Source organism: Gordonia sp. KTR9 (assembly GCF_000143885.2).
GTDB lineage: Bacteria > Actinomycetota > Actinomycetes > Mycobacteriales > Mycobacteriaceae > Gordonia.
In genome coordinates this window covers 1-56,793 of record NC_018581.1, presented here as the reverse complement: position 1 = coordinate 56,793, position 56,793 = coordinate 1, and the positions used below count along the sequence as shown (strand labels likewise).

The window sequence follows — 56,793 nt, the reverse complement described above, 5'->3', positions numbered from 1 at the left end:
GCAACGCTCGCACGAGCGTGCCGCTGCCGCTGATGTAGAGATCGCGCTCGTGCTTGAGTTCGCGAATCCGGTCGGCGTCATAGGCACCGATGACCGTCGAGTTCTGCCACGCGCTCGTGTCGTCGAGAGTCGACGACACCACGTACTTGGTGGTGTCGTTGAAGAACGGGGCGCCGGGGTCGTCGTCGACGGTCCGGGTCGACCAGGCCGGGGCGAACATCTCGAACGTGTTGCGCCCAAGCAGGATTCCTGTGCAGTCGGACATGAAGGACCCAAGGAGCTCGCCCATCCCGTCGGCGAATCCGTACGGCATCGTGAAGCTCGGGTCCTCGTAGCTGCCGTCGAGGGTGATGAACTCGTGGACGTGGATCTTTCCCATGGTGTGCCTCTCGTCTCTTCGCGGTGAACGTCACGATGTCAGACCGGGCGTCGCCGGGAAACTCATCGGCGTCGAAGAGTTCGGAGAACTGTGGCGAGTGGCCCTTCGTGGCTCGTCGCTAGCGCTCCTCGCACCTCAGTACCTGCGGCCTGGCGGCCGTCGTGGATCACGAAAGAACCGCGTGCGAGTGCCGAATTTTCTGCTCCCTGAGGTGCGAGCGAAGCGAGCCACGAAGGGTTGGCGACGTGTCTCACTGGGCCCTTCGTGGCTCGTCGCTATCGCTCCTCGCACCTCAGGGAGCAGTGGTTTTGCGGTTCTTTCGGATTAGGGAGCAGTGGGCTGAGCCCCGTTCCCGCAGGCTGAGCCTGTCGAAGTCCCCCGTCTGGTAACTCTGGACCCACACATCGGCGATCGAAGGAGATCCATGGACGTCGCAGGCAAGGTGGCCATCGTCACGGGTGGCGGTGGGGGTATCGGCGCGGCGATCGCGCATGCGCTGGTCGATGCGGGCGCCAGGGTCGTCGTCACCGACCTCGACGAGTCCGGTGCCCGGGACGTCGCCGGGTCGTTCGGGGATGCGGCGACCGCGCTCGGCGGTGATGCCTCGTCCGACGACCACATCGATGCCGCGGTTCGGCTGGCGGAGAGCACCTTCGGTCCGGTCGACCTGTACTTCGCCAACGCCGGCGTCGGCCTGGGCGGCGGGGTCGACACCGACGAGGCGGTGTGGGATCTCGCTGTCGACGTCAACCTCCGCGCCCACATCCGAGCGACCCGACGCCTCATCCCGGACTGGGTGGAGCGCCGAACGGGATACTTCGTCAGCACCGCGTCGGCCGCGGGCCTGCTCACCCAGATCGGCAACGCACCGTACTCGGTCACCAAACACGCCGCGGTCGGCTTCGCGGAGTGGCTCAACATCACCCACTTCGACGACGGCGTCCGGGTCAGTTGCCTCTGCCCCATGGGCGTCGACACCAAATTGCTTCGGCCGGACGGTGATTCCGCGAGCGAAGAGCAGCGGCTGATGCAGCGCGCCGTGGAGAGCGCGGGCGCGGTGCTGACTCCCGGGGCGGTGGCCGCGATCGTGCTGGAAGCCGTCGCCGACGAACGCTTCCTCATCCTCCCCCACCCCGAGGTCCTTGACATGTACCGCCAGAAGGGCGCCGACTACGACCGGTGGCTGCGCGGGATGCGCCGGTACCAGACCAGCCTGCGATGATCCCGCGCCGACGTGTCGCGGTTGCTACTCGAAGTAGCGTCGCGGCACGTCGACGAGCATCGTCGTGATGTCGGCCTCGCTGACTCCGCGCTCTCGCAGCGCCGGCAGCACCTCTTCGCTGATGTGTCGGTAGTTCCATTTGGGGAGTGCCTGTTTCTTGGCCTCGTGGTCGAACCAGTCGATGAAGCAGGCGGCATCGTGCGCGAGGGCCATGCGGTCGGCGTATCCGCGCCTGCACAGTTCGGCGACCGTGTTCACGCGCTCCTCGAACGGCAGGAGGAGGTCGAGACCGAAGCGGTCCATGCCGAGGATCGAACCGGCGTCGGCGAGTTTCATCAGGTAGTCGAGGTCGACGCTGTCGCCGGAGTGACCGATGACCACCTTCGTCAGGTCGGCCCCCTCCTCGGCGAACACCTTCTGGGCGACCAGTCCCGACTGGCTGTGCGGATCGGTGTGCACGGTGATGGGCGCGCCGGTCTGGGCGCTGGTCTGTCCCACCGCGCGCATCACGCGCTCGACACCCGGTGTGAGGCCCTGGGATTCGATGGCGCACTTCAGGAAGGCCGCTCGCACACCGGTGTCCGCGATACCCTCGGTGAGGTCCTTGGTGAAGAGCGTGACCAATGGCTCCGGCACGTCGAACAGCATTCCCGGGCCCGCATAGTGGAATTGGAACGGGATGTCGTTGTAGGTGTAGAGGCCGGTCGCGACGACGATGTTGAGGTCGATCTGTTCGGCGATCCGTTGGATACGCGGGATGTACCGGCCGAGGCCGAGAACCGTCGGGTCGAGGATCGTGTCGATCCCGAGCTCCTTCAGTTCCGTCAGATCACGGACCGCTTCGGCGACCTTCTCGTCCTCGTCCCAATCATCCTGGTAGTTCTGCCGGAATTCTTCGCCGACGATGAAGACGTGCTCGTGTACCAACACGTTTCCGAGGTCTGCGGAATCGATCGGGCCGGTCGCGGTGTGGACGGTGGCCATGGAGCCTCCTCATCAGGAGGCGGCGTTGCCTCCCACTGCGGCGAACCCTAGTCGATTCCCCCGGCGTGACAGGCGACTTTCGTCCGTCGTTCTCGTCGGCCGCTCCCGCAGGGTTCGTCGTGGCGCGTCACGCGGCGCGCGGCGCGGTGAGCTTCTCCATGACCCAGTAGGACGTGCCGGCGACCACCGCACCGGCAAGCCAGGACAGGTCGATGCCACCCAGTGCGACCGCAACCGGACCCTGCAGCGCCGGCAGCATGCCGTACATGAACATCCAGGTCGCCGTGACACCGAGAGCGAGTGCGACGAGGGCGGTCGGCCGCACCATCGGCAGGACGCTGTCCGCCGGTGTGCCGAACAGACTCTCGGCGTCGATCTGTTGGCGTGCGATCAGGAACCAGTGCACGAGAACGACGCTGCCCCACGGGCTCAGCCAGCCGACGATCGACACCAGCCAGAAGTCGATCGTGGTGGCGAAGTCGCTGTTGAGCACGAAGTAGACGACGATCGCCATCGCCACGACGCCGATGACCATGTTCAGCACGCGGCGGTCGACGCGGATGTCGAGCGCCTGCGTCGACACCGTGCACGTGTAGATGTTGAGGATGTTGGTCGCGAGCGGTCCGTGGATCACCAGCAACAGAACCGGCAGTGCGAGAACGCCATAGGCATCGACGATGATCTCGCCCGGATCGGCGGAGTCGCTCAGGGTGGCCAGCGACGCACCCAGCACGCCGAGCCAGACGACCGGAATGAACTGCCCGAGTGCGCTCGCGAGGAACAGCTTGCGCGACGGCACGTCCCGGGACACGAAGCGCGAGTAGTCGCCGGCGTAACCGATCCACGTCAGGCCCCACCCGATGCCGATCGCGGTCATCACCGCGGTGATCGCACCGATGTGCGCCGATCCCGTGAGCTCTGGCGAGGTCGTCTGTCCCCAGTTCACGTCCAGACCGACCCACGCGACGACGGTCATGACGAGCAGGATCGCGACCGTCGGCGGCACCGTCCACCGTTCGAAGGCGGAGATCACCCGGTACCCGAACCAGGCGATCGTCACCTGCATCCCCATGATGATCGCCGCCACGACGATCCGCGCGGCGTTGTTGTCGAGGTCCGGGTCGACGAGTCCCATCTCACCGAGCAGCGCCATCACCAGGTCGAGGACGATCCAGGTGTTGACCGCGCACCAGCCCATACAGACCAGTGCCTGAACGGCCGCGGGAACATAGGCGCCGCGGCGTCCGAAGACGGCCCGCGAGAGCACCATCCCGGTGACCCCGGTGCGCTGACCGATGACCACGAAGACGCCGAAGATCGTCATGCCGATGGCGTTGCCGACGACGAGGACGGCCACCGTCTCCCACAACCCGAGGCCCATGGTGACGCCGAGTGCACCCAGCACCCAGTTGATCGGCGCGATGTTCGCACCGGCCCAGATCCAGAACTGTCCGCGCACATCGTGGGTCTTGGCGGATTCGGGGATGAGTTCGAGCTCGGCCTCGGCCTCCGGGACCGAGTGCTTCGGTCCGGGTGCCGACGGGGTCGCGGCGTCGAGTGCGGTCATTGTGTCCGTCCCAGAGAGATCGGCCCGAGGGGTCGGGGTGCGGTCGGGCATGGCGCGCGACGATGCGCAGTGCATCCATCGTGGTCCGGTCGCCGCGGCTGCGATACCTACAGAACGTCCGCATTCACTCGGTCGGCGACGGACAGGATGTCGGGCCGGTCACCTCGGCAGGCAGCGCGCACGGGAGAGATCAGGTTGCGATTTGTCCCGGGAACCGGGCGAAATCGCAACGGGACCAGAGGCCCGCACGGTGAATCGCGCCGGACCCGACTACAGCCGACGATGTTCCGACGGCGCGACTCCGTACCGCTTCTTGTAAGCCGCCGCCAGGCGGCTCGGGCTGGAGAAACCCCAGCGCGCAGCGACTTCCGCGACCGTATCGGTGTTGTCCGGTGATGTGAGGTCGTGGTGTGCTCGGCCGAGTCGGATGTCGCGCAGCGTCTGGGTCGGACTCGAACCGACGTGTTCGGCGAAGCCCTCCTGCAGGCGTCGGAGGCTCGATCCGCCGAGTTCGGCCATGTCGGCCAGGCGCCAGTCCCTTCCGGGATCGTCGTGCAGCGCGTCGAGCACCCGTTTGACCATGCGCGGGCGCAGACCGGTGCCCACCTCGTCGGGCGACACCGCGAGGAGGAAGGCACTGCTGATCGCGCTCGCCAACTGAGGTCCGACCAGTGGGTTCGACAGGAGATCGGCGGGCTCCCGCACCTGGGCGGAGAGCGCCCGCACGAGCCCGAACCACGCCTGCTGGTCGGGCCCGGCGAGATCCAGCTGGTCCGGCAGGTGCAACTGCGAACGCAGCGCCGAAGCCCGGACCCGGTCGGCCTCGCGTTCGAGATACTCGGCGTCGAACTTCACCCCCACGACGACACAGTCCGCGGACCACCTCGTGATCGTCGACGGCCGGTCCGCGGTGAAGACCGTGGCCTCACCTGCGGCCGACGTGGTCTGCACCGACCCGGCGCGTGAGTCGAGGACACCGCGGATCGGGATGTTGATCTCGTAGGCGCCCGGATAGTCGCAGGAGATGGAAACATCGGTGCCCCAGTTGAGTCTGCCGATCGTCACCGGACCCAACTCGACGGTCTGCAGCGTCAGATCGAGCTGATCCGGCGAGGAGAGCGCGGTCAGCTCGTGCGGGAAATACACCTCTTCGACTGCACGATGTGCCGTGTCCCAGTCGCTGGTCGATGTCGTGCTCCGCATGGACTTCTTCCTCGTACTCCGGTCATGCCCAGGTCCCGCGTCTCGATTCAACCCGGTGACCCACCACACTCGCCACCCGATTCAGAGACTGCAGTCACATCGTCGCGCGATCGGTGCCGGCAGCGCGCGAAGCGTATCGCCCGCCGGCACCCGAGGTCCCTAGTGTCACGACGCACCGGATGGTCGGCACCCGCCGACCGCAGAAGCCCACCCCGGATCTCGACACGAACACCGCGGAGGAACCCATGACCAGCACCATGTCGTGGATCGACGACATCACGATGACCGAACTGGAACGCAACCCCTATCCCGTCTACGAGCGACTCCGCGCCGAGGCGCCGCTCGCCTATGTTCCGGTTCTCGGCTCCTACGTCGCGACGACCGCCGACATCTGCCGGTCGATCGCCACCAGCCCCGACTTCGAAGCGGTGATCACCAAGGCCGGGGGCCGGACCTTCGGACACCCGGCGGTGATCGGAGTCAACGGGCCGATCCACGAGGACCTGCGCTCGATGGTCGACCCCGCACTGCAGCCCCAAGAGGTCGACCGGTGGATCGACGACCTCGTCCGGCCCATCGCCCGCCGGTACCTGACCGACTTCGAGGACGTGGGACGCGCCGAGCTCGTGGCCCAGTACTGCGAACCCGTCAGCGTTCGGGCTCTCGGCGACCTGCTCGGTCTGCAGTCGGTGGGCTCGGACAAGTTGCGCGAATGGTTCCACAAGCTGTCGGTGTCGTTCACCAATGCGGGAGTCGACGAGGACGGCGAGTTCACCAATCCCGACGGCTTCGCCGAGGCCGACGCAGCGAAGCTGGAGATCCAGTCCATCGTCAATCCGCTGATCGACAACTGGATCGAGAATCCCGACGACAGCGCGATCTCGCACTGGCTGCACGACGGGATGCCCGAGGGACAGACCCGCGACCGCGACTACATCTACCCCACGCTGTACGTCTACCTCCTCGGCGCGATGCAGGAGCCGGGTCACGCCATGGCCTCCACGCTGGTAGGGCTGTTCAGCCGCCCGGATCAGTTCGAGCAGGTCGTCGACGAGCCGACCTTGATCCCGCGCGCGATCTCGGAAGGCATGCGGTGGACGTCGCCGATCTGGTCGGCGACGGCCCGGATCAGTACAAGAGACGTCGAGGTCGCCGGCGTCGACCTGCCCGAGGGCTCGGTGGTCCTGATGTCGTACGGCTCGGCCAACCACGACGACTCGGTCTACGAGGCACCGTCGGAGTACGACATCACCCGACCTCCGTTGCCGCATCTGGCATTCGGTGCCGGTGACCACGCATGCGCCGGCATCTACTTCGCGAACCACGTGTGCCGGATCGCACTCGAGGAGCTGTTCGAGTCCATCCCGAACCTCGAACGCGATCACAGCAGCGACGTCGAGTTCTGGGGTTGGGGTTTCCGTGGTCCGACGTCACTGCACACGGTGTGGGAGGTGTGACCATGACTGATCCGACGACGTTCCGTATCGACACCGGCGCCGACTCGGCGACCTGCGGGGCCGGGCAGCGAATTCTCGATGCCCTGTTGCGTCAGGGGATGTGGATTCCCAACTCCTGCAACCAGGGGACCTGCGGCACCTGCAAGGTGCGCGTGATCGACGGGATGGTGGACGCACCGCCGGCCCCCGACACGGTCCTGTCCGAAGCCGAACGGCAGCAGGGATACGTATTGTCGTGCCAGTCGACACCCCTCACCGACGTCGCCGTCGAAACGCAGGCGGACGAATCCGGCGCACACCACCATGTGTTGCGCGATGTCGCCGGAACCGTCAGCTCGATCACCACGGTGGCCGATGACACCGTGTCCGTCACGGTGTCACTCGACGAACCGTTCGAGTTCATCGCCGGACAGTACGTCGAGTTGTCGATCCCGGGTACCGACCAGACGCGTCCGTACTCGATGGCCAACCCACCCAGCGAAGCCGACACCCTCGAGTTCCACATCCGCCGGCAGCCCGACGGTCTCGCCACCGACCGGTGGATCTTCGACACGCTGGCCGTCGGGGCCTCGCTGTCCATGACGGGACCGTGGGGCGACTTCTGTCATCGGCAGGATGAGCCCGGCGTCGGACTCATCCTGCTCGCCGGGGGCACGGGCCTCGCTCCGCTGAAGGCGATCGCGAGAGCCGCCCTCGAGATCGACCCCGATCGCGAGGTGCACCTCTACCACGGCGTTCGCACCGAAGCCGAGTTGTACGACGTCGACTTCTGGCGCTCACTCTCGGCCGAGCACCCCAACGTCCGCTACACGCCCTGCCTCAGTCGCCAAGAGTGGTGCGGCCGAACCTGTTACGTCGGTGACGCGATGATGGACGACTTCGACTCCTGCCGTGACCACGCCGCCTACCTCTGCGGTCCGCCCGCGATGGTCGAGGCCGGGGTCCGCGCGCTCAAACGGCGACGCATGGCCCCGCGGCGGATCAAGCGCGAGAAGTACACGCCGGCCGCGACTCTCGTGGCGCCGTGAATCGGCCGCTCAGGCCACGTCTTCCACATCGGCCGCCGACGCGCCCGTGATGATGTCGAGGACTCGTGGGTACTCGGGCGCGTCCGAGGTGACCACCGAACCGTGGTTTCCGCCGCGGATGAGAACGGCCTCGGCCTCGCCGCCTTCGCGGACGACGGCGGCGACGTAACGCTGGGAGTTCGCCGGCGCGACCATACGGTCGGCGGTTCCGTGGACGGCGACCACGGGGGTGTCGGGATCGATGTTCTGGATGGGGTCGACCATCGTGTACCGCTGCGGGACCTGCGCCGGTGTGCCACCGAGGGCGGTGACGATGCGGTCGTCGCCATGCGTTGCCGCGTAGGTCATGTCGAGTGGACCGGCGAGTGAGACGACGCGTGTTGGGCGGAACAACGGCCGCGCACCGACCTCGTCGTCCTCCAGCTTGTGCCTCGTCCCGCCCCACACCGCGAGCTGGGCACCCGCACTGTGCCCGACGATCAGTTCGTCGTCGGTGTCGATCTGCGGGAACTGCCGGTCGACGACGACGACGTGGTCCAGCGCGCTCGCGACATCGCGGAACGTCGTCGGCCACCCGCCGCCCGAACCGACGCGGCGGTACTCGATGTTGTAGACGGCCATGCCCCGGCCGGCGAGGTCTCGCGCGAGCGGTTCGAAGATGTCGGCGCCGAGGGCGCTCTGCCACGCGCCGCCGTGGATGAGGACCACGAGCGGGATCGAATCGACCCGCTGTTCTCCCTCGGGCAGGTACAGCTCGGCCCAATTCTGTTCCGAGTCACCGTCATCCGGTGTCGGATAGTCGAACCGTTGGATGGTCACCTCGTCCAGGTACTCGACCGGCGCGGCCGTGGCACTGCTGGTCGTCGTCGTGGGCGTCGTTCCGCTGGAACACGCGGACAGCCCGACCATGCTCGCGACGAGGACTCCCAGTGCGATGCGTCCGCCGACCGAGACCCTCACCGCGCGCTGAGGGGAACTGCGGTGATCGACGGGCCGCTACGAACGGTCGCGGGGAGCGGTCCGAATCCCGGCCAGAGATTCACCGGCACCGTGATCGTCGCGCCGGCGGGCAGCGAGATCTGCCCGGGGCTGACCGCGATCCGATCGGTGAAGGTGTCGCTTCGCTCGACCTCCAGTCGGAGCCGCTGCGCGCGCCCCTCGGAGCGGATGGTGACACCGGCCGGGGACGTGGCACCCACCGAGACCGCCGAGTTCGGGCCGATTGCGAGCTGTGTGGTCTCGGTCGACAGCGAACGCAGCGAGTTCTCGGTCGCAACCTCGAATTCCGCGGTCGACGCTGCTGACGAGGTCACCCGCATCCCATGTCGCGCCGGGTCGGCGTCGACGACCGCGACGGCACCCGCGGGCACCTCCAGATCACCCATCGCGACCACGCCGCCCGCGCTGAGCACCGTCGCATCGATGTCCGCGGAACGACCGGCTTCCACCCCGTCGACGATGATCCGGAAGGCGCGGTTCGCGGGCACCGTGAAGGTGGCGGTGTTGTCGTTGTTGAACAGGATCTTTCGGTCGACGCCCGGGATCGCGCGGCCGGCCGGATCCGTGACCCGCACATCCCAGTCGACGTCGCCGGCACCGCGGGCGCCGCCGTTGGTGTCCGACACGATGACCACGGTCTCGTCGTCGCGCAGGTCGGGGTCCTGGTGACGCGCCAGGATGGGTGCCAGCGGCACGAGCATCATCTTGTTGGCCGGCGACCCCTGGAACAGCAGCGTCGGCTCGGACGGGTTGGTGGCCGTCGAGTAGTACCAGCTGTTGGCCGCGGGGTCGGCGACGATCATCTTCTCGACACCGGGGAAGTTGTTGTCGTAGACGACGATGCCGCGTTTGCCCTGTCCCAGGTCGCGAATGGCGATCGGGTTGATCGCGTGTCCGGCGCTCTGCTCCTCGTCGGTGTAGATCGCCAGGACGTAATTGTCGTTGCGGGCCCACGCCGACCGCAGTCGGGACAACGCCTGTGTGACCGTGACCTCCGATTGGACGAGGTCGGTGGGCGGAAAGCCCTGCGTGATGAACATCCGGGCGATGAGTTCATCGAGGGGCGCCGACGGCCGGATGCTGTAGACCGGCTGCCAGGGCAGTGCCAGCGGGAACGGGTTCAGGCGCTTGGTGGCATAGAGTCCGGCCAGCGCGGCCATCCCGAAGCAGTGCCCGCCCGCCATCGACTCGTTGAATTCCTGTTGCACCACCTCGGCGACCGTGGTCGGCGAGCACACACCCAATACGAGGCGCGCGCAGACCTCGTCGCCGAATACCGCACGCATGCCATCGATGGTCAGGCCGCGAGTGTGCAGAGCGTCGTTCGGTCCCCAGTTCTCGAACGAGAAGCCGTCTCGCTTGACCTTAAAGTCCGCCTGCGCGACCAGCTTTCCGGCCTGGGGATTCACCACCGGCGCCGCCTGGGACGGACCGGAGGAGACGATCGACAGGCCGGCGGCCACTGCCAGCACCAGTACCGCCACCGAGAGACGATTCAACAGTCGAGAACCGCGCGTGCCTGTGAGCATCGCTAAACACTAGCGGACATTTCAGACACTGCCAGATCTGCCGGCGAATTCGCCGGATTCATTTCGAAAATAGGTCTCAAATTGTTTGTTGCGGCAGTTTGTTCCAATTCAGGGACCAAACTGCCGCAACGTCGATCACGAATGTTCGCAGGCGGTTACTTGACGCCCGAGAACACGTACTGCAGCACGGCCAGTGCCAATTCGTTGTCCTGGATCGCCTGCCACAAGATGGTGTCCACCATGTTCGTCTCCGTTTCGATGTTCGCGTGAGGGGTTGGCCCGGATACCGAGCCGGAAATCGTGGAGTCACCCCGACCCGGCGCTCCCGATCCTACGTCGACGGCCGGGGAGGGTCACCGGGTGATGGGCGCGACCCGTGTCACGCCGTCCGGCGTCCGGCGCGTGCTCGGCCTCCAAACTCGGCGCGCAACTCGTATCGGAGGGCAACCGCGTGCCGAGGCCAGTGCCCCCACCAGGATGGGGGCCCAGAGCGCGAACCCGCTCTGTTACGCGGCCGGAATGACTCGCTTCGATCAACATCTACCGGCGACAACTGCCGCCTGCTACGAGACCGACGACCCAAGACGGCGCCGCGGTGACGGTTCTCGGGGATAGTGGACCTTCGGCCGAGCGCACTTTCAGACCCCGTTTCGAGTCATGACCGTGGTGTCCTCTGTGAAGGGCGTCGCGCCGTTCGTCCGCGCGCGGCTCGCCAATTCGACGCCTCGACCTCCGCGAGCGTGGATTGGATCGGAGCACCGCCGCGAAGCGACTCCAAATGCCGCTTCGCTAACCTAGAACCGGACGGTGCGGGTAGGCGCCAGCCAGTCAGGCCAATGTTGGCCCGTCGCACACCTCGAACTAGCCGGTGAGTGGGGCGGCGCCGTGGCGTCCCATGCGCCGATCCTGCACGGCATCGAAGTTCCCTCCCCGTCGCCGTCGGCACTGACGTGCGCCGATTTCGGTGAGCCCGCGATCGCACCAACCACGGCAACGGGCCGATGGCCAAGCATGGATGCAGCACAGTTTCAGGACAACTGGCCGCACCCCGGGATCTCATCGCTAAAACGTGAGGTTGATACGTGGGCCGCTGTGCCAAGTCGACCATGCGCATCGCTGACCTCTATAGCAGGGCGCCCCCGCGAACGCATGCTACGTCTTTGCGAGGATGCTCCGACTCGTCTCGATCCCATCATCTGCGCATCGGGCAGCCCAGACCGGTCAAAGATTCCCGAGTCTCACCTAAGGTCCTCCGACACTGCGCCGGATAGGAACTTGCCCGCCAAGTCGAACTCGGTTGCTCTAACCTACTCCTCATGACTGCGCCACGGTTGGAGGAGGTCTTCACCTCATCCGGCATACCCAAACATACTTTCGTGAGACCCGCCGAATTCAACGCGCTTATTGTGGCACTGCGAACGCCAGGACGATGCGTCGTTATCGAGGGTCCGACCGGTGTTGGAAAGACGACGGCTCTACAGAAGGCTATCGACGAAGAACTTGACTCAGATATCCATGTAGAGCTCTTGAGTGCAAGGAAGAAGGCAGATAGGGACCTCCTTGATGCAGTTCTTGAAGTCGACGGGATCGGAATAGTTGTGATCGACGACTATCACCGATTGCCAATTGAAGTTCAACGCAGTGTTGCCGACAGAATGAAAGTTCTTGCGGACGAAGGCGTCGAGGACACCAAGCTCGTCGTGCTGGGAATCACCGATGCGGGAAAGTCCCTCATGAACTTCGGACGCGACCTCTCTGGTCGAGTCGATATCATTAAATTTGGCCGGAACTCTGATCAAAAGGTTACCAGTCTCGTCCGTGAAGGATGCGCTGTGATGAATGCCGAGCTTCCCGTAGAGGAAATCGTACGCGCCGCCCATGGGAGCTTCCAACTGGCTCAGATGCTTTCTTACAGGTGCTGCCTACTCTCCGACATCTTGAAGCAGCGACCTGACAGGCAGCTCCCCTCAGTGCCATTCGAAGTTGTCTTAGAGAACGTCGCAGACGGTCTAGCGGAAACGTTTGCGGACGTTGCCATACGATTCGCGGCAGGACCGCGATTGAATCCCGAAGGAAGGGCTCCATATCTACATTTGCTCCGATGGTTAGCAGCCGCTGACGAATGGTCGATAAGACTTACCACAGAAATTGCTAAGCATCCGGACGTCGCGGCTAGTGTGTCCGGGGTGGTCTACGGTGACCACCTATCGGATCACATTCGCAGCGATGACAAATTCGGACACCTTTTGCACTACGACTCACGAAATAAGTTTCTAACCATTGAGGATCCACAGTTCGCATTCTATCTTCGGAATTTGCATTGGGACAAGTTCGCGGCTATGGTCGGATTCCTGAACATCGACTTTGATACGAAATACGATTTTGCCTTGTCTTTCGCAGGGGACCGAAGGCACGCTGCTAGTTACTTGGCCGACCGTTTAAAAGAACGCGAGATTAGTGTCTTTTACGATAACGACGAGCAGGATCGGATCCTGGCTACAAATCTCGAAGAGTACCTGGCCCCAATTTATAGATCGCAAGCCAGCTTCGTTGTCTGCTTTCTGTCTAATGAGTACCCAAAACGGGTATGGACGAAGTTTGAAAGCCGACAGTTTCATGCTAGATTTGGTTCCGAGAATGTCATACCTGTCCAGTTTTCAGACGCCAGCAATGAGACACTGTTGGCCGGTCATGACAAAGTAGGTTCGTGGCTCGTTGTTGATAACCAGCCCATTGAACCTCAAATTAGTGATCTCGCTGATAATTTGGCGAAGAAAATTGCCCGGATGAGGGCTAGACCCCAGGTTCGAGCGGGTGAATTCTACTGCTCGAGATGCAATTTGGTTCTTGCGAATTCCAGGAAGGCTCCCGCCCGGTACAATATCTGCGAAGACTGCTGCGTCAGTGTGGGAATCGACTGACTTAAGTATTGGTCGCGTGACATCCGCCCCTTGCGCTGGGGTGAGGATCGACCTCAGCGATCAAGGTGAGGTCACACTCGAGATCGAGTCGCCCACCACACAACATGCTCTCGACTGATAGCTTCTTCTGCGTCATCTACTTCTTTGGCCCACGATGACTCATCTACTGCCAACCGTAGTTTCTCCTCGGCATTGGTGAGATCGTTCACAGCAGCTGCATACGCGCGTGCATTGAAGTCGTACTGTTTAGTCTCAGTCCAGGCCACTATCGCTACAACTACCGCGGCAATTGCTGGCGACACTTGCGCGAACCCCTGCATTAAAGCTGCGAATAGAGCAGTTACCACCCCTAGAAATTCGCAGGAAACGAGGACGCGCCGCCATGCAGTAGCTCTCTTCCTGTTGAAAGTAGCCTTGGTCATGTACCACTTCTTTTGATCTGCGATTCTAGCTTCGAGATAGCTACTGCGTCGGTCCTCTAACGAGGATGTTCGCTGCTCGATCATCCAGCTAGAGATTGCCGGAGCGACGATTGGTGAAAGTTCCAGTCCTCGAAACGAATGCTGTATCGCTTCGAACCGTTCCATTAGCGCGACACGCGCGTCATCCAATTCGATTTCTCGTGGAAAGGGAAGAGCGCAAACCGCGAATTTCCAAGCTAGAGTCTTGGACGACTCGGCGACGGCTCGTCCGTCATACCACGCCTTATCTGGCCTGGTTCGCCACGCGCTAAGTTCAAGAATAAGAGCCCCCACGAAGGTGATCACGCCTAGAACACCCCACACATCGACGCCGCTTGTACCCACGCGCCAGGAGCTCAAGCCAGCCACGGCCGCGGCCGACAGCAGGAGTAGTCGCTTGCGGGTACCGCCAACGTACGACTTCTGCGCCTCAAGAGAGGCTTGGTCCGCAGCCTGGAAGAGGTGCGGCATGTCTGAGTCTGCAACTTGAGCAACAACCGTCATGGGAGCAATCATCACCCGTTGTCGGTCTTGTGCGCCATACTGTGTGTGAACTTAGCGCAGAGAGGATCTCACGGTGGGGTATTACGGGCACTATCAGCAACGCCAGCTCGAGCAGTTCGCTGCCAGCGTGGCAGCCAGGAAGCTCGACTCGACTCGTCACAAGTGTTTTGTGTCGTACCATGCCGAAGACTCCTCCGAGGTCGCGGAGTTCATCGAGCAGTTCGGTACCGAGTTTATTGCCAAAACCGTAGGTGTTACCGACGAGGATGACTTCATTGATAGTCAGGACACTGACTACGTCATGAATCAGATACGCACCAAGTACCTGGGCGATTCGACAGTCACAATCGCATTGATGGGAAAGTGTACGTGGGCACGCCGGTACGTGGACTGGGAGATCTATTCCTCGCTGCGCGATAGCAAACTGAGTAAGGTCAACGGTCTCCTGGCTATTCAATTGCCGAGCGGGGGCGACTTACAGGCTCGGGTAGAAGACAATGTTAGTCGTAACGCCTCTGGTACGGATACCGGGTATGCACGATGGTTCTCGTATCCTGCCACTAAAACTTCGCTGAGAGCTTGGATTAGCGATGCATATGACGCGCGGACCACTCGCCGTGATCTCATTAACAACACTCGCCCGCGTCGGCTCAGAAGCGCCTCCTGCTCTTAGAGTAGTGCGAGCATTTTTCTGCTTAGAGTTGTTAAGAGATCGGGAATCGCTGTGGTTCGCTGGCTGCAATTAACTATTTGTGTCGGGTCAGTACTAGGGCAGTTTGTCAGTTCCGCGTACATGGAAGATGTGCTCATATCTCGAAGCACACAACGTCATCCCACGGTCTTGACGGGTATCCCCATCCGCTGGGCGCGGCGAATCATGGTGACCGCGTTGTCGATCGCCGCGCATCCCGGGTCGTTGTTGAAGTACACGTAGACATCGCACGAGTCGTCGTAGGCCTCCGTCAGGCGGCGCAGCCAGCTGTCGATCGCGCGTGACCCATAACTCATCGGTCGCCGCGACGTCCCGTCATGGAGTCGCAGGTACCCGAAATCGGCTGTGCGCCACAGTGGATTGAGAATGCGGTTCTTCCGGTCGGCCCAACACAGCGCCGCGTTGTGCCGTTCGAGGACCGACCTGGTCTCGTCGGTCCACCAGGACTCGTGCCGGGGTTCGACGGCGACCTGGACCGTCTTCGGGAACAGCGCGAGCGTCTCGTCCAGGGCGTCGGGTGTCGCGCGGAGGTTGGGAGGCAACTGGAGGAGCACCGGCCCCAACCGACCGTCGAGCCCCGCCGATCGATCGAGAAAGCGCTGGACCGGTTCGGCGGGCTCCTTGAGGCGCTTGATGTGCGTCAGGTAGCGACTCATCTTCGCCGCCATCCGGAAGTCGGCGGGGACGGTCTCGGCCCAGTTCTCGAACGCCTCCTTCTCCGGCAGCCGGTAGAAGGTGTTGTTGACCTCGGCGGTCGGGAACCGTTGGGCGTAATAGTCCAGCCACAGTCGCTGGGGGAGCTTCTCGGGGTAGAACGCACCGCGCCAATCCCGGTACTGCCAGCCGGAGGTGCCGATGAACAACATCGTTGCAACTATCCTTTCGCGACGGGGCTACGAATCCCGTCCACGACGAGTACTCGGCAGGCGTGTGGGTGTCGGCTCACGCGCTTCGGGTACCCGTCGGTGGCACATGCCAATCACCGAGACGGGAGTGACATATGACCAAGCTGGCGATCATCTACTACTCGGCCACCGGACACGGCACGGCGATGGCGCAGGCGCTGTCGGATGCCGGCGAATCCGCGGGTGCCGAGGTCCGGGTCCGCCACATCGCCGAGACCCGGGATCCGCAGACGTTCGCCGACAATCCGGCGTGGTCGGCCAACTACGAGGCCACCAAGGACCTGCCCGCCGCGAGCGGAGACGACATCGTCTGGGCCGACGCGGTGATCTTCGGCAGCCCGACGCGGTTCGGCAGCACGGCCTCGCCGTTCCAGACGTTCATCGACTCGCTCGGCGGCCTGTGGGCCGACGGCAAGTTGGCCGACAAGGTCTACGCCGGATACACCTCCAGCAACACCGCCCACGGCGGGCAGGAGACCACGCTCATCGGGTTGTACACCTCGCTGATGCACTTCGGCGGCATCCTCGTCCCGCCCGGTTACACCGACGGGTTGAAGTTCGCCGACGGCAATCCCTACGGTGTCTCCCACGTCACCGGTCCGGAGAACAAGAACCCGCTCGACGACGCTACGAAGGCCGCGCTCGCGCACATGGCCGAGCGTGTGGTGCGAATCGCTGGACTCCTTTCTGCCTGACGGTGTCGCTCACCGGTTCCGTTCCCGCTCAGCCGGAACTGTGTGAGCGGGAACGGAACCTGTGAGCGTGAGGGGGCCGGAATCGGAGTTGACAGCAATGGCCCGGGGGTTCACCATCGGTCCTCGTGTCTGTCAGTGTGTCGCCCACCGGGCGTGAGGAGGTCGTCGGCGTCGTGCGCGCCGACGGTTGAGCACCCCGCCCCGATCGGCGCGCGTCCATCTCAGTCGAGGACCGCGCCGGTCGATCTGTGCTCTCTTTTCCTCCTCCGACACCTGAGGTGTACACACCCATGCATTCATTGACCGAAGCCCAGATCCGTTCGTCGTTCGTCAACGCCTCGCTGCGCGAACGGAAGAGCGTGACACTCCCACCCGACTTCGACGACTTCGACTGGGAGCAGCTCGATTTCGCCGGCTGGCGCGACCCGAAGCTCCCGATGGTCGGTTACGTGGTCATCCCGACCGACGACGACGTCGTCGGGATCATGTTGCGACTCGGTGGCCGCCAGCCCCGGAACCGTCCGCTGTGCTCGTTCTGCGAGGACGTCCACCTCCCCAACGAGGTCGTCTTCTTCAGCGCGAAGTTCGCCGGCGCCGCGGGGCGCAAGGGCAACACGGTCGGGACGTTGATCTGCTCGAACTTCGAATGTTCGGCGAACGTCCGCGCCAAGCCGTCGGCCATCTTCTCCACCGACGACCCCGAGACCGTGCGGCAACAGCGCATCCGGGCGTTGCGGACCCACCTCGCCGGATTCGCCCAGCGAGTGGCGAGCGGAGACAGCCCCTCCGCTCCCTGAGGAGCGGCCGGAGCTTGCGGAGGCCCCGTCACGAAGGGTCCTGGTGACGGGTAGCGGGACCCTTCGTGGCTCGTCGCTTGCGCTCCTCGCCCCTCAGGGAGCAGGGAGGTGACCGCTTGTCCGCGTGCATCTGGCCCGTCTCGTGACCGACAGACTTCAACTCGACTCCCAGACTTCGATCGAGGTCTGGGAGTCGACTTGAAGTCTGGGAGTCGCAGTTTCTGCGGCTTGGCCGCCGTGGACCACAAAAGGCCTCCGCTCCCTGAGGATCGAGCGTCACGTAGGGTTCGGCGACCTTTCGGCCGACGGTCAGAGCAGCAATAGTGGACCCATGACGTCGCTGTTCATCCGAGCACTTCAGACACATCAGTGGCTCTACGAACATTCGGGCGGCCTCGTCGGCCACCGACTGCTCATGGGCAATCCCACGCTGCTGCTCCAGACGATCGGACGCCGCACCGGTGAGGCGAGGTGCAACGCGCTCACCTACGCGCGCGACGGTGAGGCCTACCTCGTGGTCGCGTCGAATGGCGGATCGCCGCGACCACCGGGGTGGCTCGCCAACCTGAAGGCCCACCCCAATGTCGAGATCCAGGTCGGCCGACGGCGGATTCAGGTCACCGCGCGGGCGACCTACCCCGACGACCCTGACTACGCCCGGCGCTTCGTGCTCGTCGACGAGGTCAACCGCGGCCGCTACGCCGGTTACCAGAAGAAGACGACACGCCCACTCGCGATCGTCGAACTGATGCCGCGGTAGGGGGCTCGCGCGCTTGCCGATGACATTCGCCCGGCTCGCCGGTCGGTATCTGGGAGCACACCGCAACGACTCCTGAGGAGAAGCATGCGAACGCTGGCGATCACCCAGAACATGACGCTCGACGGTTCGATCGAGATGTTGACCGACTGGTTCGACCCGACCGTCGAGGCGCCGGATCTCATGGCCGAGTCGCACCGGCAGGACGCCGAGGCCGACGCCCTGCTCGTCGGTCGGCAGACCTTCGAGGACTTCCGCGGCTTCTGGCCACACCAGACCGACGACGCCACCGGGATCACCGACTATCTCAACACCGTCGACAAGTACGTGGTGTCGAGCACGATGACCGACCCGGAGTGGCAGAACTCGACGGTGCTGAACGGGGACGTCATCGAGCAAGTGACCGCGTTGAAGAACGCCGCGGGCAAGGACATCGTCGTGACCGGCAGCATCAGCCTGTGCCACACGCTGATCGACGCCGGGCTGGTCGACGAGTACCGGCTGTTCGTCTACCCGGCCGTCCAAGGATCGGGGCGTCGCCTGTTCCCGGACGGCCTGGAGATCCCGACGCTGCGCCTGGTGGACACGAAGAGCTTCGAGCTCGGTGTCTCGCTGCTGCGCTATCGGGCGGTGTGACGGGCTTTCAGGTCGGATCGGAGTCGATCTCGGCGAGCGCCCGGGCGCGGATCGCCGCGAGGTCCATCCCGTACGTCAGCCCGCGGGACTGTTCGTACTCCTCCAGGCGCGCGGCGGCACGGTCATAGAGACGTCGGGCACCGACGGCGTTGCCACGACGATGGTGGGTGAGACCGACGCAGAGCTGCGCGAGTCCCTGCCACAGCGGCCGCTCGGCCGGCGGACACGACTTCCACCGGGTCTCGAACACCTCGTGCGCGGAGAACGGCCGCCCCTCCTCGAGCAGTTGCCACGCGAGCGCGATCGTCTCGTCGGGCGGCAACGGTTCCTCGGAAACGGGTTCGACGCCCCGCTCTCCATACGGAAGCGGCCGTCCCAACTCATCACGCGGCCGGGCCTGGCGGGCTCGACCGTCGGGGTCGCGATCGCGGGCGTCGGGCACCGGCTCACCTCCTGGTCGAATGGTCGCCTGCCGCACAGTCGGCCACGATTCACAGCCGTGAGACCGGACCTCACGCGGGACCAGCAGAACGGTACCCATCGACCGGGTCCGGAAACGAAGAAGACCAGGTTGCCGTGTGCAACCTGGTCTCATCTCCACTCTGGTGGGCGAAGGGGGACTTGAACCCCCACGTCCCGAAGGACACTGGCACCTGAAGCCAGCGCGTCTGCCATTCCGCCACTCGCCCGTGGCCACCGAAGTTCCGGTGGGCGTGCCGTCGGACTGGGTGTGTCCGGCGACTGGACGACGATAGCAGCACGCCGCCACCGAAACAAAACTCGATCTCGTACGTTGCATCTGTGCAGTACGTCGGGTTACGTCAGAGGCCGAATACACACCAATGAGGCGGGTGTTGCAGACGGTGCACCAGTTGCCTTGGTGGCACAGTTGGCCGCTGATGTCGCTATCATCAAACAAGGCCAGATGCACGGCGACACGCTCTATTGCCGCGAAAGGAGGTCTCGGTGGGGATCCTGCAACGACTGGAACGCAAGCTCGAAGGTGCAGTTGACGACGGTTTTGCCCGCGTCTTCGGTGGTCAGGTGGCCCCGCAGGAGATCGAGAACGGGCTGCAGCGAGAAGCCGAGGAGTCGCTCGAGAACCTCGGTGACGGTACGGTCCTTGCGGCCAACAGCTACACGTTGCTGTTCAGTCCCACCGATCATCAGCACATCGCTGCGGAATACGAGCTGAACCGCAAGACTTTCTCGAAGCATTTGGAAAACTTCATCAAAGACAACGGGTGGCAGACCTACGGCAACGTCGTCGTAGAGTTCGAGCAATCGCCGTCCTTGCACACGGGGATGTTCCGCGCACGAGGCACGGTCAACCCGGACGCGCGGCCCCGCCCGGTGGGGGCGCGTTCGGAGCAGCCGCACCCTGCACCGGTCCCCGGCCCGCCGGCCGGTCGCCCGGCCCCTGTTCATCCACTTCCCAACGCCCCCGACCAAGGAGCCCCCAAGATGACTCAGAATCCCGGATACGACCAGCGCAGGGGCGCCGATCCCGCGTACGACCAGTACGGACAGGGATCGGGACAGCCGGGAGATCAGGGCTACGGACAGCAGGGCTACGACCAGTACGGTCAGCAGCCCGGCTACGACCAGGCATACGACCAGCAGGCCTACGGCCAACAGGGTTACGACCAGCAGGCCTACGACCAGCAGGGTTACAACCAGCAACCCGGCTACGGCCAGCAGGGCTACGGCCAGCAGCCCGGCTACGACCAGGGCTACGGCCAGCAGGGTTACAGCCAACAACCCGGCTATGAACAGCAGGGTTACGGGCAACAGCCCGGTTACGACCAGGGATACGGCCAGCAGCCCGGCTACGAGCAGCAGGGCTACAACCAGCAACCCGGGTACGACCAGGGCTACGGCCAGCAGGGCTACGGTCAACAACCCGGTTACGACCAGGGCTACGGCCAGCAGGGTTACAGCCAGCAACCCGCGGGTTACGACTACCAGGGCGGCTACGACCAGGGCTACGGCGCGGGTCGTCCGGCAGCCGGGTACGCCCCGTCGTCGATCACGCTGCTCCTCGAAGACGGCAGCAACCGCACGTTCCAGCTGCACGAGGGCTCCAACGTGATCGGCCGCGGACAGGATGCGCAGTTCCGGCTGCCCGATACCGGCGTCTCGCGTCGCCATGTGGAGATCCGGTGGGATGGCGCCACCGCCATGCTCACCGATCTCAACTCGACCAACGGCACCACGGTCAACGATCTCCAGGTGAACACCTGGGAACTCGCCGACGGCGATCGCATCCGCGTGGGACATTCCGACATCACCGTCCGGTTCCAGTAGACCCGCATACGCCGAGTACACGCCCACCGAACGCGGGCGTCGATCGACACTGGCGCGAGACCATTCCGGCCGGTTGATACTGAACTGTCATATCCGAATGACCGAGTTCGGCGGAAGTGCCCATAAGATGCAGTCGGGTCCGCGCAGAGTTTCGATCGGCGGTCCGACGATCGTTGCCGCGATGGATACGACCGACCGAGACGGAACGCGCTGGAGGTGAACACGACATGCAGGGCTTGGTGCTGCAGCTGACCCGCATCGGTTTCCTGTTGTTGCTCTGGTTGTTCGTCTTCGCCGTGATCCGCACGCTGCGCGCCGACATCGCGACTGCCGGTGGCCTGCGCATTCCCCGGTACTCGGGCGGTTCGGAGAAGCGACGCCGCAGCGGCGGCGTGCGCGGGTCGGCCCGCTATCTCGTCGTCACCCACGGCGCGCTGGCGAACACGCGGATCAGCCTCGGCCAGCAGCCGGTCCTGCTCGGCCGCGCCGACGATTCGACACTCGTGCTGACCGACGACTACGCCTCGGAACGACATGCGCGACTCTCCCGGCGCGGCGACGACTGGTACGTCGAAGACCTCGGCTCCACCAACGGCACCTACCTGGACCGTTCCAAGGTGACGACCGCGGTCAAGGTCCCGCTGAACACGCCGATCCGCATCGGCAAGACCGTGATCGAGTTGCGCCCGTGACCCTTGTGTTGCGCTACATCGCGCGCAGCGACCGGGGTCTCGTTCGGTCCAACAACGAGGATTCGTTCTACGCGGGTCCCCGCCTGCTCGCGCTTGCCGACGGCATGGGCGGGCACGCGGCGGGTGAGGTCGCCAGTCAGCTGGTCATCCGCGCACTCAGCTCACTCGACGACGACGAGCCGGGCGGCGACCTGCTCGCCCAGCTCGACGGCGCGACCCGCGTCGGCAACGAGGCCATCGCCGCGCAGGTGCAGGAATCACCCGAACTCGACGGCATGGGCACCACGCTGACCGCGATCCTCTTCGCCGGCAGCCGAATCGGTCTGTGTCACATCGGCGACTCCCGCGGCTACATGTTCCGCGACGGCGTCCTGACCCAGATCACCCGCGACGACACCTTCGTCCAGACCCTCGTCGACGAAGGTCGTATCACCGCCGAACAGGCGCACACCCACCCGCAGCGTTCGCTGATCATGCGCGCGCTGACCGGCACCGAGGTCGAACCGACCCTGACGATGCGTGAGGCGCGCGCCGGCGACCGGTACATGCTCTGCAGCGACGGCCTGTCCGACGTCGTGACCGAGGAGACCCTCGCCGAGACCCTGGGTTCCATTGCCGACCCCAAGGAATGCGCCGACCGTCTCATCGAGCTCGCATTGCGCGGCGGCGGCCCCGACAACGTGACCGTCGTCCTCGCCGATGTCGTCGACACCGAGTACGGCGACTCGCGCCCGATCGTCGGCGGCGCCGCCGGCGGCAACGAGGAGATCTACACGCCCGATCCGGCGACTGCCGCGGGACGGGCCGCGGCGCTGCGTCCGCCGCCCTCCGAGCCGCAGCGCCCGACGGTACTGACCGAGGCAGAGCCCGCGACCAAGCCCAAGAGCAAGTACCGCCGCTGGATCGTCGCCGGTGTCGCGCTGGCCGTGGTGGCCGCGCTCGTCGTGGGCATCTTCGTCGTCCGCGCGGTCGTGCGCAGCAACTACTACGTGGCCGCCGACGACAACGGCGATGTCCTCGTTTATCAGGGTTCGCCGGAGAAGGTGTTCTTCCTGTCGATGAGCAATCCCGTCCAGCGCGTCTGTGTCGAGGACCTCGACCAGGCCGAACCGACGTACACGTTCATCTCCTACGACGGCGGCGCCTGCGAGTTCCCGCTCAACGTCGACGATCTGGTGTCGGGGCCCGCGCAGTCGGTCAAGAACGTGATGATCCGGGACAAGAGCGAGCAGCAGATCCAGGGCGTCGTGACCGACGAGCTCACGTTCCGCTGCGACAACGCCCCCTCGTCGACGTCACCCACACCGACTCCCCCGCCACCGGCGCCGTCGGAGTCGACCCCGAGAACCGACCCGTCCGCACCCGCGCCCCGCGCCACCGCCGCGCCCGCACCGGGCATCCCGCAGCAGGGTGCGACCGAGTCGGTCGCACCGCCCACCGGCAACGCCGGACCTTCCGACACGCCCGCACCTGACCAGGACGCCGGCACGAGCTGCCGGCAGCAGGTGAGATGACTCAAGCCGCCGCGCCCGCACCGCACGCCCCGCCACGCCCACCCGCCACGAGTACCGGCCGCAACACCGAACTGTTGCTGCTGGGATTCGCCATCGGTCTGGTGACGGTGGCGTTGCTCATCGTCCAGGCCGCCCAGGGTCAGAACCTGACCTGGGACATCCTCAAGTACGTGGCCGCCTACACGGCGCTGTTCGGCGTCGCCCATCTCGTGGTCCGCCGCTACGCACCTCATGCCGATCCGATCATGCTGCCCGTCGTCGCGGTCCTGAACGGGCTGGGGCTGGTGCTGATCCACCGGCTCGACCTCGGCACGGGGAACACCGGGGAGTCGGTGAACGCCACCGAGGCGACCCGCAACGCCGACCAGCAGTTGCTGTGGGCGGTGCTGGGCATCGTGGCGTTCTCCGCGGTCCTCATCCTGATCCGCGATCACCGCACGCTCTCGCGCTACGCCTACACCCTCGGCCTCGGCGGTCTGGTGTTCCTGATCATCCCGGCGATCCTGCCCAGCGCGTTCTCGGAGATCAACGGCTCGAAGAACTGGATCATCACGCCGTTCTTCTCGATCCAGCCCAGCGAGTTCTCCAAGATCCTGATCATCATCTTCGCCGCGGCTGTGCTGGTGTCGAAGCGCGATCTGTTCATCACCGCGGGTCCGCACGTGCTCGGCGTCGACCTCCCGCGCGCCCGGGACCTCGGCCCGCTCCTGGCCGCCTGGGCGATCGCCATCGCGGTGATGGTGGTCCAGAAGGACCTGGGTACGTCCCTGCTGATCTTCGCGACCATCCTGACGATGCTCTACGTGGCGACCTCACGCGTCGAGTGGCTGGTGCTGGGTATCGGGTTGTTCGCGATCGGCGCGGTGTTCGCGTGGTCGATCTTCTCGCACCTGCAGACACGGGTTTCGGTGTGGCTGAACCCCTTCGAGGACTTCGACGGCTCGGGATACCAGATCGGACAGAGCCTGTTCGGCCTGGCCACCGGCGGATTGTTCGGCACCGGACTCGGTTCGGGCCGACCCAACATCGTGCCGTTCGCCAACACCGACTTCATCATCTCGACCATCGGTGAGGAACTCGGCCTGGCCGGGCTCACCGCGATCCTGCTGCTGTACATGATCTTCATCCACCGCGGACTGCGGACCGGCATCGCCGTGCGCGACAGCTTCGGCAAACTTCTCGCGACCGGACTCGCGTTCACCATCGCGATGCAGATCTTCGTCGTCGTCGGCGGCGTCACCAAGCTGATCCCGCTGACCGGTCTCACGACGCCCTTCCTCTCCTACGGCGGGTCGTCGCTGCTGGCCAACTACATCCTGGTCGCGTTGCTCATCCGGATCTCGAACGCCGCGCGCGAACCCGATCCCGGGAAGAAGCGCCCCCCGGCGAAGCCCGTCGAGGCACTGCCGACGCAGGTGGTGAAGCGCCGATGAACAAGCCGATCCGCAATGTGTCGATGGCGGTGGTCGTGATGATCATCGCGCTGCTCGCCAACGCCACCTATGTGCAGGTGTTCAAGGCCGACGCGCTGAAGACCGACACCCGCAACAACCGGGTGCTGCTCGACGAGTACTCCCGCCAGCGCGGTCTGATCACCACGGCCGACGGCACGGTCATCGCCCTGTCGGTACCGATCGACAGCCGCCTGAAGTTCCTCCGGCAGTACCCGAGGGAGGGCGCCGAGGCGTTCGCCCCGGTCACCGGTTACTACTCGTTCCAGTACCTCGCCAGCCAGATCGAGCACTACGAGAACAGCATCCTCAACGGATCCGACGACCGGCTCTTCGGCCAGCGGTTCATGGACATGTTCTCCGGCCGCGACCCGCGTGGCGGCAACGTCGTCACGACGATCAACCCGAAGGTGCAGCAGGCCGCGTACCAGGCCATGCTCAACGGGCCGTGCGACGGGCCGTGCCGCGGCGCCGTCGTGGCCCTGCAGCCGAACACCGGCAAGATCCTCGCGATGGTCTCGACCCCGAGCTACGACCCCAACAAGCTGGCTAGCCACGACCAGGAGGTCCGCGAGGGCAGCTGGGAGGCGTGGAATCGTCCCGGTGACACCGCGCAGCCGATGCTGAACCGCGCGATCAGCCAGCTGTACCCGCCCGGATCGACCTTCAAGGTCGTGACCTCGGCCGCAGCCCTGCGCGACAACATCACCCCGGGTATCCGCCTCACCGCCGCGCCGACCTTTCCGTTGCCGGGCACCGATGTCTCGCTGCCGAACTACGGCGGCGAGACCTGCCCCGGGTCGTCGGGTGGAACCGTGTCCCTGGAGACGGCGTTCAAGTACTCGTGCAACACCGCCTTCGCCGAGCTGGTGACCGAGAAGATGTCCGACGCGATCCCGAAGTTCACCGAGACCGCGAGCCTGTTCGGCCTCGATCAGCCGGGCCCGGACATCCCGATGCCCGTCGTCGACTCGACGGTGGGTCCGATCCCGTCCCTCGACGTCCTCGCGCAGGCCTCGATCGGTCAGCGTGACGTCCGGCTCACCCCGTTACAGAACGCGATGATCGCCGCGACCGTGGCGAACGGAGGTGTGCGCATGCAGCCGTACCTGGTGGACAAGCTGCAGGCCGCGGACCTGCGCACACTGCAGACCACCCCGCCGACGACGGCCAACAAGCCGATCACGCCCGAGCAGGCCGCCGAGCTGACGTCGATGATGATCGAGTCGGAACGGTCGACGGCCGGCGCCGGCGGTCCGGTGTCGATCGCGTCGAAGACCGGTACCGCGGAGAGCGGGTCCAGTACGGACACCCCGTTCTCCTGGTACATCGCCTTCGGGCCGTCGTCGAACGCGCAGATCGCGGTCGCCGTCGTGGTGGAGAATGGACAATTCGGCGCGGACTCGGTCGGTGGGACCGTCGCGGCGCCGATCGGACGAGAAGTGATCAACTCACTGGTGGGAGGTGGCAGTCGATGACCCTGCAGAACGGCACCACCATCGGCGATCGGTACCGGCTCATCCGCCTGATCGCCACAGGCGGCATGGGGCAGGTGTGGGAGGCGCTCGACACGCGTCTCAATCGTCGCGTCGCGGTGAAGGTCCTCAAGGCCGAGTACACCAGCGATCCGGAGTTCATCGCCCGGTTCCGGGCGGAGGCACAGACCACCGCGAAGCTGAACAACCCGGGGATCGCGAACGTCTTCGACTACGGCGAGACCCCGGACTACAACGGCGGCGACCCGCTGGCGTACCTGGTGATGGAACTCGTCGACGGTGAACCGTTGAACTCGGTGATCTCCCGGCTCGGGCGACTGTCGCTGACCAACACCCTCGACATGCTCGAGCAGACCGGCCGCGCCCTGCAGGCCGCGCACAACCAGGGACTCGTGCACCGGGACGTCAAGCCCGGCAACATCCTGATCACCCCCGTCGGCCAGGTGAAGATCACCGACTTCGGTATCGCGAAGGCCGTCGACTCCGCCCCGGTGACCAAGACCGGGATGGTCATGGGGACCGCGCAGTACATCTCCCCGGAGCAGGCCACCGGCGACGAGGCGACCGCGGCCTCGGATGTCTACTCGCTCGGCGTCGTCGGCTACGAGGCCCTCACCGGTCGACGGCCGTTCCTCGGCGACGGTGCGATCACCGTGGCGATGAAGCACATCCGGGAGGCTCCGCCACCACTGCCGTCCAACCTGCCGTCGGGCGTCCGTGAGCTCATCGAGATCACGATGGCCAAGGATCCGCGGCAGCGTTATGCCAACGGCGGCGAGTTCGCCGACGCGGTGGCCGCCGTGCGCGCCGGGCGGCGCCCACCGCGTCCGGGGGCGATCGCCGGTGCCGCGGCGGGAGCAGCCGGAGCCGCTGCGCTCGGTGCCGCGGTCGCGCGTGGTGCCACCCCGCCGACCGGGGCCGCCTCGCGGCCGGTCACACCCCGACCGACCTCTCGCACCGCGGTGGCACCGCCACCGCCGGACAACAGTTGGACAACGGGCCAGAAGGTCCTGGCCGGCATCGCGGCCGCGCTGCTCGTCGGTGCCATCGGACTCATCGGGTTCTACCTGGTGAACAGCGGGAACGGTGGGGCGGCGACGCCACCCCCGCCATCGTCGACGACCACCGAGACCACGACCACCGTGGAACCGACCGACGAGCCCGACGAGCCGACCACGACCCGGCGACCGCCACGCACCACCACGACGACCACCGAAGAGACCACGACGACCACCGAGACCAGCGAGGAGACGGGCACGCTCGCGCCGTCGGGGCCCCCCGACTCGCCGCCGGACCCCGGTGCCGCCACCGGGACCCCGTGTTTCCCCGGCGTTCCGTTCTCACCGCTGTGCTGATGGTTTGCTGTGCTGATGGACCCGCAATGCCCGTGACCGATAATTCCGACCAGAGATCCTGAGGGGCGAACCACCGAGGCCGATGTCGACACCACACCACCTCTCCGACCGCTACGAACTCGGCGAAACGCTGGGTTTCGGTGGCATGTCCGAGGTGCACTACGCGCGCGACCTGTTGCTCCACCGCGACGTCGCGGTCAAGGTGCTGCGTGCCGACCTCGCTCGTGACCCGTCGTTCTACCTCCGGTTCCGCCGTGAGGCGCAGAACGCGGCGAAGCTGAATCACCCGACGATCGTGCAGGTCTTCGACACCGGCGAGGCCGAGACCGAGGACGGTCCGCTGCCGTTCATCGTGATGGAGTACGTCGACGGCGACACCTTGCGAGATGTGTTGCGCGCCAACGGTCCCATCTCCCCGCGTCAGGCGATGACCTGGATGGCCGACGTCGCCGCCGCGATGGACTTCTCGCATCGGAACGGGATCGTCCACCGCGACATGAAGCCGGCGAACGTGATGATCGACAAGTCCGGCGCCGTCAAGGTCATGGACTTCGGCATCGCGCGCGCGATGAGTGACGCGACGTCGACGATGACCCAGACATCCGCGGTGATGGGCACCGCCCAGTACCTCTCGCCCGAGCAGGCCCGGGGCATCAAGGTCGACCCGCGCAGCGACATCTACTCGATGGGATGCGTGCTCTTCGAGCTCCTCACCGGCGAGCCGCCGTTCACCGGTGACTCACCGGTGGCGGTCGCACATCAGCACGTGCACGAGGATCCGCCGTGGCCGTCGCACGTCCGGCCCGAGATCCCGCGCGAACTCGACTCCGTCGTCCTCAAGGCGATGAGCAAGAACAAGGACAACCGCTATCAGTCGGCGGGCGACCTGCGCGCCGACCTGATCCGGGTCCTCGCAGGCGGGAAACCGTCGGCGCCGATGCTCCTGACCGACGAAGAGCGCACCGAGTTCATCGACACCGGGCCGCGCCGTCCGACACGGTCGGAGACGACCGGTCCGCGTCGGGCCGTTCCCGCCCGCGCCACGAACGGCAACGGGGGCAATCACCGCCGCGACGACGAAGACGCGGGGACACCACGACGCCGGTCCCGGGTGCTCATGGCCGGCGCGGTGGCCGTCGTCGTGCTGTTGGTCGGCACGCTGTTCCTGTGGTCGCCGTGGAGTTCGGGGTCCGCTCCGGAGGTGTCGGTGCCGGCGGTCTCGGGACTCAGCTCGGACGACGCCCGGGCCTCCCTGGAACGCGCCGGCTTCGAGGTCCGCGTGCTCGAGGAACCGAGCCTCGACGTCGCCGCGGGTGTCGCCACCCGGTCGACGCCGGGCGAGGGGGTGATGGCGGCCGAGGGATCCGAGATCGCGCTGTACGTCTCGACGGGTCCCGAGCGGGTGCGGCTGCCGTCGGACCTGGTCGGCAAGTCACCGGCCGAAGCGCTCGACTCGCTCAAGGTGCTCGGGTTCACCAACGTCAGGACGGACCGCGTCGATTCGACGGCCGAGATGAAGGACAAGGTGGTCTCCACCGCGCCCGCGATCGGTAGCGAGGTACCCGTCAACGGTGCGGTGGTGGTCAACGTCGGCAACGGGCCGCGCGAGGTCACGGTTCGCGACGTCGTCGGCATGTCCGAGGACCGGGCACGGTCGGTGCTGGAAGAGCTCGGCATGACGGTCGTGGTCGTCGCCGCCGATTCCGACCGTCCGGCCGGCGAGGTCATCAGCACCTCACCGGGTCCGGGGTCCACCGCCGAACAGGGCAGCACCGTCCAGATCAGCGTGTCGCGAGGCAACCTGTTCACCGTGCCGAACCTGCGGGGCAAGACTCCTGCCGAGGCCCAGGCCGATCTCGAACGGGCCGGCTGGGAACGGTCGACCCTGACGCGACAGACCCGGAACGTGCCGCTCGGCAGTCCCGACGACGGTCGGGTCGTCGGACAGGAACCGAATCCGGGTTCGCAGGCCCGCAAGAGTGGTTCGATCACGATTGTCGTCGGCCAGGCGAGCCTGCTGCCCAACTGAGCGAACCCGCCTCCGGTCGCGGACCGACACCCGGTCGCGGCGCGGGTCAGCCGATCGCGGTGGCCATCTCCGCTTCGAGGGCGGCCACCCGGGCCTCGTCGATCTCGATCCCGCAGGTCTTGAGCCAGTTGGCGAGCATCCGGTGCCCGCCCTGGGTCAGAACGCTCTCCGGGTGGAACTGCACGCCGTGGATCGGGAGTTCGCGGTGCGCCATCGCCATCACGATGCCCGACTCGGTGCGTCCGGTGACGACCAGTTCGTCGGGGATCGTCTGGGGCAGCACCGTCAGCGAGTGGTAGCGGGTGGCGGTGAACGGATCGGGAAGTCCTTCGAGAACACCGGCGTCGTCGTGGAACACCAGCGAGGTCTTGCCGTGCAGGAGTTCGGGTGCGCGGTCGACCGTGCCACCGAAGGCCGCGCCGATGGCCTGGTGGCCCAGGCACACTCCCAGTAGCGGCAGTTGTTCGTCAGCGGCGACGCGGACCATCGGCATCGTCGCGCCGGCCCGCTGCGGGGTGCCGGGGCCGGGACTGAGGAGCACCCCGTCAAATCCGGCGACGGCCTCGCGCAGACGGTCGGGATCGGCCGGGGAGAGTTGCGGGTCGTCGTTGCGCCACACGACGGCCTCGACACCGAGCTGGCCCAGGTACTGGACCAGGTTGTAGACGAAGCTGTCGTAGTTGTCGACTACCAGGATGCGACTCACGCAAAAAGGCTACCGCCGAAGCGGGTGGTCGGCGTCGGCGACCTGGTGAGATACCGTAGATCTCGAGTGTTTGCCACTGGCGGGGACGTGTGTTGTCGCCTCCCGCTCGCGTACGACCGCTCCGGCGGTGCCGCACAACAGAGGAAGTCATGCCGAAGTCAAAAGTCCGGAAGAAGACCGATTACACGATCAACCCGGCCAGCCGGACGCCGGTCAAGGTCAAGGCAGGCCCTTCGAGCACCATTTACGTGGGCGTCATGCTCGGCCTGATGGTGCTCGGCCTCGCCTGGCTCGTCGTCTACTACCTGGCCGCCACCCCCACCGCGTACGGCGGCGAGGGACAGGTCCTGCACTGGATGGCCGAGCTCAACTCGTGGAACTTCCTGATCGGCTTCTCGCTGATGGTGGCGGGCCTGTTGATGACGATGCGTTGGCGGTAAGCGCCGTCGGTCGTTCGCGTGTCGAATGCGCTGAGCTGCTGAAACACACGCTTGTAAGTTATCCCCACTGTGGAAATCACATGTGTGTAAGTCATCCCCACTGTGAGTAACTCCTGTGGATAACTCTGAGGACTACACACATGCCTGGGCGACGCCCGTCGGCGCCGGCGTCGCGGGCTGCGTCGGTGGCGTCATCCTGGTCGTGGCGGCCGTGGTCGTCGCCGGCGACCCGGCCGGATCGGTCCTGATGGGTGTCGCCGGGATCCTTCTTCTCGCCCTCGGCGCCTACACCCTGCTGGTGCGTCCCCGTCTGGCCATCTCGTCCGGACCGTCGCCCGTGCTGGTCATCCGAACCCTTCGCGGGCCACGGGCCTACCCGCGGGAACGCATCGAGCGGATCCGCGTGCTGTCGATCCGCCGCGTCGGACGCCGCGTCGGGCAGCTGGAGATCGACGTGCTCGACGACGAGGCAGTCGCTTCGCCGCCGGACGCTCACGACGCGGGTCCTCGCGACGACACCCGCCTGGTCGTGCTCAGCCGCTGGGACCTGGGGACCGACCTGCCAACCGTCGTCGACGCACTGCGCGAGGCGGGGTTCGTCGTCGACGAGGGGTAGGCGCCTCGCTCGCTGAGCAGAGCGGACCGAAGCACTGCCGCTCCCTGAAATGGCTCGCTCGACTCCTGCAAGCCGGGCGTCAGCGGATGTAGGTCAGCCCGTCGTAGGCGAGGCCCGCGCCGATGCCCAGCCCGAGCGCGATGACGGCCAGCGCGGCGAGCGCGATCCAGCCGAGGCGGCTCGCGGCCCGGGGATTTCTGCGACCCGCGGGCAGCACCGCGTCGGGGAGATAGACGATGGCCGCGGTGGCGGCCGCTCCGAAGAACAGGCCGCCGAGATGCCCCAGGACCGAGATCCCGGGGAGCGAGAACGACAGCACCACGTTGAACCCGATGATGAGCAGAACCGGGACCGGGGACACACGGGCCTTGAGGACGATCACGAGCATCGCGCCCATGAGTCCGTAGATCGCCCCGGAGGCTCCGGCGGTGAGGGCTCGGTCGTCCTCGAAGAGCATGACCGCGGCACTGCCGCCGAGGAGCGCGATGCCGTAGACGGCCAGATAGCGCCCGATACCGAGTGCGAGTTCGAGGTCACGTCCGAGGATGTACAGCGAGAGCATGTTGACGGCCACGTGCATGACGCTGAAATGCAGGAAGCCCGCGGTGAGGAGCCGCCAGTACTCACCCGAGGCGACGTCGCTCTTGAGGAGGTCGCCGGCGCTGAAGATCGACGCGCCGCCGGGATCGCCGACCCCGGACTGGAGAACACACAGCGCGAAGACGAGCAGGTTCACGGCGATGAGCGCATAGGTGGCGTACGGCTGCGTCGCCGCCGCGCGGGTGGGCGCCATCCTGCGGACGCCGCGTCCCGGTCCGCCGAGTGACGGCGACCGCTGCACTCCGTCGTCGCGTAGGCAGTCCAGGCAGTGCTGGCCGACCGACGCCGGGCGCAGGCACTCAGGACATGCCGGACGTCCGCACCGGCTGCACGACAGGCCGGTGGGACGGTCGGGATGCCGGTAGCACACCGCCCGCTGCGGGGCGGTGTGCTCCGGAGAGGTCAGTTGACCTCGATCTTCTCGATGACGACCTCGTCGAGCGGACGGTCGCTGCGGTCGGTCGAGGTGGTGGCGATCGCGTCGACGACCTGCTGCGACGCCGGATCGGTGACCTCACCGAAGATGGTGTGGCGACGGTTGAGGTGCGGGGTCGGGCCGACGGTGATGAAGAACTGCGAGCCGTTGGTGCCCGGTCCGGCATTGGCCATCGCGAGCAGGTACGGACGGTCGAACTGCAGTTCGGGGTGGAACTCGTCACCGAACTGGTAACCGGGGCCGCCCATGCCGGTTCCGGTCGGGTCGCCGCCCTGGATCATGAACCCGGAGATGACGCGGTGGAAGACAGAGCCGTCGAAGAACGGGCCGGAGTTGCCGCCGGATGCGTTGGGCTTGCTGTACTCCTTGCTGCCGTCGGCCAGGCCGACGAAGTTCTCGACCGTCTTCGGCGCGTGGTTCGGGAACAGGTCGACCTTGATGTCGCCGCGATTGGTGTGGATGACTGCGGAGGTTTTCTGTGTAGTCATGTCTCCATCCAACCACTTGCCTCTGCATCGATGACCCGGTGATGGTCCCGAGGTGCGGATATGCGACGGGCGGGGTGGCAGCGGCGGGCACCGACTGGCAGTCTTGAGCCCATGTCCAAGAATTACCTTTTCGCCGCGCTCGGTGTGGTCGCCGCGTCCGTCACCGCCGTCATCGTCGTCGGCTCTCTGCGTCGCGCACGACGCGTGGTGGCCCCGGTGTCTCCGACCGTCCCGCGGATCGAGGAGGTTCGCGAGGCGCTCGCCGAGAGCACCGAGACGCAGGCTTCGTGACCCGCCGCGTCGGCCTCGGCACCGGGCCGCACGTCGCGCACGGGTAATTTGGACTCGTGACCTCAGACGACGAGCGCTCCCCGAACCCGCCGCCGGGGTCCGGCGGCGCTGACGACCGGACCCACGAGTCCTGGTCGACGCCCGAGAGCTCTGCGCCGACGAGCAGTCCGGCGCCATGGGAACGGGCTCCCGCGAGGCCGGTCAGCGCGCCGTCGCGGTCAGCAGACACCCCCGAGCGTCCCGACGCCGGCCGGCAAGCACCGCGCGGGGGATTCACTCCCCCTCCGGGCGGCAGGCCTGCGGCCAGACCCGGTCCGCCTCCTGGCCAACGACCGGCCCCACCGCGCGGCGACACGTCCGGGCCGACGGCGGGTCCGCCTGGACCGCGCCCGCCCTCGGGAGCGCAGCGAGCGGGTGGCAACACCACCGCGCCGGGAGCGCAGCGACCGGGGCCGAATGGTCCCGTGCCCGCCCCGCGAGCGGGCGGAAACACCACCGCGCCGGGTCAACGCCCGCCGATGTCGCCTCCCGGTCCTCCGGGGCATCGACCCCCACCCGGTCAGCGTCCGGGTCCCGGTGGGCCACCGCTCGGCAAAGGTGTTCCGCCCCAGAACAATCGCCCCCCGGAGGGTGGGCGTCCTCCGGTCGCCGGCCCCCGTCCCGGCGCCGCGCCGGGTGGGCGACCCGACTCTCCCACTTCGGATTCGGACCGCGACAACCGCACGGCGAAGGTGGTCGGCGCGGGCGTGCTCGTCGGTCAGTCCGATGATCCGGCGTCGGACACCCGCGTCGTGAACAGTCCCGGCGCGGCGAGCACACCTCGTGTCGCCGACCGTCCCGACACCGACGGTCCGGGGCCGGTCTCCCCCGCCACCCAGGCCTATTCAGCAGTCGATCCCACCAGAAGTTCGGAGGACAGCGTGGCTCCCCAGTCCGGTGCCGGTCCGCGTGTCAATCGGATGGCGTTGTGGGCCTTGGCGTTGTCCATCCTCGGGATCACCTTCATCGTGGGGCTCGTCCTCGGATACCGGGCGCGCACGCAGATCCGGCAACGGCGCGAGCTCGGTCTGCCCTTCGCCACGGCCGCGATCTGGGTCGGCTGGGCCTACCTCGGCGTCTTCGTCTTCGGGTTGCTGGTCTACGGGTGGATCTTGTTCATCGCCTGACGTCGGCGTAGTCGCTCCCGTGGGTGAGGACGGCAGAACACAGAGCGCTATCTCGCCACTCGCGCTATTTGCAACCAGCGCAACCTTATTCAGACAGCGCTCCTGCGTCAGCGGGACTGATTTCTGTGCGAACGTCTCATCCAGCTCCCTTCGAGGCTCCTCGCTATCGCTCCTCGCACCTCAGGGGGCCGTTCGGGCGAGCTTGCGAGCGTCTCGAAGGGCACGCCGCGCGGGCATGACGAACACCGCCGCGAGGAGGGCACACCCGAGGAGCCCGGCGGTGAGGTAGTACGTGTCGGCGACCGCGGACGCGAGTTCGGGCATGGCCTCGACGCGTTCGGCCGAGCTCAGCGACATCGCACCCGCCACTCCCCGGCCCTCGACGACCGCACTGCGCGAATTCATCAGCGCCGCAATCGTGGCCGTGACCGCGGCCGACGCCAGCGCGACGGCGAACTGGTTCGAGGTCGTCAGGATGGTCGTGCCCCCGGGGGTGTCCGCACCTTCGAGGTCGCGGGTGGCGGCGGTCATCGTGGGCAGCATCGTCGCGCCGACCCCGATCCCCATGAGAGCGAGGATCGCGACGATGACAGGGTACGGGGTCGCGTCGTCGAGCACCGCGGCCATCGACGTCATCGCCGCCGTGGACATCACGATCCCGCAGATCGCGACCCGGCGCGGGTCCACTGAATCGGCCACCCGCGTGGCGATCTGAAGAGTGATGCCGCTCAGCAGCGCGGGAAGGACGAACAGCATGCCGGCGGTGGTGGCCGAATCGGACCGGACCGACTGGACATAGATGGGCAGGATCGTCATCGAGCCGAAGTACGCCCCGGCGAAGAAGATCATCACCACCACGCCACCGCGCAGGCGCGCATGTGCCAGCAGTCGCAGATCCAGGACGGGTGTTCGGCTGCGCAGCGACCGTCGGACGAAGTAGCCCAACAACATCAGGCCGACGCCCACCGGGACCAGAATCGACGCCTCCAGCAGCGAGCCGGTGTCCCCGGCGCGGGACAGGCCGAGGACCAGGAACGCACCGCCCGGTGACAGTGCGGCCACCGCTCGCAGGTCGATACGCGGCATGCGGCGAGAAGCGGTCCGGGGGAAGAACCGCCACGCCAGTGCCGCCGCGATCAGACCGAGGGGAACGTTGACCGCGAAGATGACGCGCCAGCTGCCGTGGTCGACGAGAACACCGCCCAAAACCGGACCGAGCACGGGGCCCACGAGCGTGGGCAGTCCCAGGATGGCCATCATCCGTCCTCGCAGTGCTTCCGGTACCGCCTGCAGCGCGATGGCCATGCCCACGGGTTGCAGCATTCCGCCGCCGAGGCCCTGAAGGGCCCGAAAGACGATGAGACTGCCGATGTTCCAGGACAGCGCGGTGAGAAGTGATCCGAGAACGAAGACCATGAGCGCCGCGCAATAGACCCGCCGGCCGCCGAATCGGTTGCTGGCGTAGGCGGACAGCGGCATGACCGCGACGAGAGCCAGTGCGTACGCGGTGGTCACCCACTGCACGCTCGACAGCGGTGCGTCGAACTCGGTGGTCAGTTGTGGGAGCGCGACGGTCACCACCGTCACGTCGAGCATCACCATGAGGGTCGGGACGACGAGGATGAGGCCGATGCGCCGGCTGGCCGGGTCGAGTGTGGTCACGACGACGAGCAGACAACCTCAAGTCAACTTGAAGTCAAGGCCGGTGTGAAAAGGCGCGTCTTCGGGCAAGGTGGAGAGATGCCGGACAACGAGAAGCCCACCTGGACGACGAACGAAGACGAACTGAAGACCGATCCCGATCTGCGCGACGATCCCGACGAGGAGAACGGCCCCGAGTCGGTTCTGCCGGCCGCCGGTGACACGGAGATCGGCGAGACCGACCGAATCCGGGAAGACAAGGCGTCCTACGACGGCGCGCAGCCACCGGCCGACCACACCGATGAGGGTCACGCGGTCGGCGGATCGGAGGGCACGACCGATGGCCAGTGAAACCCCGTCCGGACAGAAGCGCACGATCGTCCTCACCGGTGCCAGCGACGGGATCGGCGCGATCGCGGCGCGATCCCTGGCCGGACCCGAGACCGAGCTCATCCTCGTCGGACGCTCACCGAAGAAGCTCGCGCCGATCGCGGCGGAGACCGGTGCGACCCCGTTCACCGCGGATTTCTCGGATCTGTCGCAGGTGCGGGACCTGGCCGCGGAGATCAATTCCGCCGTGGGGACGATCGACGTCCTGATGAACAACGCGGGCGGGACGTTCGACTCGTCGCAACGCTCCGCGGACGGGCACGAGCTCAACTTCCAGATCAACCACCTGGCCCCGTTCCTCCTGACCCACCTCCTCCGGGATCGGTTGGCCGCGGCCCCGCAGTCCCTCGTCCTGAACACCTCCAGCGTGGGCAACCTCTTCGGCCAGGTCGACCTCGACGACCTCGACTTCGAGAAACGTCGCACGCTGGGGATGCGGCCCTACGGCACCGCCAAGCTGATGAACATCCTGTTCACACGCGGGATCGCCCAGCGCTGGACCGCTGACAAGATCTACTCCGCCGCAGTCCATCCCGGACCCGCGGCTACGAGTTTCGGCCGCGACTCGCGGTTCGTCGGACTGGCCTACCGGTCTCCGCTGACGCGCCTGGTGACCATCACCCCCGAGCAGGGAGCCGCCCCGCTCATCGCCCTCGCCGAACGCGGCGCCGACCCGAGCGTCAACGGGGTGTACTTCAACCGCCACAAGGCCAACGGCCGGGAGAACCGTCAGGCCCACGACCAGAAACTGATCGACGGCCTGTGGCAGCGCTCCGCCGAGCTCACCGGTCTCGCCTGACCTGACCTGCGTCGTGGCCGACACCGCGGTTTGTCTCTACGTTGGCGGACGACGACCACACCGACTACCTGGGCACAGGAGGTTCAGATGACACGAAACATCCTCTTCATCATGACCGGCGCCGGAAGCTGGACGCTGAACGACGGCTCGACTCACAAGACCGGATTCTGGGCCGAAGAGGCCGTCGCGCCGCTGGAGGTGTTCCGTGCGGCCGGTTACAAGGTGACCGTGGCCACCCCCAACGGTGTCCAGCCGCCGGTCGACGAGACCAGTCTCGCGGTCGAGAGCATCGGCACCCCCGAGCGTGCGGCCGAGATCCGTCACGTCGTGGAGACCGCACCCGAACTGAAGAAGCCGATCGCCCTCACCGACGTTCGCATCGCCGACTACGACGCGGTGTTCGTCCCGGGCGGACACGGTCCCATGGAGGACCTGGCCGTGGACTCGGACGCAGGTGGCCTCCTGATAGCGGCCGACGAGGCGAAACTGCCGCTCGGGATCGTGTGCCACGGACCGGCGATCCTGCTCGCCGCCACCAACTCCGACGGTGTCAACGCCTTCGCCGGTCGCACGGTGACCGGCTTCAGCAACGCCGAGGAGGAACAGGCCGGGCTCGCCGACAAGGCACCCTGGCTCCTGCAGGACCGGCTCACCCAGGCAGGGTTCAAGGTCACCCTGGGTGAGCCGTGGGCGGTCCACACCGAGGCCGACGGCAACCTGCTGACCGGTCAGAATCCCGCGTCGTCGGAATCGCTGGCGCGCACTCTGCTCGATCGGCTCGAGAACGTGCCGCAGGGCTCCAAGTAGCGCCCGCTGCTGAGCGTCACCCCTGCTCCCTGAGGAGCGAGCTTGCGAGCGTCACGAAGGGTCGCAAGGCGTCTCACCAGACCCTTCGAGGCTCGTCGCTTGCGCTCCTCACACCTCAGGGAGCAGGGGGTCGCGCTCGTTCGCGAACACGAGTACCGGACGTCAGTGTCGTGAGTCGTACGGCAGCAGGGCCATTTCGCGCGCGTTGCGGATCGCCGTGGCGACCTGACGCTGCTCCTGCGGGCTCAATCCGGTGAGCCGCCGGCTGCGGATACGGCCTTTGTCGGACAGGAACTGTCGCAGCAGCGCGACATCCTTGTAGTCGACGGGAGTACGCCCGTCCACGCGCACGCCCTGTGCGACGAGCAGGTTCCGTTTGCGTTTGACCGGTTCGTCGTCGCGCCGACGGGTTCTCTTGTTGGCCATCACCATTCCTTGTTCTCGTGGAGCCGTCTCACCAGCTGGACTTCTGGATTCCGGGCAGCTCACCCCTGTGCGCGAGTTCGCGGAACCGCACGCGGGACAGACCCGCCTTGCCGATGTACCCACGGGGGCGGCCGTCGACCGCGTCCCGGTTGCGCAGACGCGTCGGACTTGCATTGCGCGGCAACCGCTGTAGGCGACGTAAAGCCGTCATCCGCTCCTCGGGCGTCGAATCGGGCGCCACACTTGCGCGCTTCAGTTCGGCGCGGAGGTCGGCATACCGCGCGACGACCTCCCGACGCTGCTCGTTCCGGACGATCTTGGACTTCTTGGCCATCAGCGGTCCTCCTTGAAATCGACGTGGGCACGGGCAATCGGGTCGTACTTGCGGAGCACCATGCGGTCGGGATCGTTTCGGCGGTTCTTCCGCGTCACGTACGTGTATCCGGTCCCGGCGGTGGAACGCAGTTTGACGATCGGCCGGATCTCGTTGCGCGCCATCAGACTTTCTCTCCGCGCGCACGGATGGTGCGCAGCACCGACTCGATGCCGTGCTTGTCGATCGTCGAGATCCCCTTGGCGCTCACACGCAGCGTCACGTACCGGCCCTCACCGGGCACGAAGTAGCGGCGTCGCTGGATGTTCGGGTCCCAACGGCGCGAGGTCCGCTTGTGCGAATGCGACACCTGCTTGCCGAAGCCCGGTACCCGACCGGTGACCTGGCACCTCTTGGACATGCTGCCCCTCCCTTATCGACAATGATTGGCATTAACTGTTCGGCCACGGTACCGTCGCCGGAGCACAAATGGAAATCATTCTCAATAGATCGGAGTGGAGTCGTGCTCGACGATGGACTCGCGAACCGCCCGGATGGCGCCGGACCGACCGACCGTCGAACCCCGATCGTCGTGGTCACCGGACTCGACGCGTCGTCGATCCACCGGGTCGGCGACGCGTTGGAGGGCGGGGGCGCCGGTAGCGTCCAGGTGCACCACGACCTGACCCAGGTCGAGGACGGCCGCGTCGTCCGGACCGTGAGCTGGCGGGGACCCGACGGACGCAGCCGACATGACGTCTGCATCGTCGAATTGGCCCACGGATGCATCTCGTGCACGCTGAGAGAAGACCTGCTCCCGCTGCTCCGCCGACTTCATCGTCGACCGTCGGTGAACCGGATCATTCTCACCCTGGACCCGGTCCTCGAACCCGAGCAGGTCGCGTGGTCGATCGAGAACGTCATCGTCGCCGACATGCCGGGGTTCGACGACGCCCCGGCAGCGGTCGACGTTCGCATCGACCTCACGGTTGCCTGTGTGGCCGAGGACGATTGGCTGACGTCGGCGACCGGCGACCTCTCTCTCGCCGAGGGTGGGCACGTCGCACTGGACGACGACCGCACGCTCGCGCAGGTGGCGGTCGGGCAAGTTTCCTTCGCCGACGCACTGGTGGTCGCGGCGTGCGACCCGACCGTCCGCGACGCCTGGGCATCGGCGCGACTCGTGGCCGTCCTCAAACGGCTCGCACCCAACGTCCCCATGATGTTCGAGCTGCCCCAGCGCCCGATCACCCCCACCCTCGCCGAACAGTTGCTCGCCGCGGTGCCGCCGCGCTCACGACGAGGTCGCATCGACGGACCGCACGACCCCCTCCTCGCCGGCGAACCCCCGTTGGAGTCCGACTGCGGCGTCACGTGGGTCGAGTTCCACAGCGATCGGCCGCTGCATCCGGGCCGATTCCACGAGGCGATCGACGCACTGCTCGACGGGGTCGTCTGTGCGCGCGGGCGAGTCTGGATCGCCACCCAACCCGACGAGGCACTCTGGCTCGAGTCGGCCGGCGGTGGGCTGCGCGTGGCCCACGGAGGTCCCTGGTTGGCCTCGATGTCCGACGACGACCTCGCGCAGGTACCCGCCGAACGTCGTGCTCTCGGCGCACTGCGCTGGGACGAGACCTTCGGCGACCGGCACACGTCGCTGGTCGCGCTCGTCCATCAAGGCGACCCCGCCGAGATCGAGGAGGCGCTCCGCAGCGCCTGCCTCAACGAAGTCGAATTTGCTGCGGGCCAACAGTTCTGGTCGACCTTCGACGATCCCTTCGGCGAGTTCCACGCCGACCCCTGCGACGACCTCGACGTCGCCGAGTCGACCGTGGACGCGGTGCCGGGGCTCGACACCTCGGACCCTCGGGACAACTGACCCCTCGCCGACACCCATCTCACCGGAAGGCACTCATCATGAAGAAGGGCATCCACCCCGATTACCACCCCGTCGTCATCCGCGACGGTTCAACGGGCAAGGAGTTCCTCACCCGCTCGACCGCGACGTCGCCGACCACCGTCACGTGGTCCGACGGCAATGAGTACCCGCTCATCACCGTCGACGTCACCAGCGATTCGCACCCGTTCTACACCGGGGTCAACACGATTCCCGACGTCGCCGGCCGGGTCGAGAAGTTCCGCCGCCGCTACGCGCACCTCGAGCGCTGACCCGAGTCAGCGGCCATCCGGGTTCGATTGCCTCGCTGTGGCAATCAGTTCTTGTCGTCCTTCGGTTTCCCGTTTCCGCTGTTCCCGTTGCCGCTGTTCCCGTTGCCGCCATTTCCTCCGGAGTTTCCCCTACCGTTCCGATCGTTCTCGGTTGGAGTCGGCCCCGTCTGGGGCACACCGGTCTGCGGCAGTTCTGTCTGGGTCGGTTGCGGCGTCTCGATGGTGCTCGCCGGGATCGAGGGCTCTGCGGCGGGCAGTGAGGCAGGGGCGGGGTTCGTCGGCGACGGCGCGTCCTCGTCCGAGCTCGTCGCCGCCACGGTGATGGCGACCAGGAGCGCCGCCAGCAGTGCGGCGGATCCGCCGACCAGCGCGACCCAGGTTCGTCTCCGTGGTCGAGGCCGCCCCGCGGAGAGAGGTGCCGTCGGCGACCCGCCCCCGACCGGGGGTACGGGCCCCGGTGTCGCCGACAACGGTGTCATCGACAGCGGGGACGTGAGCCGGCTCGTCGCCGGATGTGACAGCGGTTCGGCACCCTGGCCGGACAGCGCCGCAAGCATCGCCGCGGCGTCGGCGAACGATGCCGCGTCACCGGGGCGGATGGCCCGATCGATCGTGTCGCGCAGGGCCGGTGGAACGTCTGGACGCACAACGGTCAATGGCGGCGGGGGCGAGTGCAGGATCGCATGCGCGACAGCGGCGGGATTGTCCTGGTCGTACGCGCGACGGCCCGTCAGCGCTTCGTACGCGACGACGGCGGCCGCATAGAGATCGTCGGCAGGTGTCGCCGCCTGACCCAGCACGCGTCCTGGGCTGAGATAGCAGATGGTGCCGACGACTTCACCGGTCGCTGTGTGCGCCGTGCCGGCGGTCTTGGCGATGCCGAGATCGGCCACCTTCACCCGGTCACCGGACATCAGCAGATTCGCGGGTTTGATGTCGCGATGAAACACGCCGGCTGCGTGGGCGGCGTGCAGGGCCGCGAGGACGTCGGCGAGAATCGCGGCAACACGGTCGGGTGGCATCGGTCCGTCGACCATGAGGTCTCCGACCGTCGTGCCACTCAGCCGCTCCATCACGATGTACGGAGTCCCGTCGTGCTCGCCGAAATCGTGAACGGCAACGATGTTGGGATGGTTGAGTGCTGCGGCCGCCCGCGCCTCTGCGGCGAACCGTTCACGAGCGACTACCGGGGTCTCTGGCGCCGACCGCAGCAGTTTGATGGCGACCGACCGGTGGAGCCGCCGGTCCCACCCGTCGTGCACCACCGCCATGCCGCCACGTCCGAGAACTCCCCGGATCTCATAGCGTCCGTCGAGCAGATCGCGGTCCACTTGTCCACGGTAGCGGGTGCCCCGCCGGTCGATCATCGGCCCGACCCCGGTGCGGACCGCGTACTCAACCGGGCAGCAACCCGTCGACCAGTGCGTCGACGATGTCGTCGAGCGGCACATCCGGGAGCAACGGGCCGGTCAGCTGGTCGAGCAGGAGGCCGTCGACCGCGAAGTGGAACAGGGCGATCTCCCGCGCCGACCCCGGCAGGCCCGCTTGCTCGTTGAAAGCGACGTCCCCGGCGAACCCGGTTCGACGCCATTCGACGATGATCTCGGCGACTTCGGGGCGTCGGATTCCCTCGAGTCTCAGTTCGATGAGCGCGATGGTGACCTCGCGGTCGGCCAACAGGCGTTCGACGATGTTGCGAAGGTACTCGGCGAACAGATCGCGGGTCGGGGTGCGTCCGGCCCGTTCGGCGATGAAGTCGTCGCTCGGTGCGAGCCGCTCGTAGATGCGCTCCACCAGACCGGTCAGAAGTGCTGAGCGAGAACGGAAGTAGTTCGTCGTCGTGCCGACGGGGACGCCGGCGGCACGGTCGACCGCGCGGTGGGTGAGTCCTCGCGCTCCGCTGTCGGCGAGGACTTCGAGACCCGCGTCGGCGAGGGCTCGCCGGCGGTCGTCATTTCGGACCATGGGAAAACGATAGCCCAACCACTACAAGTGCTGTAGGTTCTTAACCACTACATCTGAAGTGATTGGGGACAGCATGCGTGAACTCGTGTACTACGTGGCCGTCAGCCTCGATGGGTACATCGCGGGACCGGACGGCCAGTTCGACGCCTTCCTCATGGAGGGCGATCACATGGACGGCATCAACGATCGGTTCGCCGACACGATCCCGACCGACCACGCCGCCGCGCTCGGTATCGACCAGAGCGCGGGCATCTTCGACACCGTGCTCATGGGAGCGAGTACCTACGCCGCCGGCTTGCCCGAGACGACGAGTCCGTACCGCCACCTCGACCAGTACGTCTTCACCCACCGCCGACACGATCCCGTGGACGGCGTGACGTTCACCGATCGTGACCCGGTCGAGGTGGTCCACGAGCTCAAACATGCTGGCGGCAAGGACATCTGGCTCTGCGGGGGTGGCAACCTCGCGATGCAGCTGTCGGATGAGATCGACCGGTTCATCCTCAAACGCCAGCCGGTGTTGTTCGGCAGTGGGATTCCCCTGATGGCTCCCGGCCGCTACGCCCCCAGACGGTTCCGTCGGGTCAGTGGTCGCGACTTCGAGACCGGGGTGTCGATCGTCGAGTACGCCGCGTCGTAGAAGCGGACCTACGTCAGGACCGCGAGCGCGTCGTCGAGTGAGACGAGGTCGGCCATCGTCACACTCCTCGTGGTGCCTCGGAGGTCTCTCGCTGCACGCGTGGCGGCGAGTGCGGTCAGCCTGCCGGTGGCCTCGGACTGTCCGGTGCCCGAGGCCTGCCGTCGCTCACCGGTGCGTCGATTCTCGGCGACGACGTGCCAGGCCTCCGACCCGAGCGGAGGTGCCCACGTCAGCGTGCTGCGCAATGCGGGCATCCGTCCGACCAGGCCGAGTGCCGCCGTCATCGGTGCCGAGCTGAGGGTGAGATACGAGCGGATCACGCCGGGCTTGTCGTCGAGGAGGACATGGTCGGGGAAGTCCGCGCGCAGGTAGCGCCTCGTGCGCCCGTCCGGACCGGTCGCGCGGCGGCTCTCACCCAGATTGCGCACCGGCCGGCCTTCGGGTGGGCAGTGGACATCGGTGCCGACCAGACCGGCAGTCCAGGCCACGGCGGCCGGGCCGTGCTTCTCACCGGCGCCGAGGAGTACGAGGACGTCGAGGTCGTCGCCGGCGTGGGAGTCGAGCGCTGCGGCCAAGATGGTGCTGAGGCCCGGCGCCAGACCGGCGCCCAGGACGACCGGTCCGACCGAGGCGGCGCGCAACTCGTCGAGGTAAGCACCGGACGCCGCGATGTCGACCAGCGGCGTCCGAGCCGTCGCGGCACCGAGGTCTGGACGTTCGATGCCGGAGGCGTTGACGACGACGTCGTGTTCGGCCGCGAGGGTGCGCAGACCCGCAAGGTCGTCGCGTAGATCGATCCGGACATCCCCGGGTGCGGTGCGACTCGTCCCGGTCACGATGTGGCCGTCCCCCTCGAGTTCGCGCCGGACGACGGCGCCCACCGCACCGCGCCCGCCGAGGAGCAGGACCCGCAGGTGCGCGCTCTCGTTCGATTCGCCCATCCCACACCACTTTCGCTGTTTCCCGATCGCCTGGAGACCATGCTCGGCGACAGCGATCGCGACCGGTGAGGACTTTTGCGGGATCTGCAAAGATGACGCCATGACCGCGAAGCTCACCGACCTGATCGATGCGATCGGCCCGCGGCTGCGCACCCTCCGGCTTGGGCGGGACCTCACGCTGACGGCGGTGGCCGAGGAGTCGGGATTGTCGATCAGCACACTCTCGCGTGTGGAGACCGGTAAACGGCAACCGACCCTCGACGTCCTGCTCCCCCTCGCGAAGCTCTACCGCGTGTCCCTGGATCAACTCGTCGACGCACCGCCAACCGGTGATCCCCGCGTGCACCTCGAACCGAGGTCCATCGCGTCGGGAGGCATCATCGTTCCGCTCACCGGCTACCCGGGACGCGTGCGGGCGTTCAAGCACGTCCTGGGCCCGCGCGAGCCGCGCCTGGTCACCCATGACGGGCACGCGTGGCTCTACGTGCTCGCCGGCAGACTGCGCGTGCTCCTGAACGACGACGAGCACATCCTCGAACCCGGCGAGACCGCACAGTTCGACCCGACGACACCGCATTGGTTCGGACCGGCCGACGACAGCCCGGTCGAGATCCTGCATCTCTTCGGGCCGCACGGCGACCGCCCGGTGTCGCGCCTGGACGAGCATCCACCGCGGTGACCACGGAGTGCGCCGGAAACACGAAAGGCGACGAGCGGCTCGTGGAGCCGCGTCGTCGCCGTCGCAGTACATCGCCGACCGATGCCGGCTTCGAGATGAACGTGGTGGAGCCTAGGAGATTCGAACTCCTGACATCTGCCTTGCAAAGGCAGCGCTCTACCAACTGAGCTAAGGCCCCGTGCCGTCCCGGATCGGTTCGGCGGGATGCGAATTCCAATGTCCGAAAACATCCGTCGCAGTGGGCCTAGGAGGACTTGAACCTCCGACCTCTTCGTTATCAGCGAAGCGCTCTAACCGCCTGAGCTATAGGCCCTTGAACCGAGGAGTGAGATTACCCGACCGATACCCCAACAAACAAAACGGCTGGTCAGGAGCTCGGTCAGTCGAGGTCGGCGAGCGTCACCTCAGCGCCGCCGACGAGGTCGGCGCAGATGTTGTAGATGTAGCTGCCGATCGTCGCCAGGGCCGTCAGCAGGATGGCGTTGATGGCCCCCAGGAGGGCAGCAGCGCCGAAGACGGTGCCCGCCCCCACGACGTCTCCACTCGTGCTCGATTCCTCGGCCATGAGCGTTCCGAAGCTGTTGTTCACCTGATCCCACACGCCCATGCCGTCGAGGATCAGGTACAGCACCGCGACGGAGATCATCCAGATGAAGAAGCCGACGACCGACAGCACGGCCGCGATCTTGAACGTCGCCCACGGGTCGATCCGACGGACCTGCACCGCCGCGCGCAGCGCGGTGCCGGCGGCGAGCACCTGGCGCGGTGCCGACCGCGGCACCGACTTGCCGCCCGGCGCCTGCGAGGCCTCAGGCCGCTTCAGATCCGCGGTGTGGTGGATCTGATCGAGATCGGGCAGATCGTTCGCCGGGAGGTGTCCCCGATCGATCGTGCTGGTGGGTGACTCGACGAAGCCGGACTCCTCGGTCGCCGTCGCCGCACCCGAGCGTCGAGGACTCTCGAGTTTGGTGACCGGCGCCTGCTGGCCGCTCATGCTGGCGGCAGCGGTACCGCTGTTCGTCACGACGCCGCGCGGCGGCGGGCCGCCCGGGTTGTTCTGCGGCGGGCCGCCCGGGTTGTTCTGCGGCGGGCCGCCCGGGTTGTTCTGCGGCGGGCCGCCCGGGTTGTTCTGCGGCGGGCCACTCGGACCGTTCTGCGACGGACCGCCCGGATTGCCGTCCGGGCCGGGCCGGCGGGTGTCGTCGCGAGTGAACGTCTCGGTCGGCGCGCCGGACGAATCCTCGGCCGGTCCACGCTGCCACGGAGGCACCAGTCCCCCGGTCGGGGTACCCGTCCCGGGGCCCGCCGGCCCCCCGGCGGGGCGCCCGTTCTGGTCCTGATGCGGCTCGTTCGGTGTGCTCACAGACATTCCCTCACTCAGGCGTTGCTGACGTTGCTCGCTCGGCGCCGGGTCCGAACCCATCGCTCCCCGACCCGCCGGCTGACGACGGGCCGAGAAACAGTGGTCTTCACCCTAACGCCTAGGAAGAGACCTCTGTCTCGTCCGGCTCGTCGGCGTTGCGGGCGATCGCGATGACCGTCGTTCCCTCGTCGATGTTCATCAGGCGCACACCCTTGGTCTGGCGACCGGCCTTGCGGACCGACTTCGCCGTCGTGCGGATGACGCCGCCGCCCGAGGTGATGGCGTAGAGCTCGGAGTCGTCGTCGACGATGAGGGCGCCGATCAGTTCGCCGCGCCGTCGATCGTGGGCGATCGTCAGCACACCCTTGCCGCCGCGGCCCTGCACCGGGTAGTCGTCCATGCCGGTCCGCTTGGCGTACCCACCGGAGGTCGCGACCAGGAGGTAGGTGCCGTCGCGGACGACGTTGAGCGACAGGAGCGTGTCGTCGGTGTTGAACCGCATGCCCTGGACGCCCGAGGTCTGCCGGCCCATGGGCCGCAGGGCCTCGTCGTCGGCGTGGAAGCGGATCGACTGTCCCTTCTGCGACACCAGGAGCAGATCGTCGTCGGCGCTGCACAACTGGGCGCCGACCAGTTCGTCCTCACCGCGCAGGTTGATCGCCGCGATGCCGCCGGAGCGGTTCGAGTCGAAGTCGACCAGGCGGGACTTCTTGACCAGGCCGTTGCGGGTGGCGAGCACCAGGTACGGGGCATCCTCGTAGGTCTTGAGCTGGATGACCTGGGCGATGCGCTCCTCCGGCTGGAAGGCGAGGAGGTTGGCGACGTGCTGGCCGCGCGCGGTGCGGTTGGCCTCGGGCAGCTCGTAGGCCTTGGCGCGGTAGACCCGTCCCTTGGTCGTGAAGAACAGAATCCAGTCGTGGGTCGAGCACACGAAGAAGTGCTTGACGATGTCGTCCTGCTTGAGGCCGGCACCCTGCACGCCCTTGCCGCCGCGACGCTGGCTGCGGTACAGGTCGGTCTTGGTGCGCTTGGCGTACCCGGTCTCGGTGATCGTGACGACAACGTCCTCACGCGCGATCAGATCCTCGTCGCTGACGTCGCCGTCGGCCGCGATGATCTTCGTACGACGCTCGTCGCCGTACTTGTCGACGACCTCCTTGAGCTCGTCGCGCACGATCGCGCGCTGACGCTCCGGCCGGTCGAGGATGTCCTTGTAGTCGGCGATCTCGAGTTCGATCTCGGCGAGCTCGTCGACGATCTTCTGCCGCTCCAATGCCGACAGCCGGCGCAGCTGCATCGCGAGGATGGCGTCGGCCTGGATCTCGTCGATGTCGAGGAGGTCGATCAGGCCGGTGCGTGCGGTCTCGGTGTTCGCCGAGCGGCGGATCAGCGCGATCACTTCGTCAAGGGCGTCAAGAGCTTTCACCAGACCGCGCAGGATGTGCGCGCGCTCCTCGGCCTTGCGCAACCGGTACCGGGTCCGACGCACGATGACGTCGATCTGATGCGCCACGTAGTAGCGGATCATCTGGTCGAGTCGCAGCGTGCGCGGCACGCCGTCGACGATCGATAGCATGTTGGCGCCGAAGCTGGTCTGGAGCTGGCTGTGCTTGTACAGGTTGTTCAGCACGACCTTGGCGACGGCGTCACGACGCAGTGTCACCACGATGCGCATACCGACGCGGTCCGAGGACTGATCCTCGATCCGGCTGATGCCCTTGAGCTTTCCCTCGTTGACCTGCTCGGCGATCGACTGGATCAGGTTGTCCGGGTTGACCTGGTACGGCAACTCGGTTACCACCAGCGTGGTGGCTCCCTTGTTCTCCTCGATGTCGACGACGCTGCGCATCCGGATGCTGCCGCGACCGGTCGTGTAGGCGTCCTTGATGCCCTGGCTGCCGACGATCAGTCCGGCCGTGGGGAAGTCGGGTCCCTTAATGCACTCCATGCAGGCGGCGAGGGTGGTCTCGTCGTCGGCGTCGTGATTCTCCAGCGCCCAGAACACCGCCTCGGCAACCTCGTTGAGGTTGTGCGGAGGCATGTTGGTGGCCATGCCGACGGCGATACCGCCGGAGCCATTGATCAGCAGGTTCGGGATGCGCGACGGCAGTACCGTCGGCTCATTCGTCTTGCCGTCGTAGTTGGGGACGAAATCGACTGTCTCCTCGGTGATGTCACGCAACATCTCCATGGCGAGCGGCGTGAGACGCGCCTCGGTGTACCGCATCGCGGCCGCACCGTCGTTGCCGCGCGAGCCGAAGTTGCCCTGCCCGTCGATGAGCGGGTAGCGCATCGACCACGGCTGGGCGAGTCGGACGAGCGCGTCGTAGATCGCCGTGTCGCCGTGCGGGTGATAGTTACCCATCGTCTCCGCAACGGGTTTCGCGGACTTCACATAACTGCGGTCCGGCCGGAAACCGGCATCGAAGGACGCGTAGAGGAGACGGCGGTGCACCGGCTTCAGGCCGTCGCGCACCTCGGGGAGTGCTCGCCCCACGATCACGCTCATGGCGTAATCGATGTAGCTCTTCTGCATCTCCTGCCCGAGATCGACGGGCTCGATGCGATCGCCTTCGCCTCCGGCGGGCGGCAGAGTGGTGTCAGTCATTGTGTGTTCTTTCTGCGATCACTACGAATCGAGACGATCCGTGATCAGACATCGAGGAAGCGAACGTCTTTCGCGTTGCGGGCGATGAAGCTGCGGCGGGCGGCGACGTCCTCACCCATGAGGATGGAGAACAGTTCGTCGGCGGCCGCGGCGTCGTCGAGCGTCACCTGGCGGAGCACACGCACGGCCGGATCCATCGTGGTCTCCCACAGTTCCTTGGCGTTCATCTCGCCGAGACCCTTGTAGCGCTGGATGCCGTCCTCGGTGTTGATCTTCTTGCCCGCGGCGCGGCCGGCCTCGAGCAGTCCGTCACGTTCACGGTCGGAGTAGGCGAACTCCGGCGCCGACTTCTGCCACTTGAGCTTGTACAGCGGCGGCATGGCCAGATAGACGTGACCGTGCTCGATGAGCGGTCGCATGAAGCGGAACAGCAGCGTGAGCAGCAGGGTCGAGATGTGCTGACCGTCGACGTCGGCGTCGGCCATCAGCACGATCTTGTGATAGCGCAGCTTGCTGATGTCGAACTCGTCGTGGATGCCCGTGCCGAAGGCGGTGATGATCGACTGGACCTCGGTGTTCTTGAGAACACGGTCGATACGTGCCTTCTCGACGTTGATGATCTTGCCGCGCAGCGGGAGGATCGCCTGGTACATCGAGTCGCGACCCGACTTCGCGCTGCCGCCTGCGGAGTCGCCCTCCACGATGTAGACCTCACACTTGCCGGGGTCGTTGCTGCGGCAGTCGGCCAGCTTGCCCGGGAGACCACCGATGTCGGTGGCGGTCTTGCGACGCACCAGATCACGAGCGTTGCGCGCGGCCATCCGGGCCCGCTGGGATTCGACGATCTTCTTGATGATGGTCTTCGCCTCGGCCGGGTTGGCCTCCAGCCAGTGACCGAGGTGCTCGCTGCAGACCCGCTGGACGAAACCCTTGACCTCGGTGTTGCCCAGTTTGGTCTTGGTCTGGCCCTCGAACTGCGGATCACCGACCTTCACCGAGATGACCGCCGCGAGTCCCTCACGGATGTCGTCACCCGAGAGGCGGTCTTCCTTCTTGTCCTTGATGAACTTCTTCTCCACCGCGTACTTGTTCACCGTGAGGGTCAGCGCAGCACGGAAACCCTCCTCGTGCGTACCACCCTCGTGGGTGTTGATGGTGTTGGCGAAGGTGTGCACCGATTCGGAATAGGTAGCGTTCCACTGCATCGCGACCTCGACCTCGTGACCCGTGCCCTGCCCGGTGTAGCCGATGACCGTGGTGTGGATCGACTGCTTCGTGCGGTTGAGGTGCTTGATGTAGTCGACGAGTCCGTCGGGGTAGTGGTAGGTGCGGGTCTTCGGCTTCGCCGCGGCCGCCGCCTTCTCCTCCGCGGACTTGATCTCCTCCGCGGCCTCGGTGAGGGTGCTCTCCTCGTCGCCGTCGGCGTCTCCCGGCGCTTCGATGGCCTGCGGGCGCTGATCGGTCAGCGTGATGGTGAGGCCCTTGTTCAGGAAGGCCATCTCCTGCAGACGACGCGCCACCGTCTCCGCGTTGAATCGCGTGGTCTCGGTGAAGATCTCGGGGTCCGGCCAGAACCGGACGGTGGTACCGGTCTTACGGGTCGGGCTCCCCTTCTCGAGGGCACCGGGCTTGGCGTAGTTGTAGGTCTGCTCCCAGTGGAAACCGTCGTTCTGGATCTCCAGCTCCACCTTGGTCGACAAGGCGTTGACCACCGAGATGCCGACGCCGTGCAGACCGCCCGACACCGCATAGGCGTCGGAGTCGAACTTGCCGCCGGCGTGTAGCTGGGTCATGACGACCTCGACGGTCGGGACGCCGGTCCGGTGCATGCCGGTCGGGATGCCACGACCGTCGTCGACGACCTGGACGCCGCCGTCGGAGAGCAGGGTCACGTCGACGCGGGAGGCGAAGCCGGCCATCGCCTCGTCGACGGAGTTGTCGACGACCTCCCAGATCAGGTGGTGGAGGCCTCGTTCACCGGTGGATCCGATGTACATACCGGGCCGTTTGCGAACGGCCTCCAGACCCTCGAGGATGTTGATCGAATCGGCGCCATACTCTGACGGCTTCTTCTTGTTCTTCTTCGGTCCGGTGTCGCTGGTGTCGGCCACGAGGTGCGTCCGCTCCTGTTCTGCTCATCGACGGATCAGGTGGTCTCCGGATCCGTCGTCGATCCTTGTCGACGGGGCACACGGCGGTTGCGCGCACAGGAGTACCCGGCGGGTACATCCGGGTAGCCTGGCGGCGCTGTCTGTCTGTCGTTGTGCACCCCTGTCGGGACAACTCTCCATAGTGTACTGCCTGACTCGCCCTGGAACGCGCATCCGGGGCCGCTAACAGGCCCTCAGAACGATTTTTTGGCCTCGTCCCCGGTTCGATCGTGGCTTGGGGATGGAAAACGGCCCACGAGGCTCAGCAACTAGTAATGTGTCGGCGACTCTGCTAGCGATGCGTCAGCCGTAGGTGTCGCGCGGGCCCCGGCCGCGGACATGCCGCTCACCCTTGCGCCACGACGGACCCTTCGGACCACTGATCCGCAACGACGTGACCTGGCCGTGGCCGATGGCCGCGGCTATCTTGGCGAGGATCTGCGACTGGACGTAGCGGAGTTGTGTCGCCCACGCCGTGGACTCGGCCTGGACATGAAGTACGTTGTCGCGCAGTGCAATCGGCTGCGCGTGCGCGGCGATGTCGGAACCGACGATCTGCTCCCACATCCCGAACAGGGTGCCCTCGCCGATCTTCTCCTGCCAGCCGCGTTCTTTCGCCAGACCACCGACGAGGCGGCCGAACGGCTGCGGATCCCGTGCATCCGGTCCGGAACCGGACCACCGCCGGCGCCCCTGGGATCCGCGCGGCACACGACGGACGGGCGAGGCCCGGCCCCGGCCGACGGACTTCCCCGCGGCGCGGGCCTGCGCCCGCGCCTCCTCCAGCGCCTTGCGAGCTCGCTCGTACCCGCCCAGTTCACCGGGCGGGGTCGGGCGCGGCGCGGGCTCGACGGGATCGGAGGATCCGGCCGGGAGATCGTCACTCATGGGTCTCCTCCCCCGCGGCCACCACATCGGCGACTGCGTCTGCGTCGTCTCCATCATCGTCGTCGTCGACGATGTGTGACCGTCGTCCCTCGCCGTCGTCGACCACGTCGACGCCGATCCGCCGGCCACCGATCTGTCCGGGAATGTCCTCGGCCACGGCAGCGGTGATGAGCAGCTGCTCGGCGTCGGCGGTGAACTCGACGAGTTGCGCGCGCCGCTTGGCGTCCAATTCGGCGAACACATCGTCGAGCATGATGACCGGCTCGACGCCCTCGGCACGGGTCAGCTCGACCGATCCCAGCCGCAGGGCCAACGCCAGCGACCACGATTCCCCGTGCGAGGCAAAGCCTTTCGCGACATCGTTGCCGAGCACGATGTCGATGTCGTCGCGGTGCGGCCCGACCAGGCACAGGCCGCGCTCGATCTCCTTGTCGCGCAACTCCGTCAGGCGCACCGCCAGCACGTCGGCGATGGCCTCCGGGGTGCGCTCCTCGATCTCCGCACCACCCGCGGGACGATAGCGGAGCACGGCCGGCCGCGAATGCGGCGCGATCGAGGCGTACGAACCCGTGAAGTGGGGCTCGAGCTCGGCGAGCACCGACAACCGTGCGGCGATCACCTGACCGCCGAGATCCGCGAGCTGACCGTCCCAGACGTCGAGCGTGCTGATGACCGAATCTGCTTGTTCCCCACCACGTCTCAGTGCCGCCGCGGCAGTCTTGAGCAAAGCCGAACGCTGGCGGAGGACCCGGTCGTAGTCGGCGCGGGCCGCGGCGAAGCGGGGTCCACGCTGTGCGACGAGCTCGTCGACGAAACGTCGTCGGTCGCTCGGATCCCCACGAACCAGGGAAAGGTCCTCCGGTGCGAACAGCACCGTGCGGAGGATGCCGAGCAGGTCGCGGGGTCGTCGTGCCGGGCTCCCGTTGATGGCCGCCTTGTTGGCCCCCTCGGCGTTGATCCGCAGATCGGCGGTCAGCTCCCGACCGTCGTTCTCGACCGTCGCGATCACCGATGCCGACGCGGATCCCGCGTGGACGAGTGGCGCGTCGGAACTCACCCGATGCGACCGGAGGGTCGACAGGTAGAACAGCGCCTCGAGCAGGTTCGTCTTGCCGAAGCCGTTACGGCCGGTGAAGACGGTCGGGCCGGGTGCCAGATCGAGGTCCAGGCCCCGCCACGATCGGAAATCCCTCAGATGCAGCTCACGGACGAACACGAGTCGGCGTCGATCCTGGTGACAGCGAGGCCGGCGGCGGCCGTCAGCCGGGGAGGCGGACGGGCATCAACAGGTAGCTGAAGGCACTCTCGGGAGCGACGAATGCGCCGGACTCGTCCGCCACCGGATCCTCGCCGCTGGCCGGGCGGAGCACGGCGGGCCGGCTGGGGGTGGTGAACCCGAAGTCCACCGCGTCGGCGTTGATCGCCGACAAGCCGTCCTGCAGATACCCGGGATTGAACGCGATCGTGAGGGGCTCACCCTGGAACGACACGGGCAGCTCTTCCTCGGCCTTACCCGCCTCGTCACCGCCAGCGGTGAGGAGCACGGATCCCTCGGAGAACTCCATCCGGACCTGTGCGCCGCGCTCGGCGACGAGGGCCACACGACGGATCGCCTCGATCAGCGGGCCGCTGTCGATGGTGGCGACGGCGGTGTGGCTGGCCGGCAGCAGCTGACGGAACTTCGGGAACTCCGCGTCGAGCAGACGGGTCGTGGTCTTCTTCGTCTCACCGAGGATGCCGAGGATGCCGTCGGAACCGATGGCCGCGCCGCCACCAAAGGCCAGCGAGACGACTCCGGTGCCCTCGGCACCAGCGGTCTTGGCGCTCTCCGAGAGCGTCTTCGCCGGGACCAGGACGGCGCCCTTGGTGTCGGGATCAGAAGGCTCCCACTGCAATTCGCGCACTGCCAAGCGGAAGCGGTCGGTTGCGGCGAGGACGACGGAGTTGCCCTCGATCTCGACGCGCACGCCGGTCAGCATGGGCAGCGTGTCGTCCTTGCCCGCCGCCACGGCCACCTGGGAGATCGCCTCGGCGAACAGTTGAGACGGGATCGTGCCGGTGATGGCGGGGACGTCGGGCAGCTGCGGGTAGTCCTCGACCGGCATCGTCGGGAGCGAGAACTTCGCGCTGCCACAGGTGATGGCGACGCGAGAACCGTCGAGAGTCACGTCGACCGGCTTGTTCGGGAGGGCCTTGGTGATGTCGGCGAGGAGCCGGCCGGAGACCAGGACCTGTCCGGGGTCGGCGACCTCGGCGCCGAGGTTCTCCTGCGCCGAGACCTCGTAGTCGAAGCCCGAGACGGTCAGGCCGGTCTCACCGACGTTGAGCACGACACAGCCGAGAACCGGGACGGGCGGACGAGACGGGAGACTGCGGGCGACCCAGGCGACGGAATCAGCGAACTCGTCACGCGCGACACGAAACTTCATGCTGGGAGGTTGCCCTTCTCTCGTTCTCGTTCCCGCCTGGATCGCCGGGTCGGCGCCGCAGTGGGTCGGCCGGCCTGGAGTGGGATCCCGCATCCGGGAGTCCCACTGTAGAACGCCGCTGCCCGGACCGGGGTGGTTGGGGGCAAGTCCGGCCCTCGTCGGGGCGATGTCCGACCGGGCCGGTCGGCACCGGTCTGTGCACAGACCTTCTTACAAAAGATTCTCTTTATAGAGGGATCCATCTCAGTAATAGGAGCTGTGGAATCTGTGGACAACCATGACATCGGGCCAGTCCGGGCGGGTGCACACGTGTGTATGACCGGTGGAGCAACGTCGAGCGGATCCGGCCGCCGGTGTGGAGTTTCGATGTTGTTCGCGCGGCGTCCACCGTCGGTGCACATCCGGACACGGGTTATCCCAAGGATCATCCACAGCTGGTGATCATTCGTGAGCAGGGCAGACGTCGACCGGATCCGACCGCGAGACCCGCCGTTTCGGAGCCGGAGACCCTCGACCCGAGGAGCAGACTTGGCATTCCCGGGCGCTGTCGGGGGTTGGTGTCGGGTCTGCCGTCGAGGGTTGCCATTCGGGTCCACGGGAGCGGGACGAGACACCGAGGGAACCCGTGAGACGACCGCACCCCCGGGCCGTTGCCGGCTCGGGGGTGCGGGGGCCAGAGATGTGCGCCAGGGCCACAGGTACGCCGGGCCACAGACTAGAGAGAAGGACGCCTCAGCCGACGGCACGCTGCTTGATGCGCGCGGTGAGTTCCTGGACGTGGTCGTACACCCGTCGCCGCTCGGCCATCTCCTTGCGGATCTTGCGTTCGGCGTACATCACTGTCGTGTGGTCGCGATCGAAGGTCTCACCGATCTTCGGCAGCGAGAGATCGGTGAGCTCCCGGCACAGATACATCGAGATCTGACGTGCCTGCGCGATCGACCGTGTCTTACCGGGACCGCGCAGTTCTTCGAGGGAGATGTCGAAGTACTCGGCGGTGATCGCGAGGATGCTCGCCGCACTGACCTCGAGCGTCCCCGAGTTGGGCAGCAGCGCCTGGAGAACGACGTCGGCGAGGGACTTGTCGAGTGCGGCGTCGTTGAGCGAGGCAAAAGCCGTGACCCGGATCAGCGCGCCTTCGAGCTCGCGGATGTTGCGTTCGATCTTCGACGCGATGAGCTCGAGGACGTCGTCGGGCACCGCGATGTTGTCCATCTGCGCCTTCTTGCGCAGGATGGCGATCCTGGTCTCCAGATCGGGCGGCTGCACGTCGGTGATCAAGCCCCACTCGAACCGAGTGCGGAGCCGATCTTCCAGTGTTGCAAGCTGTTTCGGTGGACGATCGGACGAGATGACAATCTGCTTGCTCGCGTTGTGCAGCGTGTTGAAGGTGTGGAAGAACTCTTCCTGGATACCTTCTTTGCCCACGAGGAACTGGATGTCGTCGACTAGCAGGACGTCGACGTCGCGATAGCGACGCTTGAACGCGACCCGCCGGTCGTCACGAAGTGAGTTGATGAAGTCGTTGGTGAATTCCTCGGTGGAGACGTACTTGACCCGCATACCGGGGAACAGACGCTGCGCGTAGTGCCCGGCGGCGTGCAACAGGTGCGTCTTGCCGAGACCGGACTCACCCCAGATGAACAGCGGGTTGTAGGCCCGGGCCGGGGCCTCTGACACCGCCACTGCCGAGGCATGTGCGAAGCGGTTCGACGCGCCGATGACGAAGGTGTCGAAGGTGTACTTGGGGTTGAGGTTCGCACCGGTTGCCGGTGGCGTCGACGTGGGCCGCTCGGCGAAATACGACGCCCAGTCGCCGGACGGCCGCGTGGACTCCGCCACCGGGGCCGAGGCCAACCCGGCGCCCACCGGGGCCGCGGAGTGGTCGGCGGCGGCCGGTCCACCGAGGGGCCGACCTTCGGCAGCCGGCGCCTCGGGTGCCGGCTCGTCGTTGCGCGGGGTCGCGATACGGACACCGAGGTCGACGGGTTCGTCGAGGTGACGGCTCAGGACCGAGCGGATGGTCTCGCGGAGATTGCGTTCGATCTGCTCCTGGACCAGCGCCGTCGGCACGGTCAGCAGGGCGAAACCCTCGGTGAGGGTGAGGGGTCGAACCAGCGACAGCCATGCCTTCTGCTGGCGTGTCAGTGGTTCGTGGTCGCGTGCGGCTTCGTCGTCGTTGAGTTCGGCGACGACCTGCTGCCACACCTCGCCGAATGAGTCGCGGTCTGAAGTCACGGGG

The 56,793-nt window shown here is 66.5% G+C and carries 54 protein-coding genes and 3 tRNA genes (1 of these 57 only partly in view); 27 read left to right on the top strand and 30 right to left on the bottom strand.

Annotated features, from left to right (window positions below):
• Positions 1-379, bottom strand: partial view of a dihydrofolate reductase family protein gene (locus KTR9_RS01085; protein WP_014924838.1) — the 5' portion only. 164 nt of this gene lie to the left of the window's left edge; the window shows 379 of its 543 coding nt (coding positions 1-379); the start codon lies at positions 377-379; its stop codon lies off the left edge, out of view.
• A gap of 424 nt (positions 380-803) precedes the next feature.
• Here KTR9_RS01085 and KTR9_RS01080 point away from each other — a divergent pair, with 424 nt between their 5' ends.
• The gene (locus tag KTR9_RS01080) at positions 804-1,601 is read left to right on the top strand and encodes an SDR family oxidoreductase (protein WP_014924837.1); all 798 of its coding nucleotides are present in this window, start codon (positions 804-806) and stop codon (positions 1,599-1,601) included.
• A gap of 24 nt (positions 1,602-1,625) precedes the next feature.
• Here the strand turns inward: KTR9_RS01080 and KTR9_RS01075 are convergent, their stop codons facing one another.
• The 3 genes from KTR9_RS01075 to KTR9_RS01065 all read right to left on the bottom strand — a co-directional run bounded on the left by KTR9_RS01075 (position 1,626) and on the right by KTR9_RS01065 (position 5,355).
• On the bottom strand, positions 1,626-2,585 hold the full coding sequence (locus KTR9_RS01075) for a phosphotriesterase family protein (RefSeq protein WP_014924836.1): 960 nt from the start codon (positions 2,583-2,585) through the stop codon (positions 1,626-1,628).
• 127 nt (positions 2,586-2,712) lie between these two features.
• Positions 2,713-4,152 (bottom strand): cytosine permease, encoded by a 1,440-nt coding sequence (locus KTR9_RS01070; protein ID WP_014924835.1) that lies wholly within the window; start codon positions 4,150-4,152, stop codon positions 2,713-2,715.
• A 270-nt stretch (positions 4,153-4,422) separates the two neighbouring features.
• On the bottom strand, positions 4,423-5,355 hold the full coding sequence (locus KTR9_RS01065; protein ID WP_014924834.1) for an AraC family transcriptional regulator: 933 nt from the start codon (positions 5,353-5,355) through the stop codon (positions 4,423-4,425).
• Between the two features lie 245 nt (positions 5,356-5,600).
• On the opposite strand from KTR9_RS01065, the gene KTR9_RS01060 reads away from it, so the two are divergent.
• Together KTR9_RS01060 and KTR9_RS01055 are read left to right on the top strand one after the other, a co-directional pair.
• Positions 5,601-6,812: a cytochrome P450 gene (locus KTR9_RS01060; protein ID WP_014924833.1), complete on the top strand. Its 1,212-nt coding sequence runs from the start codon at positions 5,601-5,603 to the stop codon at positions 6,810-6,812.
• A 2-nt stretch (positions 6,813-6,814) separates the two neighbouring features.
• Positions 6,815-7,840, top strand: coding sequence for a 2Fe-2S iron-sulfur cluster-binding protein (locus KTR9_RS01055; RefSeq protein ID WP_014924832.1), 1,026 nt, complete (start codon positions 6,815-6,817; stop codon positions 7,838-7,840).
• 9 nt (positions 7,841-7,849) lie between these two features.
• Here KTR9_RS01055 and KTR9_RS01050 read toward each other — a convergent pair whose 3' ends face one another.
• Both KTR9_RS01050 and KTR9_RS01045 read right to left on the bottom strand, forming a co-directional pair.
• Positions 7,850-8,749 carry an alpha/beta hydrolase family protein gene (locus KTR9_RS01050; RefSeq protein ID WP_014924831.1) on the bottom strand — a complete coding sequence of 300 codons (900 nt, stop codon included), beginning with the start codon at positions 8,747-8,749 and terminating at the stop codon, positions 7,850-7,852.
• Positions 8,750-8,796: 47 nt separating this feature from the next.
• Positions 8,797-10,368 (bottom strand): hypothetical protein, encoded by a 1,572-nt coding sequence (locus tag KTR9_RS01045; protein ID WP_014924830.1) that lies wholly within the window; start codon positions 10,366-10,368, stop codon positions 8,797-8,799.
• A 1,316-nt stretch (positions 10,369-11,684) separates the two neighbouring features.
• Between KTR9_RS01045 and KTR9_RS26775 the strand changes: the two genes are divergently transcribed.
• A complete protein-coding gene (locus KTR9_RS26775) occupies positions 11,685-13,289 on the top strand; it encodes a TIR domain-containing protein (RefSeq protein ID WP_014924827.1) in 1,605 nt (534 codons plus the stop codon).
• Positions 13,290-13,360: 71 nt separating this feature from the next.
• On the opposite strand, the gene KTR9_RS26770 is transcribed toward KTR9_RS26775, so the two are convergent.
• Positions 13,361-14,254, bottom strand: coding sequence for a DUF4231 domain-containing protein (locus tag KTR9_RS26770; protein WP_014924826.1), 894 nt, complete (start codon positions 14,252-14,254; stop codon positions 13,361-13,363).
• 73 nt (positions 14,255-14,327) lie between these two features.
• Here KTR9_RS26770 and KTR9_RS01035 point away from each other — a divergent pair, with 73 nt between their 5' ends.
• Complete coding sequence (locus KTR9_RS01035) at positions 14,328-14,927, top strand: TIR domain-containing protein (protein WP_014924825.1); 600 nt, start codon at positions 14,328-14,330, stop codon at positions 14,925-14,927.
• Between the two features lie 155 nt (positions 14,928-15,082).
• Here the strand turns inward: KTR9_RS01035 and KTR9_RS01030 are convergent, their stop codons facing one another.
• Positions 15,083-15,832, bottom strand: a complete 750-nt coding sequence (locus KTR9_RS01030) for a DUF72 domain-containing protein (protein ID WP_014924824.1) — start codon at positions 15,830-15,832, stop codon at positions 15,083-15,085.
• Positions 15,833-15,966: 134 nt separating this feature from the next.
• Here KTR9_RS01030 and wrbA point away from each other — a divergent pair, with 134 nt between their 5' ends.
• The 4 genes from wrbA (at position 15,967) to KTR9_RS01010 (ending at position 18,756) form a co-directional block, all read left to right on the top strand.
• Positions 15,967-16,566, top strand: coding sequence for an NAD(P)H:quinone oxidoreductase (wrbA, locus tag KTR9_RS01025; RefSeq protein WP_014924823.1), 600 nt, complete (start codon positions 15,967-15,969; stop codon positions 16,564-16,566).
• A gap of 290 nt (positions 16,567-16,856) precedes the next feature.
• Positions 16,857-17,363: an FBP domain-containing protein gene (locus tag KTR9_RS01020; protein WP_044507473.1), complete on the top strand. Its 507-nt coding sequence runs from the start codon at positions 16,857-16,859 to the stop codon at positions 17,361-17,363.
• Between the two features lie 331 nt (positions 17,364-17,694).
• Positions 17,695-18,123, top strand: coding sequence for a nitroreductase family deazaflavin-dependent oxidoreductase (locus KTR9_RS01015; protein WP_014924821.1), 429 nt, complete (start codon positions 17,695-17,697; stop codon positions 18,121-18,123).
• An 84-nt stretch (positions 18,124-18,207) separates the two neighbouring features.
• Positions 18,208-18,756, top strand: a complete 549-nt coding sequence (locus KTR9_RS01010) for a dihydrofolate reductase family protein (RefSeq protein WP_014924820.1) — start codon at positions 18,208-18,210, stop codon at positions 18,754-18,756.
• 7 nt (positions 18,757-18,763) lie between these two features.
• On the opposite strand, the gene KTR9_RS01005 is transcribed toward KTR9_RS01010, so the two are convergent.
• Positions 18,764-19,198: a DUF309 domain-containing protein gene (locus KTR9_RS01005; RefSeq protein WP_014924819.1), complete on the bottom strand. Its 435-nt coding sequence runs from the start codon at positions 19,196-19,198 to the stop codon at positions 18,764-18,766.
• A gap of 161 nt (positions 19,199-19,359) precedes the next feature.
• Positions 19,360-19,445 (bottom strand) — tRNA-Leu (locus tag KTR9_RS01000).
• A 277-nt stretch (positions 19,446-19,722) separates the two neighbouring features.
• On the opposite strand from KTR9_RS01000, the gene KTR9_RS00995 reads away from it, so the two are divergent.
• From KTR9_RS00995 to pknB, 7 genes are all read left to right on the top strand, one after another.
• Positions 19,723-21,063 carry a DUF3662 and FHA domain-containing protein gene (locus tag KTR9_RS00995; RefSeq protein ID WP_014924818.1) on the top strand — a complete coding sequence of 447 codons (1,341 nt, stop codon included), beginning with the start codon at positions 19,723-19,725 and terminating at the stop codon, positions 21,061-21,063.
• A 227-nt stretch (positions 21,064-21,290) separates the two neighbouring features.
• A complete protein-coding gene (locus KTR9_RS00990) occupies positions 21,291-21,755 on the top strand; it encodes an FHA domain-containing protein FhaB/FipA (protein ID WP_010843015.1) in 465 nt (154 codons plus the stop codon).
• Positions 21,752-23,269, top strand: a complete 1,518-nt coding sequence (locus KTR9_RS00985) for a PP2C family protein-serine/threonine phosphatase (RefSeq protein ID WP_014924817.1) — start codon at positions 21,752-21,754, stop codon at positions 23,267-23,269. The genes KTR9_RS00990 and KTR9_RS00985 overlap by 4 nt, the downstream gene beginning before the upstream one ends.
• Entirely contained in the window at positions 23,266-24,702 is a 1,437-nt protein-coding gene (locus tag KTR9_RS00980) for an FtsW/RodA/SpoVE family cell cycle protein (RefSeq protein ID WP_010843017.1), read from the top strand. Before KTR9_RS00985 ends, KTR9_RS00980 begins: the two co-directional genes overlap by 4 nt.
• On the top strand, positions 24,699-26,198 hold the full coding sequence (locus KTR9_RS00975) for a peptidoglycan D,D-transpeptidase FtsI family protein (protein WP_010843018.1): 1,500 nt from the start codon (positions 24,699-24,701) through the stop codon (positions 26,196-26,198). Before KTR9_RS00980 ends, KTR9_RS00975 begins: the two co-directional genes overlap by 4 nt.
• Complete coding sequence (locus tag KTR9_RS00970) at positions 26,195-27,571, top strand: protein kinase domain-containing protein (RefSeq protein ID WP_014924816.1); 1,377 nt, start codon at positions 26,195-26,197, stop codon at positions 27,569-27,571. Before KTR9_RS00975 ends, KTR9_RS00970 begins: the two co-directional genes overlap by 4 nt.
• Positions 27,572-27,653: 82 nt before the next feature.
• Positions 27,654-29,600, top strand: a complete 1,947-nt coding sequence (pknB, locus tag KTR9_RS00965) for a Stk1 family PASTA domain-containing Ser/Thr kinase (protein ID WP_014924815.1) — start codon at positions 27,654-27,656, stop codon at positions 29,598-29,600.
• A 46-nt stretch (positions 29,601-29,646) separates the two neighbouring features.
• Here pknB and KTR9_RS00960 read toward each other — a convergent pair whose 3' ends face one another.
• Entirely contained in the window at positions 29,647-30,306 is a 660-nt protein-coding gene (locus tag KTR9_RS00960; protein ID WP_014924814.1) for an aminodeoxychorismate/anthranilate synthase component II, read from the bottom strand.
• A gap of 149 nt (positions 30,307-30,455) precedes the next feature.
• Between KTR9_RS00960 and crgA the strand changes: the two genes are divergently transcribed.
• Entirely contained in the window at positions 30,456-30,746 is a 291-nt protein-coding gene (crgA, locus tag KTR9_RS00955) for a cell division protein CrgA (protein WP_010843022.1), read from the top strand.
• A 115-nt stretch (positions 30,747-30,861) separates the two neighbouring features.
• Positions 30,862-31,362, top strand: a complete 501-nt coding sequence (locus KTR9_RS00950) for a PH domain-containing protein (RefSeq protein WP_014924813.1) — start codon at positions 30,862-30,864, stop codon at positions 31,360-31,362.
• Between the two features lie 79 nt (positions 31,363-31,441).
• On the opposite strand, the gene KTR9_RS00945 is transcribed toward KTR9_RS00950, so the two are convergent.
• On the bottom strand, positions 31,442-32,155 hold the full coding sequence (locus KTR9_RS00945; protein WP_014924812.1) for a rhomboid family intramembrane serine protease: 714 nt from the start codon (positions 32,153-32,155) through the stop codon (positions 31,442-31,444).
• 209 nt (positions 32,156-32,364) lie between these two features.
• Entirely contained in the window at positions 32,365-32,886 is a 522-nt protein-coding gene (locus KTR9_RS00940; RefSeq protein ID WP_014924811.1) for a peptidylprolyl isomerase, read from the bottom strand.
• A 111-nt stretch (positions 32,887-32,997) separates the two neighbouring features.
• Here KTR9_RS00940 and KTR9_RS27685 point away from each other — a divergent pair, with 111 nt between their 5' ends.
• Positions 32,998-33,177, top strand: coding sequence for a hypothetical protein (locus tag KTR9_RS27685; protein ID WP_035717507.1), 180 nt, complete (start codon positions 32,998-33,000; stop codon positions 33,175-33,177).
• Positions 33,178-33,923: 746 nt separating this feature from the next.
• Positions 33,924-34,343, top strand: coding sequence for a DUF4190 domain-containing protein (locus tag KTR9_RS27880; protein ID WP_238554002.1), 420 nt, complete (start codon positions 33,924-33,926; stop codon positions 34,341-34,343).
• Between the two features lie 180 nt (positions 34,344-34,523).
• Here KTR9_RS27880 and KTR9_RS00920 read toward each other — a convergent pair whose 3' ends face one another.
• Entirely contained in the window at positions 34,524-36,005 is a 1,482-nt protein-coding gene (locus KTR9_RS00920) for a DHA2 family efflux MFS transporter permease subunit (protein WP_044505583.1), read from the bottom strand.
• A 78-nt stretch (positions 36,006-36,083) separates the two neighbouring features.
• Between KTR9_RS00920 and KTR9_RS00915 the strand changes: the two genes are divergently transcribed.
• The 3 genes from KTR9_RS00915 (at position 36,084) to KTR9_RS00905 (ending at position 37,980) form a co-directional block, all read left to right on the top strand.
• Positions 36,084-36,335: a hypothetical protein gene (locus KTR9_RS00915; protein WP_014924808.1), complete on the top strand. Its 252-nt coding sequence runs from the start codon at positions 36,084-36,086 to the stop codon at positions 36,333-36,335.
• Complete coding sequence (locus tag KTR9_RS00910; RefSeq protein ID WP_014924807.1) at positions 36,325-37,173, top strand: SDR family NAD(P)-dependent oxidoreductase; 849 nt, start codon at positions 36,325-36,327, stop codon at positions 37,171-37,173. Before KTR9_RS00915 ends, KTR9_RS00910 begins: the two co-directional genes overlap by 11 nt.
• 87 nt (positions 37,174-37,260) lie before the next feature.
• Positions 37,261-37,980: a type 1 glutamine amidotransferase domain-containing protein gene (locus KTR9_RS00905; protein WP_014924806.1), complete on the top strand. Its 720-nt coding sequence runs from the start codon at positions 37,261-37,263 to the stop codon at positions 37,978-37,980.
• A 162-nt stretch (positions 37,981-38,142) separates the two neighbouring features.
• Here the strand turns inward: KTR9_RS00905 and rpsR are convergent, their stop codons facing one another.
• The 4 genes from rpsR to rpmB are packed head-to-tail and all read right to left on the bottom strand — an operon-like array spanning position 38,143 to position 39,140.
• The gene (rpsR, locus tag KTR9_RS00900) at positions 38,143-38,406 is read right to left on the bottom strand and encodes a 30S ribosomal protein S18 (protein ID WP_083889011.1); all 264 of its coding nucleotides are present in this window, start codon (positions 38,404-38,406) and stop codon (positions 38,143-38,145) included.
• A 28-nt stretch (positions 38,407-38,434) separates the two neighbouring features.
• Positions 38,435-38,740, bottom strand: a complete 306-nt coding sequence (gene rpsN, locus KTR9_RS00895; RefSeq protein WP_014924804.1) for a 30S ribosomal protein S14 — start codon at positions 38,738-38,740, stop codon at positions 38,435-38,437.
• Entirely contained in the window at positions 38,740-38,904 is a 165-nt protein-coding gene (rpmG, locus tag KTR9_RS00890; protein ID WP_004020951.1) for a 50S ribosomal protein L33, read from the bottom strand. The genes rpsN and rpmG overlap by 1 nt, the downstream gene beginning before the upstream one ends.
• Positions 38,904-39,140 (bottom strand): 50S ribosomal protein L28, encoded by a 237-nt coding sequence (gene rpmB, locus KTR9_RS00885; protein ID WP_014924803.1) that lies wholly within the window; start codon positions 39,138-39,140, stop codon positions 38,904-38,906. The genes rpmG and rpmB overlap by 1 nt, the downstream gene beginning before the upstream one ends.
• 102 nt (positions 39,141-39,242) lie before the next feature.
• Between rpmB and mrf the strand changes: the two genes are divergently transcribed.
• Positions 39,243-40,598, top strand: a complete 1,356-nt coding sequence (gene mrf, locus KTR9_RS00880) for a ribosome hibernation factor-recruiting GTPase MRF (RefSeq protein WP_014924802.1) — start codon at positions 39,243-39,245, stop codon at positions 40,596-40,598.
• Positions 40,599-40,636: 38 nt separating this feature from the next.
• Positions 40,637-40,888: a type B 50S ribosomal protein L31 gene (locus KTR9_RS00875; protein WP_014924801.1), complete on the top strand. Its 252-nt coding sequence runs from the start codon at positions 40,637-40,639 to the stop codon at positions 40,886-40,888.
• A gap of 44 nt (positions 40,889-40,932) precedes the next feature.
• Here KTR9_RS00875 and KTR9_RS00870 read toward each other — a convergent pair whose 3' ends face one another.
• Both KTR9_RS00870 and KTR9_RS00865 read right to left on the bottom strand, forming a co-directional pair.
• Complete coding sequence (locus tag KTR9_RS00870) at positions 40,933-42,219, bottom strand: serine/threonine-protein kinase (protein WP_014924800.1); 1,287 nt, start codon at positions 42,217-42,219, stop codon at positions 40,933-40,935.
• 64 nt (positions 42,220-42,283) lie between these two features.
• Entirely contained in the window at positions 42,284-42,853 is a 570-nt protein-coding gene (locus tag KTR9_RS00865) for a TetR/AcrR family transcriptional regulator (RefSeq protein WP_044505581.1), read from the bottom strand.
• Between the two features lie 73 nt (positions 42,854-42,926).
• Between KTR9_RS00865 and KTR9_RS00860 the strand changes: the two genes are divergently transcribed.
• A complete protein-coding gene (locus KTR9_RS00860; protein WP_014924798.1) occupies positions 42,927-43,493 on the top strand; it encodes a dihydrofolate reductase family protein in 567 nt (188 codons plus the stop codon).
• Between the two features lie 8 nt (positions 43,494-43,501).
• On the opposite strand, the gene KTR9_RS00855 is transcribed toward KTR9_RS00860, so the two are convergent.
• Positions 43,502-44,434 carry a saccharopine dehydrogenase gene (locus tag KTR9_RS00855; protein WP_014924797.1) on the bottom strand — a complete coding sequence of 311 codons (933 nt, stop codon included), beginning with the start codon at positions 44,432-44,434 and terminating at the stop codon, positions 43,502-43,504.
• A 100-nt stretch (positions 44,435-44,534) separates the two neighbouring features.
• On the opposite strand from KTR9_RS00855, the gene KTR9_RS00850 reads away from it, so the two are divergent.
• Positions 44,535-45,113, top strand: coding sequence for a helix-turn-helix domain-containing protein (locus tag KTR9_RS00850; RefSeq protein ID WP_014924796.1), 579 nt, complete (start codon positions 44,535-44,537; stop codon positions 45,111-45,113).
• A 102-nt stretch (positions 45,114-45,215) separates the two neighbouring features.
• Here KTR9_RS00850 and KTR9_RS00845 read toward each other — a convergent pair.
• The 9 genes from KTR9_RS00845 to dnaA all read right to left on the bottom strand — a co-directional run bounded on the left by KTR9_RS00845 (position 45,216) and on the right by dnaA (position 56,789).
• Positions 45,216-45,291, bottom strand: a tRNA-Ala gene (locus tag KTR9_RS00845).
• Between the two features lie 61 nt (positions 45,292-45,352).
• Positions 45,353-45,426 (bottom strand) — tRNA-Ile (locus KTR9_RS00840).
• 66 nt (positions 45,427-45,492) lie between these two features.
• On the bottom strand, positions 45,493-46,476 hold the full coding sequence (locus KTR9_RS00835) for a DUF3566 domain-containing protein (RefSeq protein ID WP_044507468.1): 984 nt from the start codon (positions 46,474-46,476) through the stop codon (positions 45,493-45,495).
• A gap of 118 nt (positions 46,477-46,594) precedes the next feature.
• Positions 46,595-49,084 (bottom strand): DNA gyrase subunit A, encoded by a 2,490-nt coding sequence (gene gyrA, locus KTR9_RS00830; RefSeq protein ID WP_010843052.1) that lies wholly within the window; start codon positions 49,082-49,084, stop codon positions 46,595-46,597.
• Positions 49,085-49,128: 44 nt separating this feature from the next.
• On the bottom strand, positions 49,129-51,195 hold the full coding sequence (gyrB, locus tag KTR9_RS00825) for a DNA topoisomerase (ATP-hydrolyzing) subunit B (protein ID WP_044505580.1): 2,067 nt from the start codon (positions 51,193-51,195) through the stop codon (positions 49,129-49,131).
• 342 nt (positions 51,196-51,537) lie between these two features.
• On the bottom strand, positions 51,538-52,122 hold the full coding sequence (locus KTR9_RS00820) for a DUF721 family protein (protein ID WP_010843054.1): 585 nt from the start codon (positions 52,120-52,122) through the stop codon (positions 51,538-51,540).
• Positions 52,115-53,338 (bottom strand): DNA replication/repair protein RecF, encoded by a 1,224-nt coding sequence (gene recF, locus KTR9_RS00815; protein ID WP_014924793.1) that lies wholly within the window; start codon positions 53,336-53,338, stop codon positions 52,115-52,117. The genes KTR9_RS00820 and recF overlap by 8 nt, the downstream gene beginning before the upstream one ends.
• Before the next feature lie 43 nt (positions 53,339-53,381).
• Positions 53,382-54,551: a DNA polymerase III subunit beta gene (gene dnaN / locus KTR9_RS00810; RefSeq protein WP_010843056.1), complete on the bottom strand. Its 1,170-nt coding sequence runs from the start codon at positions 54,549-54,551 to the stop codon at positions 53,382-53,384.
• A 732-nt stretch (positions 54,552-55,283) separates the two neighbouring features.
• Complete coding sequence (gene dnaA, locus KTR9_RS00805) at positions 55,284-56,789, bottom strand: chromosomal replication initiator protein DnaA (RefSeq protein WP_014924791.1); 1,506 nt, start codon at positions 56,787-56,789, stop codon at positions 55,284-55,286.
• Positions 56,790-56,793: the final 4 nt, after the last annotated feature.

Excerpts from the sequence above, each read along its gene's own strand:
- KTR9_RS01080 (WP_014924837.1), top strand. The coding sequence starts at position 804 with ATGGACGTCGCAGGCAAGGTGGCCATCGTCACGGGTGGCGGTGGGGGT.
- KTR9_RS01075 (WP_014924836.1), bottom strand. The coding sequence starts at position 2,585 with ATGGCCACCGTCCACACCGCGACCGGCCCGATCGATTCCGCAGACCTC.
- KTR9_RS01070 (WP_014924835.1), bottom strand. The coding sequence starts at position 4,152 with ATGACCGCACTCGACGCCGCGACCCCGTCGGCACCCGGACCGAAGCAC.
- KTR9_RS01065 (WP_014924834.1), bottom strand. The coding sequence starts at position 5,355 with ATGCGGAGCACGACATCGACCAGCGACTGGGACACGGCACATCGTGCA.
- KTR9_RS01060 (WP_014924833.1), top strand. The coding sequence starts at position 5,601 with ATGACCAGCACCATGTCGTGGATCGACGACATCACGATGACCGAACTG.
- KTR9_RS01055 (WP_014924832.1), top strand. The coding sequence starts at position 6,815 with ATGACTGATCCGACGACGTTCCGTATCGACACCGGCGCCGACTCGGCG.
- KTR9_RS01050 (WP_014924831.1), bottom strand. The coding sequence starts at position 8,749 with ATGGTCGGGCTGTCCGCGTGTTCCAGCGGAACGACGCCCACGACGACG.
- KTR9_RS01045 (WP_014924830.1), bottom strand. The coding sequence starts at position 10,368 with ATGCTCACAGGCACGCGCGGTTCTCGACTGTTGAATCGTCTCTCGGTG.
- KTR9_RS26775 (WP_014924827.1), top strand. The coding sequence starts at position 11,685 with ATGACTGCGCCACGGTTGGAGGAGGTCTTCACCTCATCCGGCATACCC.
- KTR9_RS26770 (WP_014924826.1), bottom strand. The coding sequence starts at position 14,254 with ATGACGGTTGTTGCTCAAGTTGCAGACTCAGACATGCCGCACCTCTTC.
- KTR9_RS01030 (WP_014924824.1), bottom strand. The coding sequence starts at position 15,832 with ATGTTGTTCATCGGCACCTCCGGCTGGCAGTACCGGGATTGGCGCGGT.
- wrbA (WP_014924823.1), top strand. The coding sequence starts at position 15,967 with ATGACCAAGCTGGCGATCATCTACTACTCGGCCACCGGACACGGCACG.
- KTR9_RS01020 (WP_044507473.1), top strand. The coding sequence starts at position 16,857 with ATGCATTCATTGACCGAAGCCCAGATCCGTTCGTCGTTCGTCAACGCC.
- KTR9_RS01015 (WP_014924821.1), top strand. The coding sequence starts at position 17,695 with ATGACGTCGCTGTTCATCCGAGCACTTCAGACACATCAGTGGCTCTAC.
- KTR9_RS01010 (WP_014924820.1), top strand. The coding sequence starts at position 18,208 with ATGCGAACGCTGGCGATCACCCAGAACATGACGCTCGACGGTTCGATC.
- KTR9_RS00990 (WP_010843015.1), top strand. The coding sequence starts at position 21,291 with ATGCAGGGCTTGGTGCTGCAGCTGACCCGCATCGGTTTCCTGTTGTTG.
- KTR9_RS00980 (WP_010843017.1), top strand. The coding sequence starts at position 23,266 with ATGACTCAAGCCGCCGCGCCCGCACCGCACGCCCCGCCACGCCCACCC.
- KTR9_RS00975 (WP_010843018.1), top strand. The coding sequence starts at position 24,699 with ATGAACAAGCCGATCCGCAATGTGTCGATGGCGGTGGTCGTGATGATC.
- KTR9_RS00970 (WP_014924816.1), top strand. The coding sequence starts at position 26,195 with ATGACCCTGCAGAACGGCACCACCATCGGCGATCGGTACCGGCTCATC.
- pknB (WP_014924815.1), top strand. The coding sequence starts at position 27,654 with ATGTCGACACCACACCACCTCTCCGACCGCTACGAACTCGGCGAAACG.
- crgA (WP_010843022.1), top strand. The coding sequence starts at position 30,456 with ATGCCGAAGTCAAAAGTCCGGAAGAAGACCGATTACACGATCAACCCG.
- KTR9_RS00945 (WP_014924812.1), bottom strand. The coding sequence starts at position 32,155 with ATGGCGCCCACCCGCGCGGCGGCGACGCAGCCGTACGCCACCTATGCG.
- KTR9_RS00940 (WP_014924811.1), bottom strand. The coding sequence starts at position 32,886 with ATGACTACACAGAAAACCTCCGCAGTCATCCACACCAATCGCGGCGAC.
- KTR9_RS27685 (WP_035717507.1), top strand. The coding sequence starts at position 32,998 with ATGTCCAAGAATTACCTTTTCGCCGCGCTCGGTGTGGTCGCCGCGTCC.
- KTR9_RS00915 (WP_014924808.1), top strand. The coding sequence starts at position 36,084 with ATGCCGGACAACGAGAAGCCCACCTGGACGACGAACGAAGACGAACTG.
- KTR9_RS00910 (WP_014924807.1), top strand. The coding sequence starts at position 36,325 with ATGGCCAGTGAAACCCCGTCCGGACAGAAGCGCACGATCGTCCTCACC.
- KTR9_RS00905 (WP_014924806.1), top strand. The coding sequence starts at position 37,261 with ATGACACGAAACATCCTCTTCATCATGACCGGCGCCGGAAGCTGGACG.
- rpsR (WP_083889011.1), bottom strand. The coding sequence starts at position 38,406 with ATGGCCAACAAGAGAACCCGTCGGCGCGACGACGAACCGGTCAAACGC.
- rpsN (WP_014924804.1), bottom strand. The coding sequence starts at position 38,740 with ATGGCCAAGAAGTCCAAGATCGTCCGGAACGAGCAGCGTCGGGAGGTC.
- rpmG (WP_004020951.1), bottom strand. The coding sequence starts at position 38,904 with ATGGCGCGCAACGAGATCCGGCCGATCGTCAAACTGCGTTCCACCGCC.
- rpmB (WP_014924803.1), bottom strand. The coding sequence starts at position 39,140 with ATGTCCAAGAGGTGCCAGGTCACCGGTCGGGTACCGGGCTTCGGCAAG.
- KTR9_RS00875 (WP_014924801.1), top strand. The coding sequence starts at position 40,637 with ATGAAGAAGGGCATCCACCCCGATTACCACCCCGTCGTCATCCGCGAC.
- KTR9_RS00865 (WP_044505581.1), bottom strand. The coding sequence starts at position 42,853 with ATGGTCCGAAATGACGACCGCCGGCGAGCCCTCGCCGACGCGGGTCTC.
- KTR9_RS00860 (WP_014924798.1), top strand. The coding sequence starts at position 42,927 with ATGCGTGAACTCGTGTACTACGTGGCCGTCAGCCTCGATGGGTACATC.
- KTR9_RS00855 (WP_014924797.1), bottom strand. The coding sequence starts at position 44,434 with ATGGGCGAATCGAACGAGAGCGCGCACCTGCGGGTCCTGCTCCTCGGC.
- KTR9_RS00850 (WP_014924796.1), top strand. The coding sequence starts at position 44,535 with ATGACCGCGAAGCTCACCGACCTGATCGATGCGATCGGCCCGCGGCTG.
- gyrA (WP_010843052.1), bottom strand. The coding sequence starts at position 49,084 with ATGACTGACACCACTCTGCCGCCCGCCGGAGGCGAAGGCGATCGCATC.
- KTR9_RS00820 (WP_010843054.1), bottom strand. The coding sequence starts at position 52,122 with ATGAGTGACGATCTCCCGGCCGGATCCTCCGATCCCGTCGAGCCCGCG.
- dnaN (WP_010843056.1), bottom strand. The coding sequence starts at position 54,551 with ATGAAGTTTCGTGTCGCGCGTGACGAGTTCGCTGATTCCGTCGCCTGG.